The sequence below is a fragment of the Paenibacillus sp. GM2 genome, assembly GCF_900069005.2.
Classification (GTDB): Bacteria; Bacillota; Bacilli; order Paenibacillales; family Paenibacillaceae; genus Fontibacillus.
This window is the reverse complement of sequence record NZ_LN831278.1, coordinates 227,929-285,599: the sequence shown is the minus strand read 5'-3', so window position 1 is coordinate 285,599 and position 57,671 is coordinate 227,929. Positions and strand designations below refer to the sequence as shown.

Genomic DNA, 57,671 nt, shown 5'->3' with positions numbered 1-57,671 from the left:
CCTGTGCCCATGGCGGAATGCTTCCCGCATCGGAGAATGTTAACTCCGTCTGTAGCGGCGCGGGCTTGTTCAATGCCTTGGCGGCCATGACGACAAGCTCAGTACGCGTAATTGCTTGAGTGGCCCGGAACGTGTGATCCGGGAATCCACTAATGAAACCTCTCTTGATTCCTTTGGCAATATCGGACTTCGCCCATTCCGGAAGCTGATCCGTATCCTTGAATGTAAGCTCCTCTTCTTCCTTGAGATTCAAGCCTCTAACTAATAATGCCGTAAACTCAGCACGATTAATCGGCTTATTCGGCCGGAAGGTCTCATCGGGATAACCCTGAACCAAACCCTTTTCTATGGCTTGGCGAATCATATTCTCAGCCCAATGGCCCGCCGTATCCTTCAAAGCCACTTCCTTTCCTGGCCCGTTCCCGTTGCTGTTACTGTTGCCGTTGCCATTTCCGTTCTCGTTGCCGTTTCCATTACCGTTGCCATTGCCATTTCCGTTCTCGTTGCCGTTTCCATTACCATTGCCATTGCTATTTCCGTTACCGTTACCGTTACCATTACCGTTCTCGTTACCGTTACCGTTCTCGTTGCCATTACCGTTGCCGTTCCCGTTGCCATTACCAGGATTCGGGTCTTTCTTGTCCTTCAACGAAAAGTTTAGGATTGCCGGAGCCGCATCGATCTCCTCCCCGGACAGATTGCCCAATACGGCTTTGGTCACCTTCAACGCACCTTCGGTTGGCGATGTGACCTTCTTCGTGTTGAAGGTGAGCTTTAACATGTCTTCCTTGCCTTGGATCGCTACACCTTCCCCGGCAATCACAAGCTGAACTTGTCCCTCTTCCTTACGCGTATCCAGGATAACAATTCCTTGCTGCAAGGATTCAGCCGATACGAACTGCAACACACTCTCATCATAGCTGAGAACCACATGATGGGAGTAGAAGTCCGTTTTCGAGGTATTAACTTCGTAACTCACGATCAGTTGATCGCCTGAGATTAGCTCATGCGGCCCCTTCAAATCGACGCTTGGGCGTGTAACAGACACGGCAATTTGCTGCGCCTGTTCCGTATTGCCCGCTTTATCGATTGAACGATACTCTACGATGTGATCCCCTTCTCCTTGAATAAGCAGCTTACCATCCTTGACTGTTTGCCATTTACCGCCATCTACACGGGCTTCAGTTCGCAAGACGCCCCAGCCCTTCAGATTATCTTCAGCAGAGAAGAGTAGATTTACATCTTTATAATGCTCCTCTCCGGCCTCCGCTTCGCCTTCAATCTGAACCTTCGTTATGGGTGCAATGGCATCTTTGAGCAGCACCTCCAGATAAGACTGATAGATTCCATTCTCGCTTTTGCGACTGCGAACCTCAGCGCTCAGGTCCTTGCCGACTTGCTGCAGAGTTACGCTAACGATCTTATTGTCCTGCAGCTTCTCCTTGGTGAATGGCGATACATCGAATTTCCACCATTGGTCGGGAGATGCGATGGTTCGCAGATCCAAGCGGGCGCCTGGTGCAGGTTTATTGTTATAGGTAAGCTCTTGCTCCTTCCAGCTATCATCGCGAATTTCGAATACACCGATGTCAGACTGGGTGCCGTTGCTGTCATTGGTCTTTCCATATACATTCAGCGTAACCCGTTCAATATCATCTACAATTTGCGAAAGATCGTACTTCAGGAACACCCTGCGGTCGTAATCCCCGCTCCCGTTACGAATTAATAAATACCCGTTGGTTCCATAATTCAAAGCCGCATTCTTTCCGCCATTTACAAATGCATCCTCGGATACATTGATCCGGATCTTGGCTGCCGCATCAGGCTCGAGCGCCCCTTCCTCCGGCAGTTCCGTCTCCGCATCAGGGTCGATTTTCAGCTTGATCGCATGGCTCTTCCCTTTGCTGCCTTGAGTGTTAACTTCAAGCAGAACCGTCGGTGCCTTCTGCAGAACTTTAACCGTCTCGTCCTTGCTGATCTCCTGCAACAAAGTAGCGGCGACTTCGACCTTCAGCTTCGATTGGGTCTGCGTCGGATCGGATACAGATAGCGTCAATTCGTCGCCCTGCTCCTGAACCATCACAGAAGCCGGTTGATATACACGCACACCGTTCATCTCACCCGGTTGCCAGAAATTCATACCGGTGATGCCAAGCTTTTTCTCCTGTACGGCTTGGATCTGCGAGGTATTGCTTAGCACTTGAACATCCGGATTATCGTTATATGCCTTCGTAGCCGCCGTATCAAATGATGGCAACAATACGTAGGAATAACCGGCATCGGTCGGTTTAACACCATGTTCTACAACCAGACTGACGTAATTACGTGTAATCGGGTCGATCGGGCCGGTGGAGTTGACATCCTTCCAGGAGCCGGTCCTCGCCTCGCGCAGTGCGCCTACATCGGTAGGTTCAGGGAAATAATAGCCAATATCCGCCCCCTTCGCCGTTCCTTCCAGATGCGCCCATTTGACATCCTTCAATGTATCGGACCATCCCAATTGGGTTGGCATCGCTTGTCCATTCACAGTTAATGGGTTCGTGCCTGCCAAATTGACCATTCGATTCTCGACGATCGTCTCAACCTGACGTCCATCCTTACGCGCATCGGGAGTAGTGATGCCGGCTCCAAGCGCTACGATCTCATCATCGAACATGAACCACGATTTCTTCCCGGTCAGATTACTTCCAGGAGGGGCCAGGTCCATGCCGGCTATTCCAAACTGATTGTCCAGCGATGAACCGCCAACCCAAGTCTTCCCTGTTGTCTTGATCGCTGTTCTCGGCAAACCGTCGGAGGTCGTTCCCGGCATCCGATAAGAGTCTACCGTTGGCCAGAACGCATTGCGAAATTGATCTGAATCCGGGTTGTACAGATAGGTCATACCTTCACCGGTATACCATCCTCGTGTATGCTCCCCATTCATTCCCCCCTCGAAGTTGGCAATCCGGGAAGAGGACATGCTGATTCCTAGCGTATATCCCGGTCTTGAATGAACAATCCGATCCATGACCGAGAACTGACGATGTGTAATCAGATCGCCACGCAGCTTAATGCTGGAATCACTTAGCAACTGCTTGAAGTTCACAATATCCCTGATCTGCATACCTTCGTACGGGTTGGTCATGCTCGTATCCGACGCTACCCATTCCTTCACCATGCTCTTGTAATAGGCAGCCTGTTCAGGTGGAGCAAATTGGGCCAGACGAAGAATCGTCCATACCGCGCCCCGTGTATTGTTGTTATAACGGGATACCGCACGGCCGCTGACCATTTCCATAATGTGTCCGTCATAAATGAGGGGCTCGAAAGAATCGGTCACCCATTTCCACACATTTTCGAAATCGGCAACCTCAATCGGCCAAGGAGAACGATCCAGGATCGTTAGCAGCTTCGATATATCTCCAAGCAGTACACTGCCGTAGCTGCCCGTATAGGCGATATTGTTATGCTGGATAAATGATCCGTCAGCGTAAAAGCCGTCTCCACTCGTCACATAGGGGAAGGCCGAGCCGATGGCATTCCGTGCTTTCTGGATGGATGGCTCGTCCTTGCCAAGCACCCCTCGCAGGAGAACGGCCAGAGATTTATCCAGCAGATTGGCCCCCGTCTCTGCCAGGCCCGGCGAGCCGATTAACCGCTTCTTTGGATCAGGTATAAATCGGTCAATTGTGCTCGCATAGTCAGCAATCTGTTGCGCAGACAGATCGTTATACATGATAGTCATAATGTCTGCCAGGGACAGCGGAGCCCCGATCTCCCAATCCCACCAGTTGTTATAAGTAGCCTTTTGCGGATTATATCGATTGCTGGACATCCAATCCAGACCGGCAATGATATCATTTTTTAATTCCACATTCTGATATAAGTTTGTGCCTGGAGTTGCATAAGCAATCGCCATATCTTTCAGCCTATTATACGAATTGGTAATATGACTGGAGTCCGTAGTACTCTTATAATCGGACCATAGATAAGCCCTGCCCGGATCTTTAACCAGCGTATCCCATACCCCGTTTTTAGCGTCATTAGTCACCTTCTGGACATTGGCTTGAATTGCATTGCTGATATCCGTATCGTTCAAATCCAGCCCGGTACCCCCAGTCAAATAATTGAACCATTTAGTTCGCAGCGTCCCGAACTCATCCGCCTGTCCGGCTGAAGCCGGTGCGGCTGGGAAAGACGCAAAAATAAGCGAAGAAATCATCAACACAAGGACGATAGGCTTTATTCTATGTTTCCACACGATGGCATAACACCCTCCCTCGATAAGTTATGCGGGGGACTCCCAGTCCCCCACCTTCATGGTTATTGCAGTATCTGGTCAGCAAACCACTTCAAATCAGCGGAATCAATAACTCCATCCCCATTTATATCCGCTGCTTCAACTGCTTCCCAATCCGGGCTTGCACTGTTCTTGCCAAAGCTGGCAGCGGCTATGCCCAGATCACCAACCGTTACTTTCCCGTCTCCGTTCAAGTCCCCAGTGGTCTTCGAGAGAACCACCTGAACCTCGCAAACTGCGGACAGCTTGCCATCAGCCGTAGTCACCGTGACCTTGGCCCTGCCCGGCTGCAATGCCGTGATCATTGCCTCGGATTCATTCGCCTCCAGCTTCAACACGTCGCTGCGATCGACACTCCAGGCAAGCTCCTTATTCGTAGCATTAAGCGGGACAAGCGCCGCTTTCAGATTTATCGATTCACCCGCTACTAGTACAGCCTGTTCACTGCTTAAGCTAATCCCTGACACCGGAACATTCGGCTTGTAAGTAATCTCCAAGTAAGATTTATATATCCCGCCATCGCCTTCTTTGCTTTTAAATGTAACCGTCAAATCTGAATCTCCCTGCAAAGCCAGGCTCATCTGTCCATCCAGCTTCAACCGCGATTGGGCAAAGGAGGTGACATCGAATTGCCGCCATTGATACTCTTTATCTGCCGAAATCTTCTCAAGCAAGGCTCCTATCGCCGGCATGTTGTTCCATGTCAGTGCAGTCTCGCTCCAATTGTTGCTCTCTACTGCATGAACACTTACTCCCGCGTTCTGTGTACGGCTGTCATTAACCCCGCCATATATAAACAATTGGGCAGATTCAATCTCGCGGTCAGCAGGAATTCCGCTCATATCGAACTTCAGGAAGGCTTTGCGCAGATAACTCCCGGTACCATTCTTAATGTCCATATAGCTGCGAGTGCCGAAGTTCGTATTAACATCTGCACCCTCTTGTACAAAAGCATCCTCGCTGACATAAACCTCCGTTTTCTCGACTTGTCCCGGGCCCTCAGGTTCCCCCTCCAACTCCGGAGCTTGCTGCGGATCATATTCGAATTGAATCTCATAGCTTCTGCCAAGAGAGTCCTGTGTATTGATCTCCAGCTTAAGATAAGGCTCCGTCTGTACAACGGTCACGGACGGATCCTTCGTCAATTCCTTGAGTACAACCTTACCCAGATCAACTAAAACTTTGTTCTGAGTTTGTGTTGGATCTGACACGGATACAGTCAGCTTATTCCCTTCCTCCTTTACCATCACAGAAGCCGGACCAGAAGCCCGAACGAATTCCGACTTGCCTGCTTCCCAGAAATTAAATGCGCTAATCCCCAGCTTCTTATCCCGAGCAGAATGGACCTGACTCGATTGACTCATAATCTCAATGTCAGGATTCAGACTGTATTGCTCCGTCTCTGCTACCCCTTTGTTAGGCAATAATACATAAGCATAGGATCCATTTTTTGGCGCGCTGCCGTGTTCGAATGCAAGACTTAGGTAATTTCTTGTGATTGGATCTGCTGAGCCATCATTATTCACGTTTTTCCAGGACCCTGTTCTTGCTTCTCGCTTCCCGTCAATGTCCGCTGTCTCCGGGAAATAGTATCCGATGTCCGCACCTGAAACATTGCCTTGCAGATGAGCCCAGCTAATTCCTTTCAGCGTCTCCTCCCAGCCGGGCGTGGCAGGCTTCACCTGACCGTCAACCACCAGATTATTGGAACCGCTGTCATTTATTTGCCGGTTCTCTACAATCGTCTCTACCTTACGGTTAGCCGACCCTGAAATATCTGAACCTATCGCTACAATCTCATCGTCGAACATGAACCAGGACTTCTTGCCCTGCAGATCGCTTCCCGTGCTGTCCTTGAGTGAGTAATTCATGCCGCTTGCTCCGAATTGACCATCAAGCGTCGAGCCACCGACCCAAGCCCGCGGATTGTAATAGGACGCCCAGTCTTTAGGAGCTGGCGCATAGCCGTCCGTTGTCGTTCCCGGCAAGCGGAGCATATCTACCGTTGGCCAATATTGATTGCTGTACTGCGACAGATCGTTGTTGTATAAGCTGGTCATGCCGATGCCGGTATACCAGCCTTGCTTGTTCTCGCCATTGCCGTATTCAAAAGCCGAGATTCGCTGTGAGAACATACTAAGCGCAAAACCATAGTCCTTACGCAGATGGACAACCCGATCCATCGCCGCGAAATTCTGGTGCTTAACCAGTTCTCCGCGCGCTGCCACTGAAGAATCATTGGCGATCGCTTTGATCAGATTCATCTCATAAACGGGCATATTTTCATAATAGTTAGAGAATGTAGTATCAGACTGCACCCACTCCTTAATCATGCTCTTGATCTTGATGGACTGTTCCGCCGGGGCGTCCTCTGCCAGCCGCGCCAGCGTACGGATAATCGCACGTCCGGTCAGATGATCGGAGTCACTCTGCCGCGAAATGCTGCGTCCCCTGACGTTATCCATCATGGCTCCTTTATAAATCAACGCCTCGAAGGAATCCTCAACCCAGCGATACACATGGCTTACTCGCGGATCGTTAATCTCCCAAGGAGATGCGTTAAATAGATATAATAAATCGGCCATTCTACCGATCAAGACGCCTCCATAAGATCCTGTGTAAGCAATATTCGTATGCTGGATCAAAGAGCCGTCCTCATAGATCCCATCGCCCTTTTTAGCATATTGAAGCTCGCTGTATATCGCATTTTCTCCCTGTTCGATCTTGAAGCTCTGCTTCCCGACAACACCGCGCAATACAACGACCAACGCTTTGTCGAGCAAATTTGCACCGGTCTCGGTTACACTCCCGTTTTGCACCCGCTTGGTCGGGTCCGGTACGAATGTATCGATAACCTTCAGGTTTCTAGCAATCTGCCCCTCGCTTAAATCGTCATACATAAGTACGAGAATATCCATTAGGGCCTGTGGAGTCCCAATCTCCCAGTCCCACCAGTTGCCAACGATCTTCTTGCTCTCGTTATATTGATAGGCATTCATCCAATCCAGAGCCAGGATAATATCATCCTTCAGAGCAGGGTTGCTGTATTGCGCTGTCCCCTCTGTTGAATAGGCCGTTGCCATATCCTTGATCATCGTATAAGCCTTCGTGATCACTGCTGAATCGGTATTATCACGGGAGATGCCGCCAACCCATAGATTCTGTGCGCCCGGTGTCTTGTCCATCAGGTCCCAGATGCCGGTTGCTTGGGGATTGGAAATCCGGTTCGACAAATTGTCGATGTAACTCCTTACATCGGAATCACTCATATCCATCGATTCTCCACCGATCAGCTTGGTATGCCACCTCTGTCTGAGTGCATCATAACCATCCAGCATTTCAGCTGATTCTACCGTTACAAAAGCCTCCGCCCGGATGAGCCCATCCGCTGTAGCAACCGTGATCGTTGTTGTCCCATAGTCATTAGCTGTAACATTACCCTCATCCACACTCGCTACGTTCGGATCGGAAGATGTCCAAATCAGCGTTTGTCCTGCCGCATCCTGTGGTGTAATCACGGGTGTCAGTATAGCTGTATCCCCTTGATGCAGCGAGATCGATTTGGGCTGCAGGTCCAATCCTGTAATTCCCCCCCAGCGTTCAAGCTTCACATCGTCGAACCATACCGTTCCCGTGCCTGTCTCGAAGAACGGCTCTAACCTGACGTACCGGGCTCCGGCCGGAACGGGCACCACGACCTGCTGTAAAGTCCAATCATGGGTACCCGCCATTTTACTCGTTACCGGTCCGTCTCCCAGCTTATCATCCTTCGTAGCGCCATCCATCCCATTGACACTCCGGTAGAAATTAGTTCTGACAAATACGCCGCCGCTGGATACAACATCCTGCGTCCTGATCCAGGCGCTTAGCTTGTAGTTGCCTTCTTCCGATACCGGTACATTGATAGACAGCCCCGTTCTATCACTGCCCGTGTGCTCGATCTGTACAGAATAAGCACCTGAATGGTAGACCGCATCAGTGACAGACACCTTACCATTCTTACTGGCCAGCCAGGCCCCCCAACCATTCGGCTTCAAGCCGCCGATCCAGGATGCATCCGTTGTATGCACCACATCTTCAAAGCCTCCATTAGGAACGAGATTATCCCCGGCTCCCCCATCCGCAGACACTTTGGTCATAAGCAGCCCGGCGGGAATCAGCACCTGAAGCAGCATTCCGACAATCAACACCACCGACATCCTCTTATAAAGCGCTTTCAACTCGAAATTCCCCCTTTCACCATGCAAGCTATTATTTTAGTACTGTACTTCATCATAGTTTCAATGCTCAACCTCAATACATGGCGAATTTTTACCCATTCACGGACAATTTTGACTTCAACCTATTGTATGGTTCGGAAAAATGTGGAAAACATCTCAAAAACCCACAGCTAATGAATTCATCATCCGCTGTGGGTTTGCTTTGTTCTGATTCTTAAGAACTATGCATCGCCAAGTCAATTGAACTTCCGATTTAACAATGAAAATACGGCCTCGACCTGCTCTGAGGACAGCTCCGCATATTTATCTCCAACGTTGATTTCCGTATAACATGCGTTCTCATCTATCGCTCGGAGATTTGAGGTGATGCCGATCCCGGTCTCTTCATACAGATCGATCAGGGCCTGCTCAACCTGCGCTTGGGGCGCCGCAAAATGAATATGGAACATGTTTGAAACAGGGACCTCCGGCACTGTCGCCGTTCGCGGGCAACGATTAAACCGTTCAGCCAGCTGTTTGGCCCCCTGATAGTACTGCTCCATTTTGCCGATCCTTTGCTCGAAATAGAAATCTGAACTAAGGATATAAGGGTACAAGCTGATTAAATCGCCGCCATGCCGTCTTTTCCAAGGCTTCGACTCCTCTGTAAACTCCGTATCTCCGGCCAGAATGGCTCCAGCCACACCGCCAAGCCCTTTATAAAAAGAAACATATACACTATCGAACAGAGAACAAATCTCCGCCGCAGTCTTTTCGTAGTACGGCAAAATTTCGAACAATCTGGCCCCGTCCAGATGCAGCTTGATTCCCTGCTCATGACAATATGCTGAAATTGCCTCAAGCTCCGCATAGTCCGGCAGCTGTCCGCCGATTTCCCGCTGCGGCAATTCTAAAAGCAAACAGGAAACATCCTCGCTTATATTTTTTACATCGTCCAAAGTAATTAAGCGGCTTCGATCCGCCAGCAGGATCGGTTCTATTCCATGCAGCTGCTTGAGGCCGTCTTCCTCATGAATTTCCAAATGGCAGAGTGGATGGTAAGCAACCTTTCGCAGCCCCTGCCGGTCACACCAGATTCGCAAAGCGATTTGCTGGGCCATCGTCCCGCTAGGGAAGAACACAGCGCTCTCCTTGCCCAAATATTCGGCCATTTTCGCCTGAAACTGTTCAATAAGCTTTCCTTTGCCATACATATCGCTGTCTGTATTCTCATCCATGTCGTGAAAGGCTGACATCAGCATTCCTATATTTCTTGGGCCATGACCCGAGAGCCGATAGGCAGTCTTGTTGAACGCAGATCCGATCGTTTGATCCATTGTCATAGGTGGGCCTCCTTGTCGTGATAACCGTTCTGTCCCCTTCAATTCAGATAATTCTCTGTTTCAGAGTACCACATGTAGAGGCGCTGTAAAACAGCATTCCCCACGCTTTCCGCTATCACGCCCTTATGAAAACTTTCACTTTATCTGCAACATTTCTTAACGACCTCCGTCTATAAAGACGAAAACAGCAAACAAAGACACGCCATATCGGCAATCATCAAGCTGTGCGTACTACCTACACATAGAACTAGGAGGAAATACTGATGAACAAACCATTTAAAGTATTGGCAACCGCAACGATCCTGGCTATGGCCGCTCTGCCTACAGCCGCTTTTGCTCAGCAAGGAGCAGCAACGCCGGTTAATGAGACTGCTATCACTCAAGCCAAGGTTGTACCTGGAACAATGGGAAAAATCACCGATTTCGTTAATGATAAAACAGGCAAATTCATTACTGTAACCGGCCGTGGTCTGGCTGCAACCGACCAAAGCGAAATCATTCTCTCGATCACCAAAGATACCAAGATCGTCGATGCAAAAGGCCAAACCGTTGCCTTGAAGTCCATTATCGATGATAAGAAAGTAGTTAAAGCTTTCTATGGACCAAACATCACCAAGAGTTTGCCAGCCCGCGGAACCGCCTTGACCCTGGTCGTCCAAGACCGTGACTTCAGCGCTATCCAAGGTACGGTCTCCGAAGTGACTGAAGATGGAAGCATCTTCGTGAAAGGAACTGATCTCTACGGCGGTTATAACGATGAGATTATCCTTCATCTTGATCCAAAGGCCACCCTTCTCGATCAAAACCATGAGGCTATTGAAGCTGGCGATATCAAGGCCGGTATGAGTGTGGAAGCATTTTACGGCCCTGCCGTTGCAATGAGCTTACCTGCTCAGTCAACCACTAATTATCTGGTGGTAAATACAGATGAGATTGCTGATCTGACCCCGGGTACAAGCGGAATTATTATCAGCAAGAATGAAAAAACGATCACTGTGATCGGCAACCCTATGGAGCATGGTGGCACTAATTATGTCATGCTGCATGTGGATAAAGATACCGTTATCGTCGATGAGAACGGCGCTGTATTAACTGCCGATGCATTAAAAGAAAACAGCTATATCGATGCCTTCTACGGCAATATAATGGCGATGAGCTACCCTGGTCAAACCCATGCCGATAAGATTGTTGTCAAAGCCGCTCAAGCGGTCAAAGCAGAAGGCACCATTACAAATTCGGAACGGGCTGGCGAAGGCCGCGTCTACCTCAACGTTGGCTCTGACGATAAGACGGAGAATGACATCATTCTGAACATCTCCGACAAGACCGTTATCCTCCCGTTAGCAGGCGATGATATGGAATTGAAGGACGGCATGAAGGTGGTCGTATACCACTCGCCAATCATGACGAAGTCTCTCCCAGGTATTACGAACGCGGAAGTTGTTATTGTTACTCCGGATAACAATACTGCAGCCGCTCAATAAATCTTTCGTTCGGTTAACAGTATCTATCTGAACACGGTACGGATTATTAGCTGCTCGAGATGCTCTTGACTAAATTCCTGCAAAATACAGCTTTTGATGACTCCCCCTGAAAGATAGAAAAACCTGCATATATGGTATGATCCCCTTCAAGTAGGCACTCCAAAAAACCTTCATGTTAAAATGAGGGTTTGAGTGACACTTGGAGGGGATTTTTATGGCTAAAAAAGGACAGACATTTTATTCGTATACTGAAAAATTTAAGTTGAGTGCGGTTAAAAGCTTTATTTGGAGGGCGGATCACAAAAACGGTGCTGTTAGTATAACACTAATGAATCCTGCGGACTCTTTACAGTTCTTTTACAACACTTGTTGCGTATTATGACTTTGCGGTTTCGTAATAATGAGCTGCAACAAAGCCGTCTATGGTTACTTTATGTAAGTAAATATATTTCTACAATTTATCCGCTAGCTACTATATTAGTTACGAAAAGTTATCTTGTTAATTTTATTTAGCAGATGTATAATGCTTAACAAGAGGTGATAGCGATGGAAATGCCGCAGCTTTGCCCCCGATTTAACCGAGCTATTGAACTACTAAGCAAACGTTGGTCTACATTAATCGTATACCGACTGCTGGACGGACCGCAGCGATTTATCGATATCGAGAACTCTTTGCCCAATCTGAGCGGTAAAGTGTTGTCCGACCGGCTGCGAGAGCTTGAGTCAGAAGGTGTCATTCACCGCACTGTATATCCGGAGAAGCCCGTACGTATAGAATACTCATTAACTGATAAAGGCCGTGACCTTGCCCCCTTGATGGATGATATCCAACAGTGGGCGACGCGCTGGGTTGAACTGGACTGACCGATCAACCGTTTATTTTATCAGTCTGGTTGAACACACAAGAGCAATCCAGCCTGTCTCCCAAGGGAGATGAGGAGGATTGCTCTTCTTATTATCCGCCAATATAGGACATATTTATTTTTTTGCGGGTCTGTGCTGTCTGTTCGGTACGTTCGTCGGAATATCGGTCATGCCGCGACAACCATACATCGCGGATTGCGTGGGTTAGCTGGGTTCTGGAAGCCCCGCTGCGCAGCATTTGCCGCAGATTGAAGCCCTCCGAAGCGAAGAGACACGTGTAGATTTTGCCTTCCGAAGAGAGGCGGGCACGGGTACAGGTGGAACAGAAAGATTCCGATACCGAGGTGATGAAGCCGATTTCGGCCGATCCATCCTTATACTGATACCGCTGAGCAACCTCTCCGAAGTAATTGCTCTCCAGCGGCTCCAACTCGTATCGTGAAGCCAGCAGATGATAGATCTCCCGTTTGGTCACGACCTTCTTCATACTCCAGCCATTATCATTGCCAACATCCATGAATTCAATGAAGCAGAGCTTGATTCCGCGCGCTTTGAAGTAGGCGGCCATAGGCAAAATCTCCTGCTCATTCAAGCCCTTTTCCACCACCATGTTCACCTTCACCTGCAATCCGATCCGTCTTGCATGTTCCATATTGTCCAGAATGCGTGAAGGCTCAATACCTCGTCCATTCATATATCCGAACAGCTTCGGATCAAGCGCATCCAGACTCACATTCACACGGCGCAGTCCGGCATTCATCAGCGAGTCTGCATATCGTCCTAACAACAGACCGTTTGTCGTCAGTCCGATATCTTCAATCCCGTCGATCTGCCACAGTCTCTCAATCAACGATGGCAAATGGCTGCGCAACAGCGGCTCGCCACCCGTCAGGCGGAGCTTACGAACACCGAGAGAAGCGAATACCTCTGCAACTAAGACGATCTCTTCAAAGGTGAGCAGCTCTTCGCTGGGCAGGAACCTGTAATCATCGCCAAAGATTTCTTTAGGCATACAATAGGTACAGCGAAAATTACAGCGGTCGGTCACAGATATCCGCAAATCCCTAATCGGCCTTTGCAGTTGATCCTGCATCGGCTCTGTTTTCATAGCTGCTTCACCTTCTTTGTATAGCTAAGCTTCAGATGGATCAAGGAGTTTCCTTCGGCTCCGGACTCCTCCGCTGATCACCGATCCATTCCTCGCCATTCTCCCAAATTTCCTTCTTCCAGATCGGTACCATTTCCTTGATACGCTCAATTGCGTATTCATTCGCCTCATAGGCCGCCTTACGATGAGGAGAAGAGACCGCGATAGCTACCGCGATGTCAGAGATTTGCAATTGACCGATACGATGGGCAATCGCAACCCTTGTACCAGGCCACTTCTGCTCGATCTCTTCGCCAACCTGGGCCAGCATCTTCTCGGCCATGGGAACATAGGCCTCATAAGCAAGATATTTCGTTCTAACCCCTTGCGTCCACTCGCGGACATGTCCTGTAAATACCGTTACCGCGCCTGCCCCAGGATGAAGCACGTAATCGATATAAGGCTGAGCCTCTATCGGCTGTTCGACAATTTCATATTGCTTCATAATAAATCCTCGCTTGATATTTTCGTTACGTCGATATTAGATACATTATCATTATGAAGCCAGATTCCCGATCAGGGCAAGTGGATCAGCTCACCGGCAAGCGGTTCATTATCCGAGAATAAATCCGGATTCTCACGCAGCATCTCCGTCAGTATGGCTGTCATCTGCACGGTATCACAGATCCAGGTATCAGCATCACCGAACTTGACCTTGCGGATCGCGCCTTCCCGTTCAAGAATCTTCTCTACCTTCCAGAAATGCTCGGACCATGGCAGCCCGTAATGGCGTCGTGAAGGTACCGGAATCTCCGTTCCATCACCAAGCACAACGAATAACTGCTCATGACTATCCGTAATTCTACCGGGAATATCTACCCATTCCTCAATTCCATGAATAAAAGTATTGCGTCTTAGATCAACACCTACAAGCATAATTGTCGCTTGACGGTCCAACAGCTTGCCCCATGGAGATTCTCTATGGCAAGGTGTATCGCATAATTCGGCCCCGGCTACGAATTCAGCCGCATCCTCACCCAAAGCCGCCACCGAATGTGTCGGGTGATAAGAACGAATCACGCCCTCGCGCGCCCGGAACAATTCCGGCAAAATCCCGACGCAGGACGGGGAGGTCTCCACATAGAACTTTGGACGATCCGCGTTAATGTAAGACCAGGTATGGGTCGGGAGAACTAGCAGCCCCTCCCGCATATATTCACTGAGTGCATCCAGCACCGTATCGGCTCCTCCATCGACTTCACCCAAGCTCTTCATGGATGAATGCACGAGCAGAGTGCCTTGGCGGTCGATTTTGGCCGCCGTTAGCTGATGGATCAGACTGTCGCTTGTATGCATTATCATTAAGCCTCCCATTATAGTGATGCAAGACCATTATGGCCCATTATACCCTAGACACCTGTAATGACAAGCCATAAGCTCACAGCTGATCATCCTGACAAATAAGGAATATACGGATAACAAAAAACTGACACCGGCATTGTACCGAGCGTCAGTTCATATAGAAAGATTCTTCATATTAGCTATCTACCCCATGTTTCCTAGCTTACTTCATTTAATCGTGATGATTGAAGCTGGTATTGGTCAATACTGCGAGCATCCGCTCATCTTCCGCCATGGTAGACCCACATTGAGGACAAGTAGGGTGATTCAAAAAAGCAAAGTTGCGTCTCATCCAACCGTTGCAATCATCATTCGTGCAAGACCAAATGGCCGTAATCTCCTCTGGAATTTCTTCCGCTTGCTTTTTTCTCGAGTTGTACACGAAGCATCCCTCTCTTTCTCATCTGGAATGATTAGCTGATAAAATAAAATGCCCCAAACTGGTACGTCTGGGGCATATTATCTTTAGATAAGCTTACAGCTTAACAACGTTCTCGGCTTGTGGACCACGGTTGCCTTGAACTACGTTGAACTCAACGCGTTGGCCTTCGTCCAAAGATTTGAAGCCATCGCCAACGATCGCGCTGAAATGCACGAATACGTCATTGCCGCCTTCAACCTCGATAAAACCAAAGCCTTTTTCTGCGTTGAACCATTTAACTGTTCCTGTTTCCATGAATATTACCTCCAAAAATTTAATTATATGACCTCTATATTCGTTAAATAATAAAAATCACATATTGCACAAGGCTATGCACTTAAAATCATAACCCTCTACAATATGTGAGTTCAGGCCAAAATTCCAATTACTCTCATTATAGTTCAATTCGCTTAAATAAGCAACTGTACTAATTTGGATTTATTACCTGTTCCCTGTAAAGAATGATTCAAGTTATTATGTTTAGCACCTGTAACAACTATATGAACCGTTTTGAGGTCATTTTAAAGCTTGAAACTCGTGTGCTTGAAACACACTCTTATAATATAGTCGGGGACCCGCGGAAATATACCTGATTCTGTAAAAAGATTCGCCAACACCGTCCAAATCCCCTATATATACTCCAGAATACTCCTGTTGGATCGTTTAGTCCATCAAATAATGGATTGAAGGCGGACGATCGCCTGCGCCCGATCCACAACTTCTAGCTTACTGTACAGATTGCTGATATAATTCCGGGCTGTACCTTCGGCAATATGCAATGCATCTGCGATTTCTCGGTTATTCAAGCCTTTGATAATCAGGTGAGCCAGCTCTTCCTCGCGCTCCGTAAGCTTAATATGCTCCAAGGTCGATCTTTGCCACTGCTCATATTCCTCATTAAACCGACTCATTCGTATCGCAAGCTTGGCCGCGACGGCTGCCGGAAGAACAAATTGTCCGGATACCGTATCACGGATGGAAGCGATCATTTTATCGGCATCCATATCCTTCAGCATGTACCCGCTCGCCCCATTGGCCAATCCTTCGACAATATAATCCGTCTCGATAAAAGTAGTCAGAATCAAAATAAATACATCGGGATGACTTTGCTTGATTCGCTTGAGCGCACTAATACCATCCATGACCGGCATACGAATGTCGAGCAACACGAGATCCGGCCGCATGGTATCCACCATTTCACAGACCTCCTGACCATTTCTGGCTACACCGATAACCTCAAGATCCTCCTCAAGATCCAGAATCGTCCGCAAGCCTTCCCGCGTCAGCATCTGATCATCCGCAATCACTATTGAAATTTTCTTCATACCTTCTCTCCAATCCAACGCGAGGCGTAAGGCAAATTTATCACGATTTCACAGCCTTGATTCAACTTCATATTAACGGCAAGGCTTCCCCCCAATTGCTCGACCCGATCCTTCATCGCCTTCAGTCCAAAGCCCATCTTGGGTTGCTCCGCCCCTTGACCTTGGTCCTTAAGCTTGAACTCGATGTTAGAGCCCACTGTCCGCAGGCTAAAATGGAACTCCGTGCTTCCTCCATGCCTAATTCCATTTGTCAGCCCTTCCTGTAAAGCATGATAGATCGTCTTCTTCTGAGCTTGGGATAACTCGGGCGGTTCGTAAATGGCGGCATGAATTACAACTCCCGTATTGCGCTCCGTATCACGAATCAGCTGCCTTAGAATCGGCAGGAAATCAGCATGCTTGTCCTCCTTCAGCATATGAACAGCTCCGCGAATTTCATTCAGACTATGCCTGACCAGCTCCTGCGCTTCCTTCAAACGTTCTGAAGCCGCCTCAGCATCTTTGAAGAACAACCGCCTGCCCGCCTCAATCTGCAAAATAGTTGAAGTAAGCGTGTGACCGACAATATCATGAATCTCCTGGGCGATTCGATTCCGCTCCTCATAGATCGACACTTCGGCCAGAGCGACAGCGGTCTCATGCATCGATTGCTCCAGGCTGCTGGTTCGCTCCGCAACCTGCTGCTCCAGACTATCCTTAAGCATCTGGATCCCGGTGTACAGTCCGGCGTTGGCAATGGAAATTGCACATTGCGAGCCAAGCAGCTTCAATATATCAAGCCGCTCCGGGGTAAAAACACCGGTAGACAATCTGTTCTCCATATAGAGCAGACAGACCATTTTATTCTGATACATGATCGGCAAGCATATGACCGACTTCAGTCCCTGTTCGCGGACATAGCGATCCCGCGCAAACATCCCTTCTTTTGCAGCATCATGAAGCACGATCTCCTCTTTGGTTCTGCCCGCATAGCCGATAATAGCTGCCGGAATCAGCGCCGAGTCCTCTTCGTACGGGATCGATTCGATCCGGAGATCCTCAGGGCTTCCGTAGGCTTCAATCACCCATCTGCCATTGTGGTCAAATAGGAGCGCTCCTAAATCTGCACCCGCATTATGCAGCATAATGCTCATCAGCTTATGAAGCAGACGGTTCATTTCCATTTCTCCGGATATCGCCTGCGCCGACTGCATCACCGATAAATAATCGATATTCTCCAAGCCCTGTTGTCGTCTGCTATGCAGCAAATAGCCATATTGCTGTTCCATAGAGGTCACTTTGGCAGCGGCTCCCCACTTACTGTATGCTTCATAAGCCTCCAACAGATAATGCTTGGCCAACTGCACTCTATCCTTGCGGAGCCAATATCGTCCGTAACACTCTGCGGCTATAGCCAAATCATGGATATGGCTGTAGCTTCGTGCATTGCCGATTGCCTGCTCATACCCTTCTTCCGCCTGCCGCCATTTACCGAGGATTCGATCCAATTCAGCTTTGACCAACTGATATTTGTGCAGATTGTTTTGAGGACAGCGATCGGCGAACTTCTTCAATTTCTTCAGCCGTTGGCGGATACCTGCCCTATATTGTCGCTGTTTAGCTACAGACGCCTGCTCATATAGCTGAGCCCACACTAATGATTCATAAGTATCCTGGATGATATAATCGAACTTTTTCAAACGGAATTTCGCAATAACCGCCGCCTGCTCCAGCGCCTCTTCCGCTTGTTGATATTCCCCCAGAATATAGCCGACCAGGTATTGATAGATGTAGACCAGCTCCTGAATGATATGGAACTCATCGCCATGGACGAGCTGGACAAACTCTTCGCTAGTTATATCTATTGACGCAAAAGGGTCATTTGCCGATCGATAACCTGTCAAACGGGCAAGCACCGCGGTAAATACCGCTATCTGCTTCAGATGGTAGCTGTTGTTATGCCTCAGAAAGTCCCCGGAGTGCAACAGCAGTCTCTCATAGATATCCCCAAGCGGATGTCCATAGATCAACAGCATCGCCCCACTAATTAGCACACTCTGATTCCCCTGCCACAAATCCCCGGACTCCAGCCCAACCTTCCCGGCGTATTCACGAAAAGTATTAAGCAATCCCGGATCATATTGGCGCCAGCTATCCATACAAAGGGAAAAGGAAGTAAGCGCCTTGGAATAGAGGACTGGGTAGCGCTCCGCTAACCGGCAGGCCATCATCCCCCATTTAAAAGCCTCTTCATCCCGTTTAAATTGAAAGTGAAGCAGCAGCGCATATCCCGTAAAGCCGATGGAGGCCTCCGGGGTTATTCCATCGTTCAATGTCATCTCAATCATCGTGCAGATGGAGGAGACCCAACCCTTCTGATTCACATGGAAGCTGGCATTACTCGTATATACCAGTATTGTCATAGCCGCCTTGCGCACCTCATCTGTCATAGCCGGCAGCTCGCACACAGTGTTCGGCGAATGCTGGCGCAGCATCCGGCCCACCCTTAAAAGGCGGAGGATGAGTCCGATGGTGCCGGGTTCAAAAGCATGCTTCACCCCCAGTAACTCCAGACTTCTCATGCCCAGAGATATGACCTCTTCATGATGATCATGGGAAGCCTCTAATTGGAGCTTAATCATATATACATACGCCTTATCCTGAGAACTCTGTGCATGATGAAGCAGCAAGCTGAACAATTGGTCTGCCTCTTCGACGTGAGCACAGAGAAACTCAGCTTCTGCTCTTTCACGATAAATTTGAAAAGTCAGTACATAATCGCAGTCCCAGCTCTCATCTGTCAGCATACCGGACGCATTACGCAAGTAAATTAGCGCTGTCTCATAGGCCGTAGCTTGCTTGGCCTTCAGACCTGCTTGCAGGTTCAGTTCCACTGCCTGCCTTCTCTGCCAGGGTTCATCAAGCAGCTCCAGCGCCTTGTTCAAATGATTCACCGCTGGAAATACCTCTGATTCATTTCCATGATGCAGCTGTCCCGCTAAATATCGGCCGAATCGCAAATGGATTTTTTGACGCTCGGCCTCGGGAAGTAACTTATAGGCTTCTTGTCTCACGTCATCATCTAGAAATTGATATCCCGCCCCATACTCGGAAATAAGAATGAAATGCTCCTGAATGGCAAAATCCAGCATCTCTTTAAATTCCTCCGCCGTCCGTCCAGTGATAAGGCTGAGCAGCTCCAGACTGAAACTGTTCCCAAGACAAGCCGCCTGCCCCAATATACCGGCATGTTCCTCCGAGAGGGCTTTCATTCTATCCGCCACGTAAGAGCTCGCGTTTCCCGGTACGCTCATGCCCGTGATATATAGCAGATCCCAGCGCCATCCACGAGTCTCCTCATCAAAAAAGATTCTTCTCTCCGCAACCAAGTCCTGCAAAAGGCGCTGCAGGAGCAGCGGGTTGCCTCCCGTCTTGTAGAATAAAGTGCGCACCAGCCGTTCATCCTCGGAAGCCTCATATTGGAGCTTGTCTTTGAGCAATTGTCTTATATCGACCGGATCAAGCCCGCGTAGAAGAACAGTACTACTCTTCAAGTAAGCCGACTTCAGCCGACCTTGCAGAAGCATTGCAGAATCCGCTGCCGCTGCTGAGCATTCCATCTCTCTGCAAGCGAGGACAACTAGCGTATGCTTTAATTCGGGATTATTTAATAAATGGATCAGATATTGCAGCGAAGCTTCATCCATCCACTGCAGATCATCCATGAATAAGATCAACGGATGGCCCTGCTGCGCGAATACCTGAATAAATCGGTTCATCAGCATATGGAGCCGCTGCTGCGCCTCTAACGACGGCAACGGCAGCACCGAAGGCTGCACGCCGATCAGCAGCTCAAGTCTGGGGACCAGATCAATCAGCAATTGACCCAAACCATCCAATACTTCTAAAATACGCAGCCTCCAGACCTCAATCTGCACTTTGCTCTCCATGAACAGCCGATTAAGTAAATCATCGATAAGCTGTATCCATACGTCAAAAGGGGATGCAGCCGGATTCGAGGCTGACCGGGACTGGGCGAAGAAGCCTTCATTTGATGTATGCTCCGCCACGGTCCTCTGGACAAAAGATGTCTTTCCAATCCCCCACTCCCCTTGTACCCATACTACTTGTGCCGCTCCATCGGATACCTGATCCAATACGGCCAAAAGCTGCTGTTGCTCCGCTTGCCGTCCATAGTAACCTATGGAGCCGCTCCATCGCTCTGGAACATCATGACTGCCTGGAACCAGTGAATCGATCTTCCCGGAGGTTTGATAGCAGAACAGACACTCTTCCAGATCGTATTTGATCCCATATGCACTGGAATAGCGGGCTTCGGGAGCCTTCTGTATGCATTTTGTGACAATATCCGATACGGCGACCGGGATGGAGGGATACCTATGATGTAAAGGTTCTGGCGTGCGGGCAATGTGGCGATAGACGATATTCGATACATCCTGAAGATCGAAGGGCAAGCTGCCCGATAACAGTTCATATAAGGTGATTCCAAATGAATAATAATCGGTGCGGAAATCCGGTCTTGTCCCCGTTCTGCCAGTCTGTTCAGGCGACATGTACGGCAATACCGATTCAGGGCGGCTTCTTGACGAGAGCGGACTCTGATTCAGGCCGGATGAGCATAAGCGAAGATCGATGAATCTGACGGACTTGGCAGCCGGATTTACATAGATATAGAGGGGAATGATCTCATGAAGTGTCATATTCTCGCGTTGAAGAATCATCAGAGATCGAATAATTTCTATAGCGATCTCGAGAAAAGTTGTTAAGTCCAAAGGTTCGCTGCCGGAGTGCAGAAATTGATCAAGCGTGATGCCCCCATCGTCGTGCAGAAGCAAAACAGGCCGATTCTTCAGCATTTGCAACCCGTAGGTTTTCGCCGTCCCTCTCCCGTCCAGCTTGTGGAGAAGATCAAATTCGTAATGGAAGGAGTCGATGAGCAGCTGCTGCGGATATTCGTCACAAGTGGTCTTGCCAAGCACATATTGTCCGTCCGAAGAACGACGCAGCCGGTACAACACAACCTCCTCATTACCGCTCAGTTTGCCGATGGTTTCGTAGCCCGGTAACTCGATCATTTCACGATCCTCCCTGTAACCTCTCCTTGTTCTGGGAAATATTAATCATTATATCATTTGAATTCGCCTGAACTATACCGTGTTGATGAAACATAATATATACAACAAAGAAGGCAGTCCCCAATGAGATAACCTGCCTTCCCTGTCCCTTGCCTGCTCAAGTATGATGCCTGAATGTTTTTTCACTGCAAAGCTTGCATTTAATACTGTACGGCCAGCACAGCAAATTTGCCCATTTGTTCGATCCGGACTGTAATCAGGCCGCCATTGACTTGTCCTCCAAGCTTGTTCCATACTTGATTTGTCTCATCGAAGTAATGAACAGCAGCCTGCTTCCCCGGTTCAATCTTCGCCGGATCAAACTTCAGAGTTAGAACAATCGGTTTCGCATAGTGACTCGGAGGTTCCTTAAGTTCGAATACTTGGCTGGCAAGATTTCCTTTGACATTCGCCAACATAACAGTATCAGTTACCATGGTTATCAACATGATCATATCCCAGGTACTCGCCTCCTCTAAAATATTAAACAATCCACTGCTTAACTCCGCTCGTCTACACTGTAATGGCAAATAGCGAACGTAACCAATAATTTCGTTATATATTCCATAGTAATATACTGCGATTCGACAAAATAGTGATTATTGTCATCATTTTTGTCATATGACAGAAATCACACCCTTTGCAGAAGCTAAAAAAGGAGCCCGGCGTTCGAAACGCCAAGCCCCCGAGTCAAGAATCGTATATCAATGCCGATCTTCTTCCATGGCGCCAAGCGCACGATTTTTCTCTTTGAAGCGGCTGTTGTGCGATGATACATAGGCTACCTTTTCCGCAGCCGGATCTATGAACAGCTTGGCATGATTTACAGCCAGGACGGCATCCGTAAAAGCCCCGGCGATAAGTCTGACCTTGTTCTCATAGTCAACGAAATCTCCGGCGGCAAAGATGCCCGGTATAGTCGTCTCCATGCGGGTATTGACATTCACCGTCCATTCTCCGATATTCAAGCCCCAATCGCGGACAGGCCCAAAATCGCTCCTCATTCCATGATTTACGATCACGTCATCCACATTAATAATTTCAGATTCACCGCTCTCCACATGGGTAATGCTTACCTGATTAATAAGATTCCCGTCCTGACTGTGCAGCTTATCTACTACATAGGGAGTGCGGACATTTACCGTTGATTCCCTCATACGGGTCACATTTCGTTCATGCCCACCGAATTCATTCCTCCGGTGCACGATCGTTACAGATGCAGCGACTGGCTGAAGCTCGTTAGCCCAATCCACCGCGGAATCTCCTCCGCCCGAGATCACGACATGCTTGTCTCGAAATGCATCCAGCTCCTGTACCGTGTAATGCAGGTTAGTTACCTCAAACCGATCCGCTCCCTTGATCTCCAGCTTGGCCATTTTACGAATACCATAGCCGATAGCCATGATGACTGTACGTGTCCAATGAACCTGGCCCGAGGCCGTCCTTAAGAGGAAGGTACCATCCTCCTGACGCTCACACTCGCTTACCTGTTCACCGAGGATTATCGTAGGGTCAAAGGTTTGCGCCTGCTGAGCCAACTGCTTAATTAGCGTTCCGCATAAAGTTGGAGTGACTCCTCCGACATCCCAGATCATTTTCTCGGGATACAACAGCAGCCTTCCACCCAATTCCTGATTCGCGTCAATCAGCTTCGTCTTCATATCGCGCATGCCGCTGTAGAAAGCAGCATACATGCCCGCCGGCCCGCCGCCAATGATCGTAACATCATACAACTCCAATGGGTTCCCCATCCTGATTCCTTCCTCCTCTATATTCGAATGGCCGGGAGATTCAATCAGCCCCAGATCCGCTTATGGCATTACCATTTTTTATATTCAAATCTATTATTATTGAAAATGATTATCATTGTCAATGGATAAAAAGGAAGACTGCTTTATCTATATTTTGCTTTTCATTTGTTTACATTCTGTTTAAAAAGCGATGATATGATCCGATTACGAGATCACAATCAAGCGTTTAAAGAGTTAGGCTCTTGGTATCGGGAAGCACACTTATTTGAACTAAATTTTATATGTTGTGGATTGGAGGAAATTAAATTGGCACATAAACACAAAGAATCTAATAGCAACTGGGCCGTGGAGGCAAGCGGTCTGGTCAAAGTATTTGGGGATAACCGTGCGGTGGATGGTGTGGATTTAAATGTACGCGCAGGCTCAATCTATGGTGTGCTTGGACCTAACGGAGCCGGCAAGACAACGACGATTCGTATGCTGGCCACGCTGCTGCGTCCGGATGCCGGGACAGCGAAGATCTTCGGGCATGACGTGGTCAAGGAATCGCAGATTGTACGACAGTTGATCGGTGTAACAGGACAATACGCTTCCGTCGACGAATCGCTCAGCGCTACCGAGAACTTGATCATCTTCTCGCGCTTGCTTGGTCTCTCGCGCAAAGAAGCAAAGAGCAAGGCGGTGGAACTGCTTGAGGAATTTGGCTTATCCGAGGCGGCCAAACGTCCGCTCAAAAATTTCTCCGGCGGCATGCGACGCAGATTGGACCTGGCTGCCAGCCTGATCGCTCAACCTCCGCTCATCTTCCTCGATGAACCGACAACCGGGCTCGACCCGCGTACGCGTTCCCAGATGTGGGATACGATTCGCCGGTTAGTGGATACGGGATCCACCGTACTGCTGACGACGCAGTATCTGGAAGAGGCCGATCAACTGGCTGACCGGATCGCCGTCATCGATTACGGCCGAGTCATCGCCGAAGGCACTGCCGATGAACTGAAGATGTCCGTTGGTACTTCCTCCCTGCATATGCGGGTGCAGCATGTACAGGACATTGAGAAGACTCGCCGCATGATTGAGCAGGTGCTGAAGGTACCGTCGAGCATATCTTCCGAGGCCGGCGAGATCACGGCGCCGATGGCAAATGCTGATCTCGTCACCGATCTGCTGATCGCACTCCGCAGCGAAGGAATTACTCTATCCGAGATGAGCGTACAGAAGCCGACTCTTGACGAGGTATTCCTGACGATCACCGGCCAGCGGGCAACTGATGCGGTGGAAGAAGCCCCCGCGCCAGCCTATGAATCCAAAACCATGGAGGGAACGATAGTATGAGAACTTCCATTCAAGCAGTATCTGAACGCAAATTAAAAAACAACACCAGCCTCATGCAATCGCTGCGCAATTCACTTACGATGGCCTACCGCGGACTGCTCAAAATCCGCCGTACGCCTGAGCAATTATTCGACGTTACGTTGCAGCCCATCTTATTCACATTAATGTTCACATATATTTTTGGCGGGGCGATCTCCGGCGATGTAGCCAGCTATTTACCGGTCATTATCCCCGGCATTCTCGTCCAGACCGTCATTACGACCTCGGTCGTAACCGGCGTTCAGTTGCGAGAGGATATGGACAAAGGCGTGTTCGACCGCTTCAAATCCCTGCCGATCGCACGGATCGCTCCGCTCGCAGGAGCGCTGCTTGCTGATACGATCCGTTATACTATCGCGACCGTACTGACCTTTGTAATGGGCTATATTATGGGCTACCGTCCAGACGGGGGTCTGGAGCATGTCGCCCTGGCCGCGATTATCGTCATTGCTTCCTCCTGGGCGATCAGCTGGATCTTTGCTTTCTTTGGCGTTATCGCTCGCACCGCCTCAAGCGTACAGGGGATCTCGATGATCATATTGTTCCCGCTCACCTTCCTCTCCAACGCCTTTGTACCGGTAGAGACAATGCCAGGCTGGCTGCAGTGGTTTGTGAAGTTCAATCCGATCTCGCATCTGGTGACCGCCGTACGCGATCTGGCCAATTCCGGTACGGTTGGCTGGGACCTGGGGATTTCCCTGATCGGCGCTGCCGTGATCGTTCTGATCTTTGCGCCGTTAACCGTGCGCGCTTATATGCGTCGGACCTAATGTATTGATTTGTCCAAGTCGCTTTATGTCGTGTACTTCTTCCATTTTCTAATTTTAGAGCGGAAATTCTGGAACGGAGCCGCCGAGTTAATATGAATCCAACGGACCATCGGCCAGTTCTCTTTGTCTCCCGTCCATTTACGTGCACCTTGCATGAATAGCTCCTGATCCGTCAGAGTCTCGATCCATTCCAACCATTGCTGTTCCTTCTCGCGGAATAAGGATCTGAGCTCTGGCAGGGGCTTAGAGGAGTACTCATCATAAAAAGACTGATACAGCCCGCCAAGCTGATTCCATTTGTAGCCCGGCGCGGGCATCCGAACTTCCCGGCCTTCTCGTTCGTCCTTGTCCCAGCTCATAACGAGGGATAGCCAGCCCAGCTGGTACGCGATGATCTCCGCAGGAGTCTTGTCCACTTCAGGAACTCGCCTATCCTTCTGGCTGTTCTCGATTACATCAAATTCAGCATCAAGCTGTATGTAGCGGGAATGAATCGTATCGATGAGCTCCTGTTTGGATGCATACTCATAACTTGCCATAGCTAACGTCTCCTTTGTTGTATTGATGTAGTTATACCATATCGCAAGTGACAACTGTCTGTCTTATTATGATTATAAAAGCGATATCGCAACTGTTACCATCTCTTTAGCAGCTATTCCCTAAAGTTGCGGCAAAAGCCTGGAATCAGGCCCTCACGGGCCATTCCAGGCTTTTTTATATGAGTAAGATTAGATCGCAGCACTATTCTTGAGAATTTGTTCAATCACTTCCTTGATCACCCGAAGCAGGCTGCGATCCTAATCCAGGAAAGGATGCCAAAGGAACTCGAATATTATTTTTGTGGCAGGCCACTTCCAACTGCCCAGCTCGGGGCGGAGAATGGCCAGGCGACTTCGCGCTGGCTCCGTGATCATCCGGAATTGTGGGATGGAAAACACGAGCATGCCTTGTGGTAGTTGTTCTAGGCGGACGGGTGCGCCTCCCAAAGGATCATAAAAATTTATTATCCAGCATAGAGAACCCCTGCAAGCAAAGTATCGTAAAGATACCAACCTGCAGGGGTTCTCTATAGAAGTTAGATCAGGCTTCAAACGAATATCATCGGCTTACAGCACGACATGATATCCCTTTGCCTCAATGCTGTCTTTAATATCTGAAATCCCCAGCTTGGCTGGGTCATATTTTACATTTACCGTATGCTCTTCAAGATTTACTTGTCCTTCGGCGCCGATGGTTTCAAGCGCTCCCTCGACCTTCTTGGCGCATTTGCCGCAGTTCATGCCCTCTACTTTTACCGTGGTCTCTTGCATATTTTCACCTCCTCCCCACCGAAACTCAGCTTCTCACTGCTGCCCATTATGCTTAAAAGTTATCCGCGCACCTTCACACGCTGCAGACGAAGGGCGTTCAGAACAACGGATACCGAGCTTAATGCCATGGCTGCCCCGGCTACCCAAGGAGCCAGGAATCCTAATGCCGCGATCGGAATACCAAGCGTGTTATAACCCAGCGCCCAGAACAGGTTCTGCTTAATGTTGCGCATCGTCTTCCGGCTCATAAAGATTGCATCCGGAATGCTGGACAGGTCACCGCGCATCAAGGTTACATCCGCCGCTTCCATTGCTACGTCTGTCCCGGTGCCGATCGCCATGCCGATATCTGCGGTTGCCAGTGCCGGAGCATCATTGATGCCGTCGCCGACCATAGCCACCTTCTTGCCTTCGGCTTGCAGCTTCTTCACTTCCTCCGCTTTGCCTTCCGGCAAAACCTCGGCGCGAACGTGATCGATACCGACTTGGTCCGCAATCGCTCTGGCTGTGCGTTCATTGTCACCGGTGATCATGATGACCTGGAGACCCATTTCCTTCAAGCGGCTTACCGCTGCCGCCGAGCTGTCCTTAATCGTATCGGCAACAGCCACCATTCCCGCATATTCATGATTAATCGCGACCAGCATCGCCGTCTTGCCCGATTCCTCCAGCTTTGACATTGAGGCATAAGCCTCCGTCGCGTCTACATTAAATTTATCCATCAAACGCCGCGTACCAATCAGCATATCGCTGCCTTCGACCACAGCCCTGATGCCGAATCCAGGGATAGCCTCGAAGGAATCCGTACCCGGCAGCTCTATATGTTTCGCCTTGACGCCTTCCACGATCGCTTCAGCGAGCGGATGCTCTGAATTTTTCTCTGCAGCACCCACCAGCCTGAGGAATTCAGCTTCATTCCGTTCTGTCAGCACATCGGTTAGTTCGGGTTTGCCTTTGGTCACTGTGCCCGTCTTATCCAGGATAATGGCATCGATCCTATGCGTCTGCTCCAGATGCTCGCCGCCTTTGAACAGGATGCCAAATTCAGCCGCGCGGCCGGACCCCGCCATTATCGAAGTTGGAGTAGCCAGACNGAATCCGTACCCGGCAGCTCTATATGTTTCGCCTTGACGCCTTCCACGATCGCTTCAGCGAGCGGATGCTCTGAATTTTTCTCTGCAGCACCCACCAGCCTGAGGAATTCAGCTTCATTCCGTTCTGTCAGCACATCGGTTAGTTCGGGTTTGCCTTTGGTCACTGTGCCCGTCTTATCCAGGATAATGGCATCGATCCTATGCGTCTGCTCCAGATGCTCGCCGCCTTTGAAAAGGATGCAAAATCCAGCCGCGCGGCCGGACCCCGCCATTATCGAAGTTGGAGTAGCCAGACCCAGCGCACAAGGACAGGCAATGACGAGCACGGTGATCGCTTTTTCCAAGGAACCGGCAAAGTCTCCCGGGGAGACAAGGAAATACCAGACGAGAAAAGTAACCAGCGCAATCCCCACGACAATCGGGACGAAAATACCGGAGATCACATCAGCTACACGCTGAATCGGTGCCTTCGAACCTTGAGCCTCTTCCACGACCTTAATAATTTGCGCGAGCGCTGTCTCCTTGCCGACCTTGGTCGCACTAATTCTGAGCATGCCATTCTTGTTCATAGTTGCGCCGATAACCGTATCACCGGCCTGCTTCTCCACGGGAATGCTCTCACCTGTCAGCATCGATTCATCCACCGACGACATGCCTTCCAGCACTACGCCGTCAACCGGAACTTTATCGCCAGGGCGGACGAGCACAACATCCCCCGTAATTACTTCTTCAATCGGAATGCTTAACTCCTGACCGTCACGGACGACTAGAGCGGTCTTCGCCTGCAAGCCCATCAACGACTTGATCGCTTCCGATGAACGTCCCTTGGCCAAAGCTTCGAACAACTTACCCATCACTACCAGCGTAATTAGCACAGCGCTGGTCTCATAATACATCGAAGGCCCATGATGAACATCGGCACCGTTCACAGCCCACGCGATCGTTAGATACAAACTGTAGAAATAAGCTGCTGACGTACCCAGTGAGATCAGAACATCCATGTTGGCACTGCCATTGCGAAGCGCTTTATACGCTCCGATGTAGAACTGTCTGCCGATATAGAACTGAACTGGCGTAGCCAGAATAAGTTGGAACCAGGGATCCATAAAAAGATCCGGGACCCATATCCACGATGTAAAGGAGAAATGGCCTACCATCGACCACAATAGCGGTAAGGAGAGGATTGCCGACACGAGCAGCTTGCGCTTCTGACGGGTTATCTCTTGCTTACGATGCTCGGACGGATCCGCCTGCTCCTGCTTGAGGGAGGCTTTGTAGCCTATCTTTTCTACCCTTTGCTGCATATCAGAAACGCTTACTTCAGCTGGATTATACTCCACATGAGCGCTCTCCATTGCAAAGTTAACGGTCGCTTGACTCACACCGGGTATCTTATTCAGTGTCTTCTCAATTCTTGTGGCACAGGCTGCGCAAGTCATACCGCTTAATTCGAGCTCTACCTTCTCCTTGATGGTGTCATAACCAAGCTTCTGGATGCTCTGCTCCATCTTGGCTACATCGACGACACTTGGATCATAGGTAACTGTCGCCCGCTCAATTGCGAAGTTCACATTCGCTTCCGACACGCCTTCAAGCTTATTCAGACCTCTCTCAATCCGATTCGCACAGGCCGCACAAGTCATCCCCGTGATCTGAAGGGATGTCTGCTTCGTTCCTTCCATTTCTATCACCCGCCTAAAATAGGATACTATTTAGAGGTTACTCAACGTCGTAGCCTTGATCCTCGATAGCTTCCTTGATATGGTCAAGAGAGAGCTTGCTCTCGTCAAATTCTACAGCGACTGTTCCCTTCTCCAGATCAACCGTCCCTTTTGCCCCGATCTCTTTCAGAGCGCCCTCCACCGAATTGACGCAATGGTTGCAAGACATTCCCTTCACGTTAAGCAGTACATTTTCCATTTCGATTACCTCCTGGTTTGTTTAAAGTTCGCCATTCACTTATGGCGTTATTATTGTCTTTCCTTAATTCCTTAACCGTATAGCATAAATCATAAAGCGCCCCGATCACATATATAGTATACCCCCCTACCCTATATTTGGTCAATACTTATTCTCCACCTACCCCAAATAAATTTTCCCGATGCTTAAACTTGTTATAGTCATCCATCATTGTCCACCCATCGGAGGAACGCTATAATAATACGATAACGACGATTTTGGAGGCTTCCGTATGGACCCGAAAACGAGGCACAAAAATGAATTACAGCGAGGGAAACAGAATCGGATTCAGCTCGTCATCGAAGCGGCCGAAGAAGTGTTCAAAGAAAGAGGCATTGATCAGACGACGATGCAGAACATCGCGGATCGAGCTTGCGTTGGCGTGGCTACCGTATTCCGCTTCTTCCCGAAGAAGGAGAAGCTTGTTGTCGCCGTGGCGACAAGAAACCTGGAGACCGTACTGCATACCTTCCAAGCGATCGCCCAAACGCAGGCATCGTGTTATAAGAAGATTAGCCTGCTCTTTGATGATTTCATAACCCTGCTCGATAGCGACGATAGCTCTAATGTAAAGCTGCTGGAAAATTTCGAGAGCTATGCGGCCTACTACAAGGAACCCATCGAAGATATCGATATCTTCAATAAGATCTATCGGCAAATATCCGACGTCTTCTCGACCATTATTCAGCAAGGGATTGAGGATGGCTCCATAAGGAATGACATTCCGGTAGAGAAAGTGCTGACGACGGTCGTTAACACCTTCGGGAATTTCGCAAGAAAGCTGTCCCTGCAGAAAAACATTCTCACCGTTGAGCCTGATCTGGACCCGAAGGAGCAGCTGCTGATCCTGAAGGATATCCTGCTTAGCTATCTCAAGGGCTAAGCTTGGTTATGTGCTTAACGAGTCACATGAATCGCATGAGCCACATGAGTCGTTTTTAAATCGTTACCTATGTTTAAAATGAAGCACCGTACCCTATGAGAAGAGGCCTGCTAATGAAGCTCCATTAGCAGGCCTCTATTTTATGCATGAGAGGAAACATCAGCTCGTAAGACTCTTCCGGACAGAGCGGTATTGAGTGGGAGAAACTCCCTCCCGTTTACGGAAGGCCCGCGAGAAATTGTTCTCATCCACAAATCCAACCTGCTCGACAATTTCTCTAATGGAGAAGTTGGTCGTCTCAAGCAGCTCCTTGGCCTTCTCAATACGAATTCTGGATACATATTGCATAAGGGGAAGCCCGTTTTTATTCTTGAAATAACGTGTGACGTAAGAGGGCGTCAAGGATAGCTGCTCCGCCACCGTCGAAAGACTCAAATTATAGTCCGCATAGTTTTGCGCCACATAGCTCAGCATTGAAGAATACAGACGATCCTCATTTGAATCCTCTCCAAGGCTGTCCTGGATGCTGCGGGATACATCAAGCAGATTGGCGCAGGCTTCTCCGACCGTCTCGGACAGCTGGCCAGCCAGCGTCTCCAGTTTAAACTTAATCGCTTCGCGGTGAGAGAGTGAGATATTGTTCACGATTTGATTCAAAGTAAATATCATTTGCAGAAAGGTTAGGCGAAAGGTCGCAGCATCCTCCAGCCAAGTGAACCTCTCCTTCAATTCCTGCATCAATCGCTGTAATCTCTCCGAATCCTTCGAGCATACCGCATTATGCAATTCCTCCGCCATATCGGTAATCTGGCGTTTATCGCCGGCCATATGCCCTTCTATTTTCTGCTGCTGCAAGACCTCCGATTGAGTGATGATCGATTGCTTGCCCGCAAAAATGCGATACTCCGCCAATGATGTCGCTGAACTATAGGATTGGTGCAGTTCCGTCGCCGATTGAGGTTCGCCGATCGTACAGGATAAGGAAAGCTTAAAGTGCCTGTCCATAAATTTCAGAACCTGGGCTGCGAATGCCCGACTCCGCTCCTCCCATTGATCGGCAAACTCATTATTCCATGATACGATGCCCACAATTCCGTTATCGATCGCCAGATCCAGCGCATAGTTAATCCCGTGCTCTCCGGATAAGTTCTCAAACACATTGCATACTGCGTATTTCAGCAGCCACTGTTCGCTCAGCGGCTCTTTTCCCACCTTCGCGTTGTAGTCATCGAACATAATTACCAGCACATTGCCCCATTCCCGGCTGCCAAGCAACTTATCGAGTACGCTGCGATTAGCCTGCGTCGTGTTATCTACATTTAATTTACCCATTAACACGGCGAGCAGCAGCTGATTTCGCGTTAATATCTCCTGATTATGCATCATATGGGACATATTGATACTCTCATCCCTCATTTGCTCGATATAACGCGTGAGCTGGGCGAGCTCATCTTCTTCATGAGCGGTGGATTTCTTCGTTAGCGAGGGAAGACGGCTGGACAGCTCCTGAATCGGCTCATAGCTCTTGCGGGCCGAGCGGAAGCTAAGCACCAGCCCAAGTCCCAGTGACAGCAGAACAATCCCAAGCGAGACGGTAAGCGCAACATAATATTCATGGAAATAAGCATTGCGCAGGGTAGCATTTACCACGTGGAATTGCTGCTTCTCAGAGATTTCCTGCAAGAGAAGATACCCGCGGAACCTCTGCTCCGAATTCTGGACAGCAAGCGCTAATTCTCTCCAATCCAAATCAGGATTTCCGTCCAGATAGAAAAACGGCGTACCGTAGCGATCAAAAATAATCAGGCTGCTCTCCGGGTCGATCGTCCGCTCGAAGCTGTCTATCATAGCTGCATAATTCAATTTATAGATCATGATTCCATTGGAATAAGGCGTACTGTCCAACGGAACGAGCAGCAGCAATACGTGATCCCTGCCCCCTTGGTTAGACTCATTGTTTAATGAGGACAGCAGCATCGGCGTCTTTAACTCCTCCATCAGCGAACGCAAGCTCTCCGGTTTGATTTTGCTCCGGCAGATGAGCTGGACATAGCTCTCCGCCGTATACATCCCTGTATCCGTAAAGATGACATCCTCCAATGAGCTATACGGCGTGTTCCGATAAAACAGTCCGATCGAATCAAGCTCTGAAGAAGGCGCTTTCAACTTATCAAACTCATCTGCGATCAAATATGGGTAATTGATCTGCTCATGCAATTGATAAGGAAGCAGCCTGGTGTCATGTGAGACGGATAAGGTCAACTTCTGCAGATCAAGGATCCGGGTATCCAACAGCTCCGTCATGTGTGCCATGAATCGATGGGTATTCTCCGTCAGACGATGATAGGTATTTGAGAGAGAAATAATATTGGTAATTAACAGCAATAGACCTGACACTGCCAGAATCAGCAAATACCTGCCGAGAAAATTTCGGTATAGCTTCGATTGCAGGGCTTTCCGCAACATACTCACTTCCCAATGATGAAATATGCACAAAAGATTATATCGAGTATACGAATTTTGACTTGGGTTATCAATTGATCTAAGCCAAATAGCAAAAATAGACGATTCACTGCGAAAATTGCCGGGTTCGAATTCAGACTTAATATCAATCTTTGCCGTCAAAAGCCAAATATCGGTGATTGCTGCATCCCGGCGGATTCTTTAATATCAAGGCCATAGAAACGCGATTCCGGCCGGACTCGGTTCTGATCCACAATACAACCTATGAACTGCTAAGGAGAGGGAGGCTTATCTTATGCCTGTAAGGGCTAAATCAGCGCCTGCTTCGGTCCATAAATCCGCCAGAAAGAAACTGGGCATACGGAATAATTGGGATTATCTCATCTTCATTATCCCTGTCATCCTTTACTTTCTTATTTTCTGTTATGGTCCGATGTACGGCGTACAACTGGCATTCAAACGCTTCAATCCGGCTCTTGGGATCACCTCAAGCCCCTGGATCGGAACGGATAATTTCGAGCGGCTGTTTGGATCATTCCAATTCGTCCGCATTTTAAAAAATACACTGGTCATTAATTTGCTTAAAACCTTCATCAGTTTCCCGATCCCCATCATCCTTGCGCTGATGTTTAATGAGATTCGACGGGAAAGATTGAAGAAGACATTTCAGACGATCACTTATGCTCCATACTTCATTTCTACGGTTGTCTTCGTCGGGATCATCCATTTATTCCTTGCCGGAGAGAACGGCTATATTAACCATGTTCTGGAGATGCTTGGAATCGCTCCGATTCCCTTTTTAACTTCTCCCGATACATTCTCCGGAGTCTATGTCGGCTCGGATATATGGCGGAATAGCGGGTGGAACTCGATTATCTTTATTGCCGCATTATCGGGAGTGGACCCCCAGCTGCATGAATCAGCGCAGATCGACGGGGCCAGTCGATTCAAAAGAATTATCCATGTGAATCTTCCATGTATTATGCCGACCATTGTTATTCAATTTATTCTACAGATGGGGAAAATGATGACTCTCAGCTATGAGCGCATTCTTCTCATGCAGAATAGCCTCAATATTGAGGCGTCCGAGGTCATATCTACTTATGCTTACAAAACGGGTCTGATCAATATGGATTACGGATTCTCAACGGCCGTGGGGCTCTTCAATAACGTCATTAACATCGTACTGCTGCTGGCCGCCAACAAGATCGCCAAACGCTACAGCAGCAGCAGTCTGTTCTAAAGGGAGGGAAGACCATGGAAGCAGCTTCACAGCGCATTCGGGAGTCTCAGGGAGATCGTGTATTTTTAACCATTACTTATATACTGATTGGGATCCTGGTACTGGCTATCCTCTACCCGCTCATTTATGTAGTCAGCGCCTCATTCAGCGATCCCAAGCTGGTCATTTCCGGCAAAATCGGGCTGATTCCGAAAGGGTTCAATCTGGAAGCCTACCAGCGGGTGTTCTTGAATCACGAAATCTGGATCGGATACCGCAATACGATTCTGTATACCGTCATCGGCACCGCCGTTAATATCGCGCTCACGATGATGGGGGCTTATCCATTGTCACGACGGAATTTTCCTTGGCGCAGGTCCTGCATGGTGTTCTTTACAATCACGATGTTCTTTAGCGGAGGGATCGTCCCTATGTACCTGCTCGTCCGCGATCTCGGCCTGTATAATTCAATGTGGGCCTTGATCCTGCCGACGGCCATCAATGTTTACAACATGATTGTGGCAAGGACCTTTCTGGAGACGACCATAGACGAGCAGATCTATGAATCGGCTTATATCGACGGCTGCAGCAATATACGCGCCTTCTTCTCCATTGTGCTGCCGCTTAGCGCACCGATTATGGCCGTGCTGGTCCTATTTTATGCCGTATATCATTGGAACTCTTACTTCGAGGCGATGATATATCTCAAAGACCGGACCTTGTATCCGCTACAGCTATTCCTCCGCGAGATTCTTGTGATGAACCAATCGGATAATGTCATGATGGATTCCATCGAGATGGACACGAGCAAATTCCTCGTCGCGGAAGGCGTTAAATATGCAGTAATTATCGTATCGAGCGTGCCCATCCTTATGCTCTACCCGTTCCTTCAGAAGTATTTCGTAAAAGGGATGATGATCGGGGCCCTTAAGGGATGACGATACCGAAAGAACAAATTTCACTAGTTCACCATATAAAAGGAGTTGCTTACGATAATGAAAAAGAGACTTGTCTTGCTGATCGCGCTTGTGCAAATCGCGTCACTCCTCACCTTAACTGCCTGTGGGACGACGGGCAAAGGGAATGCGGACGTTGCCGCCAAAGATGAAGAAACCGCGGCCAATATTACAAAGACCGGTCTGCCTATTGCCGATAAGCCGGTTCATCTTCAGGGGCTTGTCGCCAAATACGAGCTTGTTACAGATTGGAACCAGCATACGGGATTAAAAGACTACGCGTCCAAATCCAATGTCATTATCGACTGGGATAGTGTGCCACAGAACGCTTTTGAAGAGCGCCGAAACCTTCTGTTCGCTTCCAATGATCTGCCGGACTTCGTCATGCGAGCCGGTCTGACACCACAGCTCATCACTTCGTATGCGGCCGCGGGTCAAATTATCCCGTTGGACGATCTGATCGAAGCCGGCTATGCGCCTAACTTATCCGCGCTGATGGCAGCGGACGAAGGGATTCGCAAGTCGATCACCTCGGCGGATGGCCATATCTACTCCCTGCCCAATATCAGCGAAGCCGACGGGCGTATTGGTTCGTCATGGATCAATAAGAAGTGGCTGGACAAGCTCGGACTGGACATGCCGACAACAATGGATGAGTTCTATCAGGTCATGAAAGCATTCAAGGAGCAAGATCCCAACGGAAATAACAAGGCGGATGAACTCCCGCTCTCCGGATACAAGGAGAAGGCTAATAACGGGAATGAATTCTTTAAATCGTTCTACGGGAACTGGGGCTTCGGCGGCAATTCGGGAATTATCGCCCCCTATATGGATGTAGATGATAACGGCAAGATCCGTTATATCGCTACGGATGAGAAATTCAAGGAGATGCTGGCCTACTTCAGCAAGTTCTGGGCAGAAGGCTTGATCGATAAGGAGATTTTCTCACAGGATATGAACCAGGTGGTAGCCAAAGTGGATGAGGAACGGATCGGCTACGTGGCCAAAGGCAACAACAATCTATGGATGGGCAAAAATCGCAGCGATTATGTGCAGAATCCGGTCATGAGAGCGATCGACGGCGATGTCTATTGGACAAGCGTCAGCCCCAAAGTACGGGATATCGGCTCCTTTGTCATCACCAGCAAGAATCCGAATCCGGAAGCTACGCTGCGCTGGGGAGACTATTTCCTCAGTGAAGAAGGGACCGCCATGGCCCGCCTGGGAATTAAAGATGTCACCTACACGATCGACAGCGACGGCTTCTATAAATTGAAGGATGAATACGCCAATAACCCTAATGGACTTACTGTAGATGAAGCGCTCTCCGATTACACGATCTTCCAGGGCGGACAAATACCGCAGCGGGTTACCCAAAAGGTCGATCAGAGCGCGGCTGTACTTCCCGAGATGATCGCTAATAAGGATGTTGTCCGTCCTTATCTCGTGCCCGATGAAAAGCTGATGATTCCGAATTTCTCCGAGGACGAGAATATCCAATTGAGCACCTACGCCACAGATATCGAGGCATATACCGAGGAACAGGTTGTCAAATTTATTACTGGTGCCAAATCGCTTGATGAGTGGGATAATTATGTAAGTACACTTAATAAAATGCACCTGGATAACTATCTTGCGATTTACCAGGCGGCCTATGACCGCTGGAATCAGCAGTAAGTATCCTTCAAAGACGGGAAGGGGAAATGCAGCATGAAATTTTACGGTACGAGCGCGGCTGAAGGAATTCCGAATCCGTTCTGCTCCTGTCCGGTATGCGACAATGCCCGGCGAACGGGCGGCTTAGAGGTCCGGCGCCGCTCGATGTTCCGGCTTGATGAGCAGGTATGCATCGATCTGAGCGCGGATTCCTTTCAGCAAGCGATCGAATACGGGGACTTTACCAAACTTAAGCATGTGCTAATCACACATACCCATGAAGACCATTTGAATTATATGATGATGAATGTGCGCAATATGGCCATCGAACGCCAGGATGAACCGCTGCACTACTACTTCACCGATAAAGCCTATGAGATCGTCGATTTCTACCGACAGAGCCGTCCGATCATCAAAGGGATGACGGCGGAACTGGAGAACCGCGGCATTATCGCTTTCCATAAGCTCGAATTCAATAAGCCGTCAGAGATCGCCAACATGACCGTAACACCGCTCCGCGGCAACCATATCGGCAACATGGGCGAGAACTGTGCCAACTACCTGCTGCAAATGGCCGATGGGAAGAAATACTATTACGGTCTCGATTCAGGCTGGTATTTACCGGATACGTTCAAGGCGTTGGAAGGCGCCGCGCTTGAGGTGCTGATCAGCGAATGCACCTTTGGCCTGACCGAAGGGCGCGGGCTCCATCCGGACGGGCATCTAGACGCATTCAGCTGTATGGAGCTGTTCCGCAAATTGCTGGAGCAAGGAACGATTCATACCGGCACCCGCATTTACCTGACCCATATTAATCACTACACCTCCACGCATGCCGAGCTGACGGAGTGGTTCGCCAAGCAGGATTTCCCGTGTGAAATTACGGTGGCCTGGGACGGGATGGAGATTGCCAAATAGCCGATGGGTCGGCAATGAACCCATGAACCCGCTAAAACATATCAGATCAACGGCGCAACTGTTATATGAACGCCCTCATAGCGGCGACAGCAGCATAATGAATTAGAGAAACCTGTAAATCTGTATCCTTTTATCTTAAAAGAGCCATAATTAGCAAAAAGCCTGCAAATCTGCAGGCTTTTTCGATCTTCCGGGTATACACTATTTTCCCGCTCTAATGCTCTCCATCGTTACCTGCTCAAGATGAATATCCGAAAAGTCACTTAACAGACCCTCACCAGTTGGCGATTGAGAGACCAGTCCAACTTTGAGTGTGTTCGAGGCTTTCAAGCTGAACACTCTGACCATTTGATAATGAGAGCCGTCCACAGAGTAGTGCATAGAGAAGGCATCGCCCTTCCGGCCGATTTGCAGCCAGACGCTCTTATCGGTCAGGTTCTGGCCGTTGGCATCGTCAGATACTCCATCGGTAACGACACTAACTACCGCATATGTATTGAGATCCGTATATTCGTAACATAGCTTGGCCCAACGATCCTCGCGCTCACTATCCATAATAAATAAAGCAGCTCCGTCGAAGGTAGATATAAAGTCATGTCTTACTTTGGCGCGAAGCACGAAATCCCCTCGCACATTGGCATATAAGAAAGGCGCATTGTTCTTAACATCGCCACTCTCAGGATTGATGAAATAATCGGTCGTCCCTGGAGCCGAGATTTGCAGCAAGTCACCATTCATTTCAAACGGAGATTCGTTCAACCAATGATTAAAAATATGCAAGGCCATCTCTCCCAACATGAAGTTTGCTCCCATTATAGCTTATATTTAAGCTGGCTAACAGATGCTTCCATGGAAGTGGTAGGAACTAGCCTCGTCTTGCTCTCCATTCTCGATTTATAATCAGTCGTCCAGAGGAAGACTCTCAACCGCTGTAAAGAACACATCAAACATATCCATATCGAATTTGGCTTTGACGTACTCGGAGACCTTGTCCAACTCCTCTAAACTGCTATATTCCAGGCATGGGCGACCTTCACTCCACAACACTCTGCATTGAAATAATTGAACTACCTGCTCAATGATATAGTCTTGATCTGCTGCTCCGCGATGAAGTATCAATGATCTGACGCTCCCTTCCTATGTGACTTTTCTCATTAGACTATCACCTCCTATTATTCAAAATTTAAGCTATTTTTTCCGATGACATTTATCACAACTTATAACTTATAGAATGACTTTAGTTATCGACATTATTCGAAATCCACCTTTGTGGAGTAGATGGTCGTTTATTCCCCCAAAATCTTTAAATCAAGCTGCTCAAGGTGTGTTGAGTTGGAAATCAAGTCTACCTCGGCGATTTTCCCATCTTTTATTGTAAACTGAATCACATAAAGTAACTTCCCGCCTGGGGCTGCAATCGCCCCAATGCTCCCATTCACAAGGGCTACCTGGGCAGCTTTGGCACGCCCTGCTACCTTGTTGGCTAATTCAAACGCTCCCCGCGTTTCGGTTCGGACGCCTGTCTCACGATCATCTCGAAGAACCACATCCGGATCTAGCATCGCTACTAGCGAATTGAAATCTCCCGCGTATGCCGCAGCTAGAAAAGCGTCAACGAGTTTGCGCTGCCGATCCAAATCAGCTTGAGAATTGTGCTCATTTCCCCTCGCCTTTTGACGCGCCCGGCTCGCAAGCTTTCTAGTGGCGAGTTCGGATTTTCCGACAATGGGTGCAATATCGCTGAATGGCATGGTAAAGACATCATGCAGCACAAAAGCCACCCGTTCTGATGGATTTAGTTTATCTAACACAACAAGTAGGGCAAGTCCGACTAATTCAGCCATCAGTGCTTCTTGTTCAGGATTGTATCGATCTTCAGAGTCAGCCAAGGTTTCAGGCAAAGACTCCTCCATAAATTGCTCACGCCTGGCTTTTCTTGAACGCAGCATGTCAAGACAAATCCGCGATGTGACTGTAGTCAGCCATCCTCCTAAATTCTCAATCTCGCTTCGATCGGAACGATGAAGACGCAACCACGTTTCCTGTACGGCATCCTCCGCTTCTGTCAATGAACCGAGCATGCGGTAGGCCATGGCCTGCAGATGTTCTCGGTACGATTCGAATTGCTCTTCCATACGACTGAATTCCCTTCATCTCAATGTCTTCTAAAACCAATTTATCATTAAAATTGATTCTTAATATATTGACGAATGAAGTTCAGCGAACGTGACAAATTTCAAAAATCCGTGTTGGTCACACCCTCTCCATTCAACGCGTCATTATAGTGAAAGGCCGAATTAAAGGCTTCCAGCAAAAAAAGGAGTGTTTTCTATGCAGTCCAGAATGAGAAACCCAACTCGCCAAATAGTAGACGTTTTACCCCGGAATAAATAGGCAGTCATCACTTATCAAAATAGGGAGGTTTTACTTTATTATGGAAACAGTACTTTATATAACAGCTCACCCGCGCGACGATACGCAATCCTATTCCCTGACAGTAGGAAAAGAATTTATACAAGCTTACCGTTTAACCCACCCCCAGGATGAGGTGGTGCATCTCGATTTGTATAGAATGAATATTCCGCAACTGGACGCTGATATTTTGAATGGGTGGGACAAGGTTAAAGGTGGTATATCTTTCGAACAATTAACGCTTGCGGAGCAAACGAAAATCGGACGTATCAATGAGCTTGCCGATCAATTTGCAACTGCCGATAAGTATATTTTTGTCAATCCTATATGGAATTACTCCTATCCCCCGGTAATGAAGGCCTATCTTGACACTATCTGTATCACGGGCAAGACATTCAAGTATCATCCGGATGGGAGCAGGACCGGTTTGCTTGGCGATAAAAAGGCCGTTCACATTCAAGCCAGCGGAAGCGTATTGTCACCCGGATCCGACACGAGCAACGAAGGCTTTGAAATGGGGCACCGCCACCTGAAAGTGATTATGGATTTTGTGGGACTAACTGATTTTCAAAGCATCTTTGTGGAAGGGACAGCTGAGCAACCTAAACAAGCGTCGCAGTTAAAAGAAAAAGCAATCCAACAAGCGCACCAAATAGCGGAAAACTTCTAGATCAAGAAATTCATAAAAATAGGGGGAGCTGTAAAAACAGCTTCCCCTATCCTTTATTGGCCCACTTCTCCTAATAGAAGTGCTCAATAATTCACATCAGACGCGATGCTTCCACGGCCTTATTCATCCTCCCCCAAGACCGACTGCATAGCCGCCTTTGGGGCTGTACGCGCTGAACGCTTCTGTTCCTTCATATGCTGCAAATAGCGGCGGGTTTCTGCCACCACAACCCCGGATAAGCCTAATAGAGCAATCAAATTCGGCAGCGCCATCAGCCCGTTCACAATATCAGCTAGCAGCCAGATCGCCTCCAGCTTGATAAATGCGCCAAAAGCAATCAAAAGAATAAACACAACGCGGTAAGGCAAAATCGACTTCACGCCAAACAAGTAGGTAATACAGCGCTCGCCGTAATAATTCCAGCCGAGGATGGTCGTGAATGCAAACAAAATCAGGCATAACGTAAGAATAACCGAACCATAAGGAATCGCCGCGTCAAAGGCGGCCTGAGTAACCATCGCTCCCCGCTCTGCGCCTTGCCATACCCCTGTAACAATCAAGGTTAATCCCGTCAGGCTGCAAATAATAATCGTATCAAAGAAGGTCCCTGTCATCGATACTAGCCCTTGCTCCGCCGGCCACTTGGTCTTGGCCGCCGCCGCCGCAATCGGTGCGCTTCCGAGGCCCGATTCATTGGAGAATACTCCGCGCGCCACACCGTTACGAATCGCCATCATCACCGTGGCCCCGAGGAAACCTCCGCCTGCCGCTGCTGGCTGGAATGCACTTTCGAAGACCAGCGCCACCGCATGCGGGATTTGATCTGCAAACGTAAACAATACAACGAGCGCAGCAACAATATAAAGAATAGCCATCAAAGGTACAACCTTCGTGGAGACCTTGGATATGCTCTTAATCCCGCCAAGGGTAACCAAAGCGGTTAACACCGTCATAATCGCCGCTGTCACGATGGCCGGAACACCCCAGCTCGACTGCGTTGACGATACGATCGCATTCACCTGCGGGAACGTCCCGATGCCGAAGAGTGCAACCAGCACCCCACTTATAGCAAAAAATACAGCAAGCGGCTTGAACTTGCTCCCCAGGCCCCGCTCAATATAATACATCGGTCCGCCAGAGACCTGGCCCTTATCATCCATCGTCCGGTACTTTACAGCTAATAAGCCTTCGGCATACTTCGTCGCCATCCCGAAAAATGCGGCCATCCACATCCAGAACAACGCTCCGGGACCCCCGACCTGGATGGCGGTAGCCACCCCGACGATATTCCCTGTGCCGACCGTTGCAGCCAGCGCCGTCGCCAATGCGCCGAAACTCGACACGTCTCCTTCGCCTTCGTTCTTGGCCTTGAATACCAGCCTTAAAGCGAGCGGCAGCCGAATGACCTGCAGCAGCCCAAGCCGACAGGTTAACCATATCCCTGTTCCGACCAATAAGATGAGCAAGGGCGCTCCCCACACCCATTGATTAATCTGCTCTAATACTTGCATGGATCTCCCCCCTCATGATGTTGCATTCTCCAAGAGTAGACATAAAAAAGAGCCAAATCCGAAGATTTGACCCTGGGGACACATTGCAGGTTGTCGGTACGTCAACCTGCAATGTGTGAAAGTATGCACATATTGGTTGAAGTTATATACCACATATAAATTCCGATACCGATCCCGCAATCCCTGTCCTTTTACCTGAGAGTTTTAAACGCGGCGGTTCATTGGATTACCTTGCCTGCGCGCGTATTGCCCCTTCGGTGCTCCGTTTAACGGAGTCTCTCCAGAGTCCTGTCCATTTACGGTCCTGCCTGTGATGGGTGTTCCCATCCCTATAGCGCCTGAGAGTTTAATGCCCCTTCGGCCAAGCCCGATGCTTATCTCCCGTAAACTTCATCCAGTGTGTATGCAATTAGACGCTAATCATTATAGATTCTCTTGAGTGATTTGACAAGGAGGTTCGCAATATTGACGTTAATTCCCATAATTAAAGAAGATGCCCCCATTTAGGAAGCGATCTTCTTATACTGGCCTAAATGATATCGGTATGAACTCATTTCCGGGTTTTCAGCCATTCATCCAGCTGTCTCTGCTTCTCGCTAACAATGATATCACTTCCCGCTGCCTTCATTTTTTCGATAAATTTCGGCAAATTTTCTGCCGGATCAAGGGTTCCTGTCTCCAGACCTACGCGGAATTCCGATAATACGTTGTTTACAGCAGCCATTTCGTTCTTCACCTTGCTAACGTCGAAGCTGAAGCCCAACGCTTTGGATTTCTTCGCATTGTTATTAAATTCATCCATCTTGCTCCAAATATCCGGATCTTCTTCCTTCCAGGTATAGGACAGGAATTGATTGCCGAACATATACGGCGTGCCAAAGTTATAACCCAGGTGCTGAATATCCATGCCTTGAGGATAATCGATGACATGATCGGAAACCTTCACGTAATGCTTCCCTTCAATCCCCCAAGTGAACAGATTGTACAGCTCTTTGTCTGTATACAGTAAATTTAACAGTTTCATAGAGCTTACAGGATCTTGAGAGTTTTTAGGAATTGACCACATCATCCCTGTGATCGAGTCCGTCGTCGAGTAAGCGTCGGTTAACCGTACAGCTATCATTTCCTTGCCACTTTTTCTCGATGCCTCGACTTCTGTGCCTGGCTTAAGATTGGAGAAATAAGCGAAGGCCTTTCCTGCCTTGACCATCTCCCGACCATCGTATTTGCCTGTACCTGCATCCTTCAGCATAAATCCCTGTTGATACCAACGGCGAAGTACATTCAACTCATCGGCGTATTCTTTAGTTTCAAAGAAGTTAACTACTTCAAGGTCATTGTCATAATGCGGAAGCACACCAACGCCTCCACTCAGCGGATCATAAGTAATATAACCGGCATCAAACGGCGCGGTTCCAGGATTTTTTGCGACCAAAGGTACCAGGTTATCTTCCTTATCTTTGATCGTTTGGAATACAGCGTCCAAATCATCCAGCGATTGAATTGTGGCAGGTTCGATCTGATACTTGTCCAACAAATCCTTGCGCATCAGGATTCCGTAATCTGAAGCCAAGTCCCGTACAGTCGTTACTGCGTAAATCTCGCCATTGATTTGCGAGGCTGTGAGAAAAGCAGGATCTAGCGCCTGTTTGATGCCTTGACCATATTTATCGAGCAGGTCATTCAGTGGATTCAACTGTCCCTTAGCTACAAGGGTGCTGTAACCGAAGCCCGAGGACGTAAACATCAGATCCATCTTCTCATTTCCTGCCATCATTAGATTGATCTGTTGCTGCCAGTTGCCAAGTGCAATCGGCAGCAGTTTGACGGTTGCATGGATCTTTTCCTTCGTAATCTTGTTCATGGCTTCTTGTACTTCCAGCATATCCTTCTGTTCACTTCCGAAGAAGGCCACCGTTATTTCATAAGGCGCAGAGCTGCTGTCGTCTGATGGACTGCCTTCCGCCGCTTCTTTCTTGGAACCACATCCAGCTAATATGACGGATACAGCGATGACCAATGATAATACAGCTGGCCACGTTCTTTTTGCTTGCGTGTTATCTCTCATCCTTGAAGCCTCCCAATGAATGTTTTTTGATTTATTTTGCTAACCAGTCCAAGACTGAACATAGCCTTATCCTTTGACTGCACCTACAGTGAGCCCTTTAACGAAGTACTTTTGAAAAAATGGATACGCCGCCAGGATGGGAACTACCCCGATAACTGCCATCGCCATACGAACGGTTTCCATCGGGGCATTGGTCGTAACATCCGCCTGACTTCCAAAGTTACTGCTTGCCAGGAACTGAATATCGAGTAAAATCCGATTGAGCAGGTTCTGTAAGCTGAATAATCTGCTGTCCGTAATATAGATCATTCCGTTGAACCAATCATTCCAGTAATTGATGGTCTGAAACAAGCCCACTGTTGCCAGAATCGGGAGCGATAGCGGCAATACGATTTTGATAAAAGTTCCAAAGTCGCCGGCCCCGTCGATTTTCGCAGATTCAATGACAGGTTCCGGAATAGAAGTGGCAAAGAAAGTACGCATCAGCATGACGTAGAAGGCATTCAGCAGCAATCCTGGTACAATAAGCGCCCAAATCGAATTCTTCATATCAAACAGCTGAGTATATACCAGATACGTAGGAACCAATCCGCCATTAAACAGCATTGTGAAGAAGACGAAGAAGGCCCAATAATTTCTGCCGGGCAAATGCTTGCGGGATAACGGATAAGCCAGCAAAGCAATAAGGATCAGCCCAATCAGCGTTCCGACCAGCGTAATAATTAAGGTGACGCCGATGGACTGCGTAATTTTCTCCGCATCATGCAGCAAGTAAGAGTAGGCCGCGAAGCTGATCTTCTGCGGGAACAAGGCATACCCGTTCCGATAGATTTCCTGTTCATCTGTAATCGATGAAGTGAACAACAACATGAAAGGTAGAATGCAAGCCATAGAGACGATGGCCAGAATAATGTGAATGCTTGATTGCCATATCCAATTTTTGAGTTTCAATTTATTCGCTCCTTTAGCTTAGAACAGGGCATTGTCCCGACTTAATTTCTTAACGACATAGTTAGAAATGAACACCAGCAGGAAGCCAACCAAAGATTGGTACAGTCCAGCAGCCGAGGACATTCCGATATCCCCTGTCGTCATAAGCGCACGATACACGTACGTATCAATGACATTGGTCGTTGATTGCAGCGCCCCTGTATTCAGAGGTACCTGATAAAACAATCCGAAGTCGGAATAGAAAATCCGTCCGATCTGTAGCAGTGTCATTATCGTAACTACAGGCATTATCAGCGGAAAAGTAATACCTCTGATTTGTCTCCATTTCCCTGCCCCATCGATGGTTGCCGCCTCATAGTATTCCTGGTCGATGCCGATAATGGCTGCCAGATAGATTACGCATAAATAGCCGCTGCTCTTCCAGGTATGCACGAACGTCAAAATGTAAGGCCAATATTTCGCCTCGCTGTACCAGGAAATCTCGGAAAGCCCCAGCATAGGCAGAATGCTCTTGTTCAGCAGCCCGTTATCCATACTCAGGATAGCGAATACCAAATATCCGATAATGACCATGGAGATTAGATAGGGTAGCAGGATGACGCTTTGATAGAAACGTGACAAAAAACGCCGCTTCACCTCATTCAGTAAAATCGCCAGGCCAACTGCGATAAACAAATTGAGAATAATAAAAACGCCGTTATAAAGAATCGTGTTTCTCGTAATGACGAAGGCATCTGATGTCTTGAAGAGATATTCAAAATTTTCAAATCCGATCCAGTCACTTCCCAGAATACCTTTGCTATAGTTGAAATCCTTAAATGCGATAACGACCCCAAACATGGGCAAGTAATTATTGATAATTAAATACATGATCCCCGGCAGCATCATCAGAAGCAGTACGCCGGATTTCCCCGGTCTCTTCCGCTTCCTTTTGCCTGTAATTGATTGTGTCATGAGCCATACCTCTTCCTAAGTCAAGTTGTGACCAAAGAATACCCCCTATTTATTGGCAGTACACTTTGGTTTACCAGCAGTAAACACCTTTAGTATAAAATCGATCTGTCAGTGTCCCATTAAAACTGGGTAAACAAACTGTTAAAATTCAAACTGCACCGTTGAAGTGGATAAAGGGGCAGATGCAGCAATAAAAAAGACGCCTCCTTCTTATAGAAGAAAACGTCTTTTTTCCGGTGGACAGGATATGATATACCTCATTTCTGTTTATGCTTTCACAAAGGCAAGGATCATATCAGCCATATTTTTCAGCACAATAGCGGGGTCTACATCCTGGTCCAAATGCAACAGCTTCCCGCGCAGCATCATCCGCTGCTGAGTTGCGTTCACAATATTGCTGATCGTATAACCTACCGCTTTGACATCCAGAACCCTTCGCATCGATCCGTCAGCCGTGCCCTCCTTGATTAGCGATAAAAAAGGGTGTGGCACGCTCCGCAAAAACGAGCGGAATTTCCTTTCCAATTCCGGTGTCGGATACTCTTCCTGATACAGCGTATCGAACATAGCAATAAATCGAATGATGTCCGTATTCTCTTTAGAAATTTGGATCAGTTCTTCAAGCAGTGATTGCAGCTTCTCATATCCGTTACTCCCTTGATGGGCGGTTATAGTCACCTTTTCCCCCCAGGTTCTCAATAAATCGATTTGCACCTCAAAAATAATCTCCTCCAGGGAGCGAAAATACTTATATAACGTTACTTTGCTGATGCCGCACTCCTCGACGATATCCTTAAGTGTGACAGAGGATAGCCCGTGAGCAATAAATAACCTCCTTGCTGTCTGAATAATATCCATTCGCCGGTTATTTCTGTGCTGCTCCAGCTGTTCTCTCCATTTGGGTTCCATCCGTTTCCTCCCGTAAGCCTGCTTTGATATTCAATAATGGCCCTCGACCCTGGCCCTCCCCCTCTTTCCTGCTCTATTGCAGGCTGTTGGATTTAAGGAGCTCCCGCTTCGCCTCAGTCAAACCGAACTCCTCCGCAAAATAGATATCATAGGTTCCATAATTGTCTTTAATGGTTCTGAAGACTGTCTCCATAAGTTCTTCCTTAACGTCAAGCATATGATTAAAATTGTTCAATATCGCAGCATCCGCATACTCCGAAATCCGCCCCAACAGCCTTTGATTGAAGTCCTTCATCGTCTCGTTAGTTAGAAGATAGTCTTCCATCACCGTCTGCTCTGATACACCAAGCGCAAGCAATATAAGCGCCGCCCCGACTCCCGTTCTATCCTTGCCTGCAGTGCAATGATGCAGTATTCCTAAATGGTCAGGTACCTGAATAATTTCCATCAAGCGTTTGTACGAAGCATTGTTTAGCGGCAGCTTCCTATACAGATCCCGCATATATTCGTCAGCACGGAAGGTTTTGAAGAAGTCATTTTGAGCCAGACCTTCAAGGAAGTGCCCTTGCTGCTCTCCGCCTTCAGGCGCGAATGACAGATTCATTCGACTAGGCTGCTCCTCTGCAATCGCAGGCTGTCGCTCATAGATGGCATTTGGGATAGTGGGGTCCGGCTTATGCTGTGCTTCTTGATGGCCGCGATAATCGAATATTGTTCTAATATTTAAACTATTCAGCATCTCTATGTCTTTGGGAGACAATCCTGTCAATTCATCGGAACGATAAAACAAACCATATTTCACTTTGCGACCCTCTATTGTCTCATAACCACCCATATCTCGAAAATTGTGCGCGCCTTCCAATGTAATTACTCGTTGCATATTCGTCACCTCATCCTTGATTTTAGGTGATGATCTAATTCACCTATACGCTTGTCATGATTTATTTATCAAGAGTAAATATAAATTTACTATGAATTAACACCTTCAGTGTACAAACGAAATGTTAACGTTTCATCAGAATTATGTAAAACGCAGATAAATTTGAATCTAACGCATGATCAAGTTATAAAAAAAGAAGATAACCCCGATCAAGGAAGTTATCTTCTCATTCTGCTTCTGCTATGAATTTATCCCAAATCTTGCAAACGCAGCCCCAACAGGCTTTCTACCACATAGTTCGCATGAGATAGAACGGCTCGATCGCCTACACCGATGGAGTGCATCCCCGCCCTATTGATCGCTTCCACTCCGGCTGCGGCATCCTCGATGCCCATACAGTTGTCGGGAGAGAGCTGCAGCAGGTGAGCCGCTGTCAGGAAGATTTCGGGGTCCGGCTTTCCGCGGCCGATTTCCCCCGGATCAACCATAATATCGAAATCATGACTAAGTCCTAATCTATCCAATATGAACGGAGCATTGTGGCTGGCTGAGGCCAAGCCTGTTCGAATCCCAGCTTGCCTCAACTCCTGCAGGAGGGCCTCCACCCCTGGAAGTATGTCGCTGGGCGTAATTGAATCGATTAATCGCAAATAGTATCCGTTCTTTCGCGCGGCCAGCTCTATTTTCTCATTCGCGGTATAAGAACCTGCCCTGCCCCCTGATTCCAGTATCTTCTCCAGGGATTCTATACGGGAAATCCCCTTCAACTGCTCATTAAGCTCCTTATTTACCGGGATTCCCAATTCCTCGCCGAGCTGCTTCCAGGCCAGAAAATGAAATTCCGCCGTATCTGTGATCACTCCGTCCAGATCGAATATAACACCTTTGATGTTCAACATCTCGTATCAAACCTTCCACAGAAAGCATCGACCGGGCTAACTCCTTTGAACTCGCTCTCGCCAACTAGCTTCTGAACGACTAACTCTATATTCCTGGCGTTATTGCTATAGGCATTAATATAAGTCGGAATCCGCGGCGCATCGTACAGATGGTATGGATTGCCGAACGAGATCATAATCACCGGAAGATCCTTTACGAACCAAGGCATATATTGCCCCGCGGGCATGCCCCACTCAATTCGGTTCGAAGTCTGATTGCTCTTGACCTGATAATCGCAAGCGTAAATCACCAGATCATATTTGGCTTTCAAATCCGCTACTTTACCGAAGATAAGGCTAAGATCCATCCTTCCGGTATCGTACAAGGTAACTTGGAAGCCCTTCATTTCAAGCTCCCTGGCTAAAATATCACCGCTCTTGTCCTCATTTCCAAGCGGGATCAACAGTATTCTGGGATAGGCTTCCGCATGAATCGGTAGAGTTCCATCGTTGTCCTTCACCAATGTAATGGATTGATCGAAGACCTGATCCACTAGTTGTGTAGATGGCGGCAGCTCAGTTTCAGCAACTTGCTTCGAATTTATGCTCTCCTTCATGCCCAGAATACGCACTAATGCTTCATTTAATCGTTCATTCGAAATTACACCGCGCATGACCGCCTGCAGAACGGCTGAATAGTCCTCCTCCAGATCCATCGTGAACAGCAGCATGTCACAGCCAGCATTGATCGAATGAACCACCGTCTCTTGCCTTGTCGCGAAGCTATTAAATCCGCACATCCCTGAAGCATCTGTAATGATTAAGCCGTTAAAACCCAAGCGCTCCCGCAATAGGCCGTTTAGTAAATGCGTGGATAATGTCGCAGGCAGTAGCTTCTGATCCTTTATACCAGGCTGAACCATTCTCTCATAAGCGGGGAGTAGGATATGACCGGCCATAACGCAAGGCATCCCCTGGTCTATAAGCTCCTTGTAGACCGCTCCATAGCTCTCCTCCCACTCCTTGAAGGAGAGGCTATTTACAGAAGCGAGGACATGATGATCGCGATCATCCACGCCGTCGCCGGGGAAATGCTTGATCACAGGCAGGATGCCGTGATCCATGAAGCCTTTGGCAAAGTTTGCTGCCATCTCCTTCACATGCCCTGCTTCTTCCCCGAATGCGCGTGTTCCGGTTATTGGATTTAAGCAATGATAGTTAAGGTCCACTACAGGAGCGAAAGCCATATTTGCACCAAGGGCATAGCTTTGCTTCCCGATATCGCTGGCAGCAAGGTTAACGAGCTGCGGGTCATTTGCCGCAGAGAGCTGCATCAGGCTCCCATAGCTGACTCCGCCTTCTATCAGACCGTTTGCCCCATTCTCCAGATTCGCGGAAATGAACGGGGCAATCCGGCTGTTGGCCTTAATCAGATCAATGATCTCCGTGGCTTTCACCTGCGGGGTCGGCCGCAGCATCATTCCGCCAGGCTGTATATTTTTCACCATTTGCAGCACACTTTCATCGCTCATGAACTGCCCATAATAGGGCAGAAAGAATAATTGCCCTACCTTATCCTGCAAAGACATTTGATCAATCTGATCCGCCACCTTCTTCCGCTGCTCTTCGGACAGACTGTAAGGTTTCTCTCTCAAAATATCTGTATTAATCATTATCTCTCTCACGCTCCTGCATTTTGCTTTCTGCTCTCTAAGTCAGCCAAAATTTCGTTATACATCTTGGAGTTCATCTTATATCCCATATATACCAGAGCTCCTAAAATACAACCGATGGTAGGCACCCACACCATGACTTGATGAAGGGCGTTTAAGGTCTGCGCACTTTGCTCGGCACCCGATACATAACCGATACCCGAAAGTACCCAGCCAGCGATTGCTGCCGAGAGACCCGTCGCCAGCTTGGAACTGATCGTATTGGTAGAGAAAATAATGCTCTCCATGCGGATACCTGTCTTCCACTCCCCATACTCAACTGCTGAAGCTACCATGTTCGTAATAATCAAGGAATAGATCCCCATCGCCGCATTTGAGAGACCATCCAGCAGGATATAGAAGGCAGAAACATCCGTGCTGACGATATAAGCAAAGGACAGTAGGGTGTGGACAATGATAAAGGATAACATCACTTTCTTATCGCCAAATTTCTTGATCAGCTTCGGCGCGAACACCACCAGCAAGAGCGTAATCGGTAGTGAGATCATCGAAGCATACGAGCCTAGAATATCGTTGCCCAGGGTATATTTATAAAAATAAATCGCTATGCTTCCTTTAAGTGTAATCGGGATATAAATGCACAGTTTACCTAAAATAACGGATATTAATGGTGTATTGGCAAGCAGTGACTTGATCATATCCTTGCCCTTTACTTGTGGAACCTCTGCTCTCGCAGCAACCTCCTCCAAATTTTGATTCATAAAAGTCAAAGCTTGTGCGAGCAAGAGACCTAACGCTGTAAAGATTACACCGAGAAGGATGCTGATTAGGAAGAAGCCTTTGGAGTAATCGTTATTGCCTAACAATTTGACTAACGGCATTTGGGCCATGCCAAGACCAAACGCAGCGATCATAATCATGAATTTAGTCGTTGTTAGCAACTTTATTCTCTTATCTTCTTCCTTCGTAATCGAAGGAACCATTGACCAATATGAAATATCGAAAAAGGCATATGCCGTCCAGAACAGGATCGTAATAACATAGATATATACCAGATGGGCACCATGAGATAAGGATGGATTAAAGAACAATGCCACGAACAATAAGCTGATAAGTGGCGGAACTATCGTAATATACGGCCTGTATTTCCCCCATCTTGTATTTGTCTTCTCAATAATGACAGCAATAATGGGGTCTGCAATTAATCCATAAATCCTGACCACCAATAAAAGCGTTCCAATTGTTGCAGCAGAGAAACCGGCAGCCTCAGTGAAGTAGAAGAGAAAACCTGTAGACATCAGTGCATATACCAAGTTCTGACCCAGGCCTCCCAGCGCGAATCGTCTGTTTACTTTTTTGAAATCCAGCATAATGTAACCCCTTTCTTTTTATAGTTAAATCTTAGTTTTTTCGGTGGCACCGTGCTAACCGGTTTTTGACCTAACACTTGTCGATTATTGTCGCCGCCCATCTTTTCGGGGCAAAACCTACGTATTATTGCACAAACACTTCCTGATTTTTATTGGTCCTGCCAATCATAAAGAAACGCATGCCCAGTTCCCCAAAGTCAGGAAATCAGGCATGCGCGTTAAGCCATGGCTATTATATTGTCTTTTCCAGCTTAAGAAATACAATTTCGTGAGGCTCGAGACTAAGCTCGAACACGAAGTCCCCCTGAATTCTCTCCTTCTGAATCGTCATTCGCGGAACGGAAATACTCTTTAAGTAATTCACATACTCGGCAGTCATCTCGGCTCCGCCGGAATCGACCCATGCGTCATAAGCGGAGCCATGAGTCCGGTTCACTTGCTGCTTCGTGATCGTATAAGAACCGTACATATTCTGCAATGTAAGCTTAAGGCGCTTATCGGCTTCCTCCGCAAATACGCCATACCTATTTTTCAACGATATATGTGAGGTGTTAAAGCTCTTATACAACTCATCGTATTCCTGATAATTATGGATCAGGATTTGATAGTTATCCTCATCATCTTTCGTTACAATCAATTGTTCATCGCGGTAGACAAGCGTAGCGCCTAACTGATTCAGATAAGCTATCGCATAATAGCCAGGCTTCCGGATGCCTTCAACCGTCATTAACCCGAATCCTCCATGGAAAGTGTCCAGGGATAACAGATGCTCGTCAAAAATATCCGATAATGTCCAGAATCCCATCACATCAACATAACCCACCGAGTTAATTACATTCTTAACGATAAAAGAAGCCATGAACACCGTATCATGCAGCAGATCTTGCGGATCGGAGGAAGAATTCCATTCCGTAATAATCGTTCTTCCCTGATTTACATTAGGTGCTGCGTGAATGAGCTGATGTACCTCCTTCACAGTTGATACGATATAACTGGAGTCAGCATAAGAGTACAATCCCTTTCGATTTGCCGTCCATAAGTTGAAGTAGGTTGCCTCCAGGTTCCATTCGATCGGGTAAATATGGTAAGTAAAGCTATCGAGGATTATGTCATTCTCCTCCATAAACTTCAGGGCTTTACTCGTCCACTCGGTATTCACAACGGACCAGCTTGTACCGCTGAATCCACTCACCTTCAATTTGCTGTCTATCTTTTTAATGGCCTGATAGGTCTTCTTGAAGAAATGCAAATACTCGTCCTGCGTCCCATGCCAATAAAATCCTTCAAGGTCAGGCTCATTCCAGATTTCAAAATCCCATGTTCGGATAACCGCCAAGCCATAACGATTAATAAGATGGCGGATGAATTGCCCGACAAGCCGGGTCCAATCATGGATTTCCTTCGGTTGAGACGTATTCGCCTCCCAACGATACATCGTCTGCTTTCCACTCGCCAGATCATTGGGCATGAAGCCCAGTTCAATAAAAGGAATGATCCGATGCTCGGTAAAGAAGTCAAAAATTCTATCGATATATTTGAAATTATAGGCCTTCACGCCATTCTCATCATGGTAGACCATTAAGTCGTCCGAAAAAATACCATGGAATCTAACACGGTTTAATCCGGCTTCCTTACATGCCTGGGCCAGCTGACTTTGCATGTCGGCATCCAGCAATTCTTTCGCTCTGCCGACGCCGATCATTCGGCTAATCGAGGAATCATACGGTGCCAGGCTTCCGGACATATCGATGATTCTCTCCTCGTAGCTGGAGGAATGGAAGGATTCATTCGCAAACCGGCTCTCTTCATGCTCCGGACTAAATAATTCAGTCAGTGAATCCTCTTTCATCAGATTGATATAATTGTACAGGGAGTGCGTGATATCCTCTTCCTTAATCGCCAGCCCCTGTTTATTCTGGCTCCGATACTGATTGGGCGCCATGCCAAAATGCTTCTTGAACCTGTCATTAAATGAGCTGATCGAATTAAAGCCTCTGGAAAAAATAATATCGCTAATCTTCCGGTCAGTAATCACCAGATCAGAGCAGACAAGCTGCAGCCGATACTCAAAAATATAGGTCATCATATTGATGCCAAAGCTCTTCTTAAACAGCTTCGACAGATAAGCCGGGCTCATATTGAACTCCCTCGCGGTATCTTCCAGCGTCAGCGGCTCAGCAATATTATTGTTGATATACAAGAGAATATCCGTAATCTTTCTATCCAGGGAGAGAGCGCCCTCGGGCTCCTGCTTCTCTCGTGAAAAGCGCTGCTCAATCAAATTTAATATTTCAAGGATCTTCACCTTGCGAAGAATAGGTGTATTCCTCTTCTTCTTAATGTCCAGGAGCGCTAACTCGGATAAATATCTCTTCATAAGAGCAATGTCATTCGCTGTCGTCTGATGAGCCATTCCGAAGGTTAACGAATCGAAGCATTCCATCTCGCTGCGCAGAAAATCTTCACGAATTTGCAGAGCACAGACGATATTTTGAGTGGTCAGCGACTGAATGGAGTGACGGTAACAGCTATTCACAATAGCGACCTCCCCTTCGCTGAGCATCATCTCCTGCTTCTCTACCTCCAGCTTGATCGAGCCTTTGATGACAAAAATAATCTCTATAAAATCATGCCAGTGATAGGGGACCACCCTCACCTGGTGAATGAGTAATCTATAAGGAACCGTGTAGTTCTGCGGTAACACAATACTTTCATATTGCAAATATATCCCTCCTGATCAGCGGGTTCACCTTCCGTCATTTTCTCTACTATCGTGGAAAAACGGGTATATGGCAATAACAAAGATTTTTAGCTTGCGACTAAATGTTCAGATTTCCTACGCAATTAGCCATCCAGTACCATTGCCTATCATTCTTATACTTAGTAATATACAATTATTTAGGAAAATATTAGAAGTCACATTTATAAAGGAGAGAAACTAATGACTATTCAGCAACAAGCAGCCATGCAGTCGATGATCGAATGGCTGGAGCATGAGAATGAACTTGGGCGGAAGCCCAGCAAAATCGAGATTGCAGGAGAATTTGAACTGCATGAGATGCACTACTATATTTTTAAGTACAAGAAATCGATGTTGGGCAAATGGATGCTCGGAGTCTGCGGTGGATATGAAGATCCATCCGATACGCAGCATTGCGGTCATATTTTCAGTGAGATGCAGCCTTATAATCCGGCTACTGCAGAGCAGGAAGCCATTGCGATGGTTGAGATGATTCGCGAGTATTGGATGAAGCAGGCGGCAGCCATTGAAGCCGAGCAATCGGAAAATGAGGACACCGAAGAAGAGGAAGGCGCATCGGGCATATTCAACGGGTTTGTCCTGCTGAATACTCACAAATGCGATATTGAACAGATCAAAGCCAATTTACAGCAAGATTGGGGCATCGTCTGTCCGCCGGCTGATGGGACAGATGCAAGCTCTGCGGAGAACGAAGGCACGATTGTATTTGAAGCAGACGGCTTCACCCTGGCACTCAGCTTCGTAGATGCGCCTGTACCGGATGGGGAAGCCGAGCATTTTGCACAAGCCAATTACCTCTGGAAGGAGGCAGCTCAGGTCACCAGTACACATGTCTCCCAGATCATTTTGGCTGTTTTTACGCGCTCCGGCTCCTCTCTCGACAGCGCCAAGCTATTTACGAAGCTGGCGGCAAGCTGCTTGAAGCTGCCTAATGCGATAGGCATTTATACGGCAGGAACTGTATTCCAGCCTGAAATGTATATAGAAATGACCGAGATCATGAAGCAAGAGAACATACTGCCACTGCTCAATCTGGTCCACTTCGGTCTGGTCGGGACCGAAACCGGGTCAGGGGCTTATACCTACGGGTTGAGAGCATTCGGGAAGGATGAGATCGAGATCATCGACAGCCAGACTACACCAAGCGAGCTGCGCGACTTCCTGATCAGTATTACGGATTATGTGCTTGAATATAACGTCACTTTGCGGGACGGAGAGACGATCGGCTTCTCGGAGGAACAGAAGCTGCAAATCATCCGATCCGAAGGCGTGTACGTGGATGGAGACAGTGTAAAAATTAAATTCTAACACCCCTGCTTCGACTAACAGCCGAGCGCTGCGTTAGAGATCACCTCGTCGCTCGTCACTGCTGTTGTCTGCATCCACCGGTAAAAAAGCTGATAAACTGCTGTTTTTCACATCCGAAACCACTTGTTTAGAATAAACCTGCAAATCTGCAGGTTTATTCGGCTTTTTCTTTCGAATCAGGCCGATCCACAACTCCATAGTTGTTATCTCTAGCCTCTGACCACCGCGCGGTTAATTAGCCATTGTTATCATATTCATAAGCTGTTGTTCAATCCCTGTAATTTTATGATTCTCCCGGCAGCAGATATATTTCTCAAGCTCACAAGCGTGATGGTCGATCACCCGATAATCCCTGATTCCAAGCGCAGCGGTATCCGATTCCGGGATGAGAGTTACCCCCATGCCAAGCTGGCACATGCTGATCAGAGACTCCAATGCAGCGATTTCTACGAAATCTGTACGTACCACCTCATAATCCGCAAGCAATTGATCGAACACTTTCTTGTAATAGCAATTGCTGGAGGAAATAATCAGGTTCTCCCCCTGCAGCAGCATATCCAGCGGCTGATCCAGATTTCTGCCGATCAATACTAATCTCTCAGCTCCGTATTTCTTATAATGAAGCAGCTTCGTATCTGTTTTCCCTACCAGGAAGCCGATGTCGATCCCCCCGTCAGCAATTTCATTCTCAATTTTCTGCGTACTCCCGGTCTTCACCGTCACTTTGAGGTTCTTATACTTTTCATATAATGTCTCCATCGCTTGATTGAAATTAGGCGGGTTTTTGCTTACCATAAGCCCGATTCTCAACGCGGGATTCTCCTGACTCATCATGCTCCGGGTCTCTTCCCATAACAATACGATCTTCTTAAATTGCGCATAGAGCTTCTTGCCCTGCTCATTTAATTCCATTCCTCTTGGTCTTCTATAGAACAGTTCTGTATCAAATTCGCTCTCGATCTTCTTAATCTTGGCTGTCATATTGGATTGCAATTGATGCAGCTCCTGCGCAGCAGACGAGATGCTCCCCTGCTCTGCGACCGTGATGAACGCCCTCATATTCTCTATATCCAACAGGCCTCACCCCTTACGTATCACTTATTTTGATATATAAATTAAATATATACATTATTTTTAATATCACAACCATATTATACTACTCTAAAGACAGGGAGGTTATAGGATGAACAAAATTAAAACAGGCATCATCGGGGGTTCGATCCGAAACCGCTGGGCCAGCTCAACGCATATTCCGGCTCTGCTCCATAGTGGGCTTCATGAAATCACAGCAATAGCAACCACAAATATAGCTTCAGCCCAAGAAGCGGCGGACCAAATTGGACATGTCAATGCCTATGACGATTACATCAAAATGCTTGAATCGAACGATGTCGACATGGTTATAGTCAGTGTCAAAGCCCCTTATCACCATAAAGTTCTACTGGATGCA

General features: G+C 48.0%; 44 protein-coding genes, 1 pseudogene and 1 riboswitch (2 of these 46 only partly in view). Of the genes and pseudogenes, 12 read left to right on the top strand and 33 right to left on the bottom strand.

Annotated features, from left to right (window positions below; all coding sequences use genetic code 11):
* From BN1360_RS08040 to BN1360_RS08030, 3 genes are all read right to left on the bottom strand, one after another.
* Positions 1–4,243: the 5' portion of a polysaccharide lyase family 8 super-sandwich domain-containing protein gene (locus BN1360_RS08040; RefSeq protein WP_229520916.1), read on the bottom strand. It extends 137 nt beyond the left edge of the window; 4,243 of the gene's 4,380 nt are visible here — the first part of the coding sequence; its start codon is at positions 4,241–4,243; its stop codon lies beyond the left edge, outside the window.
* A gap of 62 nt (positions 4,244–4,305) precedes the next feature.
* Complete coding sequence (locus tag BN1360_RS08035) at positions 4,306–8,502, bottom strand: polysaccharide lyase family 8 super-sandwich domain-containing protein (protein ID WP_068779356.1); 4,197 nt, start codon at positions 8,500–8,502, stop codon at positions 4,306–4,308.
* Positions 8,503–8,738: 236 nt separating this feature from the next.
* Complete coding sequence (locus BN1360_RS08030; RefSeq protein ID WP_068779355.1) at positions 8,739–9,824, bottom strand: threonine aldolase family protein; 1,086 nt, start codon at positions 9,822–9,824, stop codon at positions 8,739–8,741.
* A 263-nt stretch (positions 9,825–10,087) separates the two neighbouring features.
* Between BN1360_RS08030 and BN1360_RS08025 the strand changes: the two genes are divergently transcribed.
* Complete coding sequence (locus BN1360_RS08025; protein ID WP_068779354.1) at positions 10,088–11,308, top strand: peptidase; 1,221 nt, start codon at positions 10,088–10,090, stop codon at positions 11,306–11,308.
* 546 nt (positions 11,309–11,854) lie between these two features.
* Positions 11,855–12,172, top strand: a complete 318-nt coding sequence (locus tag BN1360_RS08020; protein ID WP_068779353.1) for a winged helix-turn-helix transcriptional regulator — start codon at positions 11,855–11,857, stop codon at positions 12,170–12,172.
* A 91-nt stretch (positions 12,173–12,263) separates the two neighbouring features.
* Here the strand turns inward: BN1360_RS08020 and moaA are convergent, their stop codons facing one another.
* From moaA to BN1360_RS07975, 9 genes are all read right to left on the bottom strand, one after another.
* Complete coding sequence (moaA, locus tag BN1360_RS08015) at positions 12,264–13,280, bottom strand: GTP 3',8-cyclase MoaA (protein WP_068779352.1); 1,017 nt, start codon at positions 13,278–13,280, stop codon at positions 12,264–12,266.
* A gap of 40 nt (positions 13,281–13,320) precedes the next feature.
* Positions 13,321–13,764: a molybdenum cofactor biosynthesis protein MoaE gene (locus BN1360_RS08010; protein ID WP_068779351.1), complete on the bottom strand. Its 444-nt coding sequence runs from the start codon at positions 13,762–13,764 to the stop codon at positions 13,321–13,323.
* 71 nt (positions 13,765–13,835) lie between these two features.
* Complete coding sequence (locus tag BN1360_RS08005; protein ID WP_068779350.1) at positions 13,836–14,615, bottom strand: AAC(3) family N-acetyltransferase; 780 nt, start codon at positions 14,613–14,615, stop codon at positions 13,836–13,838.
* Positions 14,616–14,832: 217 nt separating this feature from the next.
* The gene (locus tag BN1360_RS08000) at positions 14,833–15,042 is read right to left on the bottom strand and encodes a cold-shock protein (RefSeq protein ID WP_068779349.1); all 210 of its coding nucleotides are present in this window, start codon (positions 15,040–15,042) and stop codon (positions 14,833–14,835) included.
* Positions 15,043–15,135: 93 nt separating this feature from the next.
* Positions 15,136–15,336 (bottom strand): cold-shock protein, encoded by a 201-nt coding sequence (locus tag BN1360_RS07995; RefSeq protein ID WP_068779348.1) that lies wholly within the window; start codon positions 15,334–15,336, stop codon positions 15,136–15,138.
* Positions 15,337–15,752: 416 nt separating this feature from the next.
* On the bottom strand, positions 15,753–16,406 hold the full coding sequence (locus BN1360_RS07990) for a response regulator transcription factor (RefSeq protein WP_068779347.1): 654 nt from the start codon (positions 16,404–16,406) through the stop codon (positions 15,753–15,755).
* Positions 16,403–21,481, bottom strand: a complete 5,079-nt coding sequence (locus tag BN1360_RS07985; protein ID WP_068779346.1) for a BREX system ATP-binding domain-containing protein — start codon at positions 21,479–21,481, stop codon at positions 16,403–16,405. The genes BN1360_RS07990 and BN1360_RS07985 overlap by 4 nt, the downstream gene beginning before the upstream one ends.
* A 200-nt stretch (positions 21,482–21,681) precedes the next feature.
* Positions 21,682–21,975, bottom strand: coding sequence for a hypothetical protein (locus BN1360_RS07980; RefSeq protein WP_068779345.1), 294 nt, complete (start codon positions 21,973–21,975; stop codon positions 21,682–21,684).
* Between the two features lie 249 nt (positions 21,976–22,224).
* Positions 22,225–23,271 carry an NAD(P)/FAD-dependent oxidoreductase gene (locus BN1360_RS07975; RefSeq protein ID WP_068779344.1) on the bottom strand — a complete coding sequence of 349 codons (1,047 nt, stop codon included), beginning with the start codon at positions 23,269–23,271 and terminating at the stop codon, positions 22,225–22,227.
* A gap of 306 nt (positions 23,272–23,577) precedes the next feature.
* Between BN1360_RS07975 and BN1360_RS07970 the strand changes: the two genes are divergently transcribed.
* Positions 23,578–24,606 carry an ATP-binding cassette domain-containing protein gene (locus BN1360_RS07970; protein ID WP_068779343.1) on the top strand — a complete coding sequence of 343 codons (1,029 nt, stop codon included), beginning with the start codon at positions 23,578–23,580 and terminating at the stop codon, positions 24,604–24,606.
* Positions 24,603–25,415 (top strand): ABC transporter permease, encoded by an 813-nt coding sequence (locus BN1360_RS07965; RefSeq protein ID WP_068779342.1) that lies wholly within the window; start codon positions 24,603–24,605, stop codon positions 25,413–25,415. Before BN1360_RS07970 ends, BN1360_RS07965 begins: the two co-directional genes overlap by 4 nt.
* Before the next feature lie 23 nt (positions 25,416–25,438).
* Here BN1360_RS07965 and BN1360_RS07960 read toward each other — a convergent pair whose 3' ends face one another.
* The 5 genes and pseudogenes from BN1360_RS07960 to BN1360_RS07935 all read right to left on the bottom strand — a co-directional run bounded on the left by BN1360_RS07960 (position 25,439) and on the right by BN1360_RS07935 (position 29,739).
* Complete coding sequence (locus BN1360_RS07960) at positions 25,439–25,954, bottom strand: ClbS/DfsB family four-helix bundle protein (protein ID WP_068779341.1); 516 nt, start codon at positions 25,952–25,954, stop codon at positions 25,439–25,441.
* 567 nt (positions 25,955–26,521) lie between these two features.
* On the bottom strand, positions 26,522–26,725 hold the full coding sequence (locus tag BN1360_RS07950; RefSeq protein ID WP_068779340.1) for a cation transporter: 204 nt from the start codon (positions 26,723–26,725) through the stop codon (positions 26,522–26,524).
* Between the two features lie 59 nt (positions 26,726–26,784).
* Positions 26,785–27,816: pseudogene (locus tag BN1360_RS07945) on the bottom strand (heavy metal translocating P-type ATPase); the annotation flags it as partial.
* Positions 27,795–29,501, bottom strand: coding sequence for a heavy metal translocating P-type ATPase (locus BN1360_RS07940; protein WP_476445253.1), 1,707 nt, complete (start codon positions 29,499–29,501; stop codon positions 27,795–27,797). The gene BN1360_RS07940 and the pseudogene BN1360_RS07945, both read right to left, overlap by 22 nt.
* Before the next feature lie 37 nt (positions 29,502–29,538).
* The gene (locus BN1360_RS07935; RefSeq protein ID WP_068779339.1) at positions 29,539–29,739 is read right to left on the bottom strand and encodes a copper ion binding protein; all 201 of its coding nucleotides are present in this window, start codon (positions 29,737–29,739) and stop codon (positions 29,539–29,541) included.
* A gap of 271 nt (positions 29,740–30,010) precedes the next feature.
* Here BN1360_RS07935 and BN1360_RS07930 point away from each other — a divergent pair, with 271 nt between their 5' ends.
* Complete coding sequence (locus BN1360_RS07930) at positions 30,011–30,661, top strand: TetR/AcrR family transcriptional regulator (RefSeq protein WP_068779338.1); 651 nt, start codon at positions 30,011–30,013, stop codon at positions 30,659–30,661.
* A gap of 159 nt (positions 30,662–30,820) precedes the next feature.
* Here BN1360_RS07930 and BN1360_RS07925 read toward each other — a convergent pair whose 3' ends face one another.
* Positions 30,821–33,127, bottom strand: coding sequence for a helix-turn-helix transcriptional regulator (locus BN1360_RS07925; protein WP_068779337.1), 2,307 nt, complete (start codon positions 33,125–33,127; stop codon positions 30,821–30,823).
* 292 nt (positions 33,128–33,419) lie between these two features.
* Between BN1360_RS07925 and BN1360_RS07920 the strand changes: the two genes are divergently transcribed.
* The 4 genes from BN1360_RS07920 to BN1360_RS07905 are packed head-to-tail and all read left to right on the top strand — an operon-like array spanning position 33,420 to position 37,876.
* Positions 33,420–34,367, top strand: a complete 948-nt coding sequence (locus BN1360_RS07920; protein WP_068779336.1) for an ABC transporter permease — start codon at positions 33,420–33,422, stop codon at positions 34,365–34,367.
* A 14-nt stretch (positions 34,368–34,381) separates the two neighbouring features.
* A complete protein-coding gene (locus BN1360_RS07915; RefSeq protein ID WP_068779335.1) occupies positions 34,382–35,284 on the top strand; it encodes a carbohydrate ABC transporter permease in 903 nt (300 codons plus the stop codon).
* Between the two features lie 57 nt (positions 35,285–35,341).
* A complete protein-coding gene (locus BN1360_RS07910) occupies positions 35,342–36,979 on the top strand; it encodes a type 2 periplasmic-binding domain-containing protein (RefSeq protein ID WP_068779334.1) in 1,638 nt (545 codons plus the stop codon).
* A 33-nt stretch (positions 36,980–37,012) separates the two neighbouring features.
* A complete protein-coding gene (locus BN1360_RS07905) occupies positions 37,013–37,876 on the top strand; it encodes an MBL fold metallo-hydrolase (RefSeq protein WP_068779333.1) in 864 nt (287 codons plus the stop codon).
* 201 nt (positions 37,877–38,077) lie between these two features.
* Here the strand turns inward: BN1360_RS07905 and BN1360_RS07900 are convergent, their stop codons facing one another.
* From BN1360_RS07900 to BN1360_RS07890, 3 genes are all read right to left on the bottom strand, one after another.
* Positions 38,078–38,674 carry a DUF1349 domain-containing protein gene (locus BN1360_RS07900; RefSeq protein WP_229520914.1) on the bottom strand — a complete coding sequence of 199 codons (597 nt, stop codon included), beginning with the start codon at positions 38,672–38,674 and terminating at the stop codon, positions 38,078–38,080.
* Between the two features lie 102 nt (positions 38,675–38,776).
* Positions 38,777–38,995: a hypothetical protein gene (locus BN1360_RS07895; RefSeq protein WP_068779332.1), complete on the bottom strand. Its 219-nt coding sequence runs from the start codon at positions 38,993–38,995 to the stop codon at positions 38,777–38,779.
* A 167-nt stretch (positions 38,996–39,162) separates the two neighbouring features.
* A complete protein-coding gene (locus tag BN1360_RS07890; protein WP_068779331.1) occupies positions 39,163–40,011 on the bottom strand; it encodes a sigma-70 family RNA polymerase sigma factor in 849 nt (282 codons plus the stop codon).
* 299 nt (positions 40,012–40,310) lie between these two features.
* Here BN1360_RS07890 and BN1360_RS07885 point away from each other — a divergent pair, with 299 nt between their 5' ends.
* Positions 40,311–40,958 (top strand): FMN-dependent NADH-azoreductase, encoded by a 648-nt coding sequence (locus BN1360_RS07885; RefSeq protein WP_068779330.1) that lies wholly within the window; start codon positions 40,311–40,313, stop codon positions 40,956–40,958.
* 119 nt (positions 40,959–41,077) lie between these two features.
* On the opposite strand, the gene BN1360_RS07880 is transcribed toward BN1360_RS07885, so the two are convergent.
* From BN1360_RS07880 to BN1360_RS07835, 10 genes are all read right to left on the bottom strand, one after another.
* A complete protein-coding gene (locus tag BN1360_RS07880) occupies positions 41,078–42,469 on the bottom strand; it encodes an alanine/glycine:cation symporter family protein (RefSeq protein WP_068779329.1) in 1,392 nt (463 codons plus the stop codon).
* A gap of 173 nt (positions 42,470–42,642) precedes the next feature.
* Positions 42,643–42,763, bottom strand: a riboswitch (glycine riboswitch).
* Between the two features lie 256 nt (positions 42,764–43,019).
* Entirely contained in the window at positions 43,020–44,537 is a 1,518-nt protein-coding gene (locus BN1360_RS07875; protein ID WP_068779328.1) for an ABC transporter substrate-binding protein, read from the bottom strand.
* A 66-nt stretch (positions 44,538–44,603) separates the two neighbouring features.
* Positions 44,604–45,488 carry a carbohydrate ABC transporter permease gene (locus BN1360_RS07870; RefSeq protein ID WP_229520906.1) on the bottom strand — a complete coding sequence of 295 codons (885 nt, stop codon included), beginning with the start codon at positions 45,486–45,488 and terminating at the stop codon, positions 44,604–44,606.
* An 18-nt stretch (positions 45,489–45,506) separates the two neighbouring features.
* Positions 45,507–46,442 (bottom strand): ABC transporter permease, encoded by a 936-nt coding sequence (locus tag BN1360_RS07865; protein ID WP_068779327.1) that lies wholly within the window; start codon positions 46,440–46,442, stop codon positions 45,507–45,509.
* A gap of 267 nt (positions 46,443–46,709) precedes the next feature.
* On the bottom strand, positions 46,710–47,351 hold the full coding sequence (locus BN1360_RS07860) for a TetR/AcrR family transcriptional regulator (protein WP_068779326.1): 642 nt from the start codon (positions 47,349–47,351) through the stop codon (positions 46,710–46,712).
* 73 nt (positions 47,352–47,424) lie between these two features.
* The gene (locus tag BN1360_RS07855) at positions 47,425–48,231 is read right to left on the bottom strand and encodes a tyrosine-protein phosphatase (protein WP_068779325.1); all 807 of its coding nucleotides are present in this window, start codon (positions 48,229–48,231) and stop codon (positions 47,425–47,427) included.
* Between the two features lie 248 nt (positions 48,232–48,479).
* Positions 48,480–49,130, bottom strand: a complete 651-nt coding sequence (gene pgmB, locus BN1360_RS07850; RefSeq protein WP_068779324.1) for a beta-phosphoglucomutase — start codon at positions 49,128–49,130, stop codon at positions 48,480–48,482.
* Positions 49,124–50,794 carry a glycoside hydrolase family 3 protein gene (locus BN1360_RS07845; RefSeq protein ID WP_229520905.1) on the bottom strand — a complete coding sequence of 557 codons (1,671 nt, stop codon included), beginning with the start codon at positions 50,792–50,794 and terminating at the stop codon, positions 49,124–49,126. The genes pgmB and BN1360_RS07845 overlap by 7 nt, the downstream gene beginning before the upstream one ends.
* Complete coding sequence (locus BN1360_RS07840; protein ID WP_068779322.1) at positions 50,791–52,152, bottom strand: MFS transporter; 1,362 nt, start codon at positions 52,150–52,152, stop codon at positions 50,791–50,793. The genes BN1360_RS07845 and BN1360_RS07840 overlap by 4 nt, the downstream gene beginning before the upstream one ends.
* A gap of 232 nt (positions 52,153–52,384) precedes the next feature.
* A complete protein-coding gene (locus BN1360_RS07835) occupies positions 52,385–54,874 on the bottom strand; it encodes a GH39 family glycosyl hydrolase (RefSeq protein WP_068779321.1) in 2,490 nt (829 codons plus the stop codon).
* 219 nt (positions 54,875–55,093) lie between these two features.
* Between BN1360_RS07835 and BN1360_RS07830 the strand changes: the two genes are divergently transcribed.
* Complete coding sequence (locus tag BN1360_RS07830) at positions 55,094–56,221, top strand: DUF4261 domain-containing protein (protein WP_068779320.1); 1,128 nt, start codon at positions 55,094–55,096, stop codon at positions 56,219–56,221.
* Between the two features lie 33 nt (positions 56,222–56,254).
* Here BN1360_RS07830 and BN1360_RS07825 read toward each other — a convergent pair whose 3' ends face one another.
* Both BN1360_RS07825 and BN1360_RS07820 read right to left on the bottom strand, forming a co-directional pair.
* Positions 56,255–56,419, bottom strand: coding sequence for a hypothetical protein (locus BN1360_RS07825; protein ID WP_157259338.1), 165 nt, complete (start codon positions 56,417–56,419; stop codon positions 56,255–56,257).
* 33 nt (positions 56,420–56,452) lie between these two features.
* Positions 56,453–57,295 (bottom strand): LysR family transcriptional regulator, encoded by an 843-nt coding sequence (locus tag BN1360_RS07820; protein WP_068779319.1) that lies wholly within the window; start codon positions 57,293–57,295, stop codon positions 56,453–56,455.
* Between the two features lie 109 nt (positions 57,296–57,404).
* Between BN1360_RS07820 and BN1360_RS07815 the strand changes: the two genes are divergently transcribed.
* Positions 57,405–57,671, top strand: the 5' end (the start) of a protein-coding gene (locus BN1360_RS07815; RefSeq protein WP_068779318.1) for a Gfo/Idh/MocA family protein. The gene runs 840 nt beyond the window's last position; only the first 267 of its 1,107 coding nucleotides appear in the window; the start codon lies at positions 57,405–57,407; its stop codon lies beyond the right edge, outside the window.

Excerpts from the sequence above, each read along its gene's own strand:
- BN1360_RS07925 (WP_068779337.1), bottom strand. The coding sequence starts at position 33,127 with ATGTTGCGGAAAGCCCTGCAATCGAAGCTATACCGAAATTTTCTCGGC.
- BN1360_RS07855 (WP_068779325.1), bottom strand. The coding sequence starts at position 48,231 with ATGCAACGAGTAATTACATTGGAAGGCGCGCACAATTTTCGAGATATG.
- BN1360_RS07975 (WP_068779344.1), bottom strand. The coding sequence starts at position 23,271 with ATGGGGAACCCATTGGAGTTGTATGATGTTACGATCATTGGCGGCGGG.
- BN1360_RS07980 (WP_068779345.1), bottom strand. The coding sequence starts at position 21,975 with ATGATCATGTTGATAACCATGGTAACTGATACTGTTATGTTGGCGAAT.
- BN1360_RS07825 (WP_157259338.1), bottom strand. The coding sequence starts at position 56,419 with ATGGAGTTGTGGATCGGCCTGATTCGAAAGAAAAAGCCGAATAAACCT.
- BN1360_RS07900 (WP_229520914.1), bottom strand. The coding sequence starts at position 38,674 with ATGTTGGGAGAGATGGCCTTGCATATTTTTAATCATTGGTTGAACGAA.
- pgmB (WP_068779324.1), bottom strand. The coding sequence starts at position 49,130 with ATGTTGAACATCAAAGGTGTTATATTCGATCTGGACGGAGTGATCACA.
- BN1360_RS07920 (WP_068779336.1), top strand. The coding sequence starts at position 33,420 with ATGCCTGTAAGGGCTAAATCAGCGCCTGCTTCGGTCCATAAATCCGCC.
- BN1360_RS08025 (WP_068779354.1), top strand. The coding sequence starts at position 10,088 with ATGAACAAACCATTTAAAGTATTGGCAACCGCAACGATCCTGGCTATG.
- BN1360_RS08005 (WP_068779350.1), bottom strand. The coding sequence starts at position 14,615 with ATGCATACAAGCGACAGTCTGATCCATCAGCTAACGGCGGCCAAAATC.
- BN1360_RS07840 (WP_068779322.1), bottom strand. The coding sequence starts at position 52,152 with ATGCTGGATTTCAAAAAAGTAAACAGACGATTCGCGCTGGGAGGCCTG.
- BN1360_RS07875 (WP_068779328.1), bottom strand. The coding sequence starts at position 44,537 with ATGAGAGATAACACGCAAGCAAAAAGAACGTGGCCAGCTGTATTATCA.
- BN1360_RS07905 (WP_068779333.1), top strand. The coding sequence starts at position 37,013 with ATGAAATTTTACGGTACGAGCGCGGCTGAAGGAATTCCGAATCCGTTC.
- BN1360_RS07885 (WP_068779330.1), top strand. The coding sequence starts at position 40,311 with ATGGAAACAGTACTTTATATAACAGCTCACCCGCGCGACGATACGCAA.
- BN1360_RS07965 (WP_068779342.1), top strand. The coding sequence starts at position 24,603 with ATGAGAACTTCCATTCAAGCAGTATCTGAACGCAAATTAAAAAACAAC.
- BN1360_RS07995 (WP_068779348.1), bottom strand. The coding sequence starts at position 15,336 with ATGGAAACAGGAACAGTTAAATGGTTCAACGCAGAAAAAGGCTTTGGT.
- moaA (WP_068779352.1), bottom strand. The coding sequence starts at position 13,280 with ATGAAAACAGAGCCGATGCAGGATCAACTGCAAAGGCCGATTAGGGAT.
- BN1360_RS07935 (WP_068779339.1), bottom strand. The coding sequence starts at position 29,739 with ATGGAAAATGTACTGCTTAACGTGAAGGGAATGTCTTGCAACCATTGC.
- BN1360_RS07890 (WP_068779331.1), bottom strand. The coding sequence starts at position 40,011 with ATGGAAGAGCAATTCGAATCGTACCGAGAACATCTGCAGGCCATGGCC.
- BN1360_RS07910 (WP_068779334.1), top strand. The coding sequence starts at position 35,342 with ATGAAAAAGAGACTTGTCTTGCTGATCGCGCTTGTGCAAATCGCGTCA.
- BN1360_RS07865 (WP_068779327.1), bottom strand. The coding sequence starts at position 46,442 with ATGACACAATCAATTACAGGCAAAAGGAAGCGGAAGAGACCGGGGAAA.
- BN1360_RS08010 (WP_068779351.1), bottom strand. The coding sequence starts at position 13,764 with ATGAAGCAATATGAAATTGTCGAACAGCCGATAGAGGCTCAGCCTTAT.
- BN1360_RS07930 (WP_068779338.1), top strand. The coding sequence starts at position 30,011 with ATGGACCCGAAAACGAGGCACAAAAATGAATTACAGCGAGGGAAACAG.
- BN1360_RS07880 (WP_068779329.1), bottom strand. The coding sequence starts at position 42,469 with ATGCAAGTATTAGAGCAGATTAATCAATGGGTGTGGGGAGCGCCCTTG.
- BN1360_RS08020 (WP_068779353.1), top strand. The coding sequence starts at position 11,855 with ATGGAAATGCCGCAGCTTTGCCCCCGATTTAACCGAGCTATTGAACTA.
- BN1360_RS07860 (WP_068779326.1), bottom strand. The coding sequence starts at position 47,351 with ATGGAACCCAAATGGAGAGAACAGCTGGAGCAGCACAGAAATAACCGG.
- BN1360_RS07830 (WP_068779320.1), top strand. The coding sequence starts at position 55,094 with ATGACTATTCAGCAACAAGCAGCCATGCAGTCGATGATCGAATGGCTG.
- BN1360_RS07985 (WP_068779346.1), bottom strand. The coding sequence starts at position 21,481 with ATGATCGAGTTACCGGGCTACGAAACCATCGGCAAACTGAGCGGTAAT.
- BN1360_RS07990 (WP_068779347.1), bottom strand. The coding sequence starts at position 16,406 with ATGAAGAAAATTTCAATAGTGATTGCGGATGATCAGATGCTGACGCGG.
- BN1360_RS08030 (WP_068779355.1), bottom strand. The coding sequence starts at position 9,824 with ATGACAATGGATCAAACGATCGGATCTGCGTTCAACAAGACTGCCTAT.
- BN1360_RS07950 (WP_068779340.1), bottom strand. The coding sequence starts at position 26,725 with ATGCAAGAGACCACGGTAAAAGTAGAGGGCATGAACTGCGGCAAATGC.
- BN1360_RS07960 (WP_068779341.1), bottom strand. The coding sequence starts at position 25,954 with ATGGCAAGTTATGAGTATGCATCCAAACAGGAGCTCATCGATACGATT.
- BN1360_RS07915 (WP_068779335.1), top strand. The coding sequence starts at position 34,382 with ATGGAAGCAGCTTCACAGCGCATTCGGGAGTCTCAGGGAGATCGTGTA.